General features: G+C 49.9%; 66 protein-coding genes and 1 pseudogene. 50 read left to right on the plus strand and 17 right to left on the minus strand.

Annotated elements, in window-relative coordinates:
* Window positions 1–95: 95 nt before the first annotated feature.
* Window positions 96–1286, minus strand: coding sequence for a succinyldiaminopimelate transaminase (gene dapC / locus ACTHS4_RS09700; RefSeq protein ID WP_440365850.1), 1191 nt, complete (start codon window positions 1284–1286; stop codon window positions 96–98).
* 387 nt (window positions 1287–1673) lie between these two features.
* Window positions 1674–2033 carry a MerR family transcriptional regulator gene (locus ACTHS4_RS09705; RefSeq protein ID WP_070826076.1) on the minus strand — a complete coding sequence of 120 codons (360 nt, stop codon included), beginning with the start codon at window positions 2031–2033 and terminating at the stop codon, window positions 1674–1676.
* Window positions 2034–2112: 79 nt separating this feature from the next.
* Here ACTHS4_RS09705 and ACTHS4_RS09710 point away from each other — a divergent pair, with 79 nt between their 5' ends.
* Window positions 2113–2493: a carboxymuconolactone decarboxylase family protein gene (locus tag ACTHS4_RS09710; RefSeq protein WP_004520096.1), complete on the plus strand. Its 381-nt coding sequence runs from the start codon at window positions 2113–2115 to the stop codon at window positions 2491–2493.
* 115 nt (window positions 2494–2608) lie between these two features.
* Here the strand turns inward: ACTHS4_RS09710 and ACTHS4_RS09715 are convergent, their stop codons facing one another.
* The 3 genes from ACTHS4_RS09715 to ACTHS4_RS09725 form a co-directional block, all read right to left on the minus strand.
* Entirely contained in the window at window positions 2609–3781 is a 1173-nt protein-coding gene (locus ACTHS4_RS09715) for an NAD(P)H-dependent flavin oxidoreductase (RefSeq protein WP_004520097.1), read from the minus strand.
* A gap of 340 nt (window positions 3782–4121) precedes the next feature.
* Window positions 4122–4802, minus strand: a complete 681-nt coding sequence (locus tag ACTHS4_RS09720; protein WP_004520099.1) for an OmpA family protein — start codon at window positions 4800–4802, stop codon at window positions 4122–4124.
* 217 nt (window positions 4803–5019) lie between these two features.
* Window positions 5020–5895, minus strand: coding sequence for a YoaK family protein (locus ACTHS4_RS09725; protein ID WP_070826077.1), 876 nt, complete (start codon window positions 5893–5895; stop codon window positions 5020–5022).
* 160 nt (window positions 5896–6055) lie between these two features.
* Here ACTHS4_RS09725 and ACTHS4_RS09730 point away from each other — a divergent pair, with 160 nt between their 5' ends.
* The 4 genes from ACTHS4_RS09730 to ACTHS4_RS09745 all read left to right on the plus strand — a co-directional run bounded on the left by ACTHS4_RS09730 (window position 6056) and on the right by ACTHS4_RS09745 (window position 11103).
* Window positions 6056–6445: a hypothetical protein gene (locus ACTHS4_RS09730; protein ID WP_070826078.1), complete on the plus strand. Its 390-nt coding sequence runs from the start codon at window positions 6056–6058 to the stop codon at window positions 6443–6445.
* A gap of 123 nt (window positions 6446–6568) precedes the next feature.
* Window positions 6569–7495 carry a bifunctional riboflavin kinase/FAD synthetase gene (ribF, locus tag ACTHS4_RS09735; protein WP_070826079.1) on the plus strand — a complete coding sequence of 309 codons (927 nt, stop codon included), beginning with the start codon at window positions 6569–6571 and terminating at the stop codon, window positions 7493–7495.
* 138 nt (window positions 7496–7633) lie between these two features.
* On the plus strand, window positions 7634–10426 hold the full coding sequence (gene ileS, locus ACTHS4_RS09740) for an isoleucine--tRNA ligase (protein ID WP_440365851.1): 2793 nt from the start codon (window positions 7634–7636) through the stop codon (window positions 10424–10426).
* Window positions 10427–10728: 302 nt separating this feature from the next.
* Window positions 10729–11103 carry a DUF5071 domain-containing protein gene (locus tag ACTHS4_RS09745; protein WP_004520105.1) on the plus strand — a complete coding sequence of 125 codons (375 nt, stop codon included), beginning with the start codon at window positions 10729–10731 and terminating at the stop codon, window positions 11101–11103.
* Window positions 11104–11321: 218 nt separating this feature from the next.
* Here ACTHS4_RS09745 and ACTHS4_RS09750 read toward each other — a convergent pair whose 3' ends face one another.
* From ACTHS4_RS09750 to ACTHS4_RS09760, 3 genes are all read right to left on the minus strand, one after another.
* Window positions 11322–11714 carry an MliC family protein gene (locus ACTHS4_RS09750; RefSeq protein ID WP_070826080.1) on the minus strand — a complete coding sequence of 131 codons (393 nt, stop codon included), beginning with the start codon at window positions 11712–11714 and terminating at the stop codon, window positions 11322–11324.
* A gap of 241 nt (window positions 11715–11955) precedes the next feature.
* A complete protein-coding gene (ykgO, locus tag ACTHS4_RS09755) occupies window positions 11956–12081 on the minus strand; it encodes a type B 50S ribosomal protein L36 (protein WP_003685279.1) in 126 nt (41 codons plus the stop codon).
* Window positions 12081–12356 carry a type B 50S ribosomal protein L31 gene (locus ACTHS4_RS09760; RefSeq protein ID WP_003747294.1) on the minus strand — a complete coding sequence of 92 codons (276 nt, stop codon included), beginning with the start codon at window positions 12354–12356 and terminating at the stop codon, window positions 12081–12083. Before ACTHS4_RS09760 ends, ykgO begins: the two co-directional genes overlap by 1 nt.
* Before the next feature lie 171 nt (window positions 12357–12527).
* Between ACTHS4_RS09760 and ACTHS4_RS09765 the strand changes: the two genes are divergently transcribed.
* Window positions 12528–14024 (plus strand): TrkH family potassium uptake protein, encoded by a 1497-nt coding sequence (locus ACTHS4_RS09765; protein ID WP_440365852.1) that lies wholly within the window; start codon window positions 12528–12530, stop codon window positions 14022–14024.
* Between the two features lie 60 nt (window positions 14025–14084).
* Here the strand turns inward: ACTHS4_RS09765 and galU are convergent, their stop codons facing one another.
* The 4 genes from galU to ampD form a co-directional block, all read right to left on the minus strand.
* Window positions 14085–14948 (minus strand): UTP--glucose-1-phosphate uridylyltransferase GalU, encoded by an 864-nt coding sequence (galU, locus tag ACTHS4_RS09770; RefSeq protein WP_440365853.1) that lies wholly within the window; start codon window positions 14946–14948, stop codon window positions 14085–14087.
* A 127-nt stretch (window positions 14949–15075) separates the two neighbouring features.
* The gene (gene ligA, locus ACTHS4_RS09775; protein ID WP_440365854.1) at window positions 15076–17544 is read right to left on the minus strand and encodes an NAD-dependent DNA ligase LigA; all 2469 of its coding nucleotides are present in this window, start codon (window positions 17542–17544) and stop codon (window positions 15076–15078) included.
* Window positions 17545–17680: 136 nt separating this feature from the next.
* Window positions 17681–18949, minus strand: coding sequence for a cell division protein ZipA C-terminal FtsZ-binding domain-containing protein (locus ACTHS4_RS09780; RefSeq protein ID WP_070826084.1), 1269 nt, complete (start codon window positions 18947–18949; stop codon window positions 17681–17683).
* Between the two features lie 177 nt (window positions 18950–19126).
* A complete protein-coding gene (gene ampD, locus ACTHS4_RS09785) occupies window positions 19127–19693 on the minus strand; it encodes a 1,6-anhydro-N-acetylmuramyl-L-alanine amidase AmpD (protein WP_070826085.1) in 567 nt (188 codons plus the stop codon).
* Between the two features lie 115 nt (window positions 19694–19808).
* Between ampD and mltG the strand changes: the two genes are divergently transcribed.
* The 3 genes from mltG (at window position 19809) to ACTHS4_RS09800 (ending at window position 23042) form a co-directional block, all read left to right on the plus strand.
* Entirely contained in the window at window positions 19809–20804 is a 996-nt protein-coding gene (gene mltG, locus ACTHS4_RS09790) for an endolytic transglycosylase MltG (RefSeq protein WP_107791945.1), read from the plus strand.
* Window positions 20805–20871: 67 nt separating this feature from the next.
* Window positions 20872–21498 carry a dTMP kinase gene (gene tmk, locus ACTHS4_RS09795; RefSeq protein ID WP_049331462.1) on the plus strand — a complete coding sequence of 209 codons (627 nt, stop codon included), beginning with the start codon at window positions 20872–20874 and terminating at the stop codon, window positions 21496–21498.
* A 263-nt stretch (window positions 21499–21761) separates the two neighbouring features.
* On the plus strand, window positions 21762–23042 hold the full coding sequence (locus tag ACTHS4_RS09800; protein WP_440365855.1) for a malic enzyme-like NAD(P)-binding protein: 1281 nt from the start codon (window positions 21762–21764) through the stop codon (window positions 23040–23042).
* 409 nt (window positions 23043–23451) lie between these two features.
* Here the strand turns inward: ACTHS4_RS09800 and ACTHS4_RS09805 are convergent.
* The 3 genes and pseudogenes from ACTHS4_RS09805 to ACTHS4_RS09815 all read right to left on the minus strand — a co-directional run.
* Window positions 23452–23883 (minus strand): annotated as a pseudogene (locus ACTHS4_RS09805) (S24 family peptidase); the annotation flags it as partial.
* Between the two features lie 30 nt (window positions 23884–23913).
* Window positions 23914–24267, minus strand: a complete 354-nt coding sequence (locus ACTHS4_RS09810; protein WP_118779250.1) for a helix-turn-helix domain-containing protein — start codon at window positions 24265–24267, stop codon at window positions 23914–23916.
* A gap of 161 nt (window positions 24268–24428) precedes the next feature.
* A complete protein-coding gene (locus ACTHS4_RS09815) occupies window positions 24429–24788 on the minus strand; it encodes a helix-turn-helix domain-containing protein (RefSeq protein WP_019273443.1) in 360 nt (119 codons plus the stop codon).
* Between the two features lie 106 nt (window positions 24789–24894).
* On the opposite strand from ACTHS4_RS09815, the gene ACTHS4_RS09820 reads away from it, so the two are divergent.
* The 28 genes from ACTHS4_RS09820 to ACTHS4_RS09955 all read left to right on the plus strand — a co-directional run bounded on the left by ACTHS4_RS09820 (window position 24895) and on the right by ACTHS4_RS09955 (window position 36937).
* Entirely contained in the window at window positions 24895–25071 is a 177-nt protein-coding gene (locus tag ACTHS4_RS09820) for a DNA-binding protein (RefSeq protein ID WP_019273444.1), read from the plus strand.
* A gap of 7 nt (window positions 25072–25078) precedes the next feature.
* Complete coding sequence (locus ACTHS4_RS09825) at window positions 25079–27061, plus strand: Mu transposase C-terminal domain-containing protein (protein WP_440365856.1); 1983 nt, start codon at window positions 25079–25081, stop codon at window positions 27059–27061.
* Between the two features lie 34 nt (window positions 27062–27095).
* On the plus strand, window positions 27096–28010 hold the full coding sequence (locus ACTHS4_RS09830; protein WP_219198622.1) for an AAA family ATPase: 915 nt from the start codon (window positions 27096–27098) through the stop codon (window positions 28008–28010).
* Between the two features lie 15 nt (window positions 28011–28025).
* Window positions 28026–28268, plus strand: coding sequence for a toxin PIN (locus tag ACTHS4_RS09835; RefSeq protein WP_440365857.1), 243 nt, complete (start codon window positions 28026–28028; stop codon window positions 28266–28268).
* A gap of 27 nt (window positions 28269–28295) precedes the next feature.
* Window positions 28296–28535: a hypothetical protein gene (locus ACTHS4_RS09840; RefSeq protein ID WP_440365858.1), complete on the plus strand. Its 240-nt coding sequence runs from the start codon at window positions 28296–28298 to the stop codon at window positions 28533–28535.
* 99 nt (window positions 28536–28634) lie between these two features.
* Window positions 28635–28790, plus strand: coding sequence for a hypothetical protein (locus ACTHS4_RS09845; protein WP_004520477.1), 156 nt, complete (start codon window positions 28635–28637; stop codon window positions 28788–28790).
* Window positions 28787–28909, plus strand: coding sequence for a hypothetical protein (locus ACTHS4_RS09850; protein ID WP_371460037.1), 123 nt, complete (start codon window positions 28787–28789; stop codon window positions 28907–28909). Before ACTHS4_RS09845 ends, ACTHS4_RS09850 begins: the two co-directional genes overlap by 4 nt.
* 79 nt (window positions 28910–28988) lie before the next feature.
* Window positions 28989–29156 (plus strand): hypothetical protein, encoded by a 168-nt coding sequence (locus ACTHS4_RS09855; protein ID WP_440365859.1) that lies wholly within the window; start codon window positions 28989–28991, stop codon window positions 29154–29156.
* Window positions 29156–29596 (plus strand): hypothetical protein, encoded by a 441-nt coding sequence (locus ACTHS4_RS09860; RefSeq protein WP_049343886.1) that lies wholly within the window; start codon window positions 29156–29158, stop codon window positions 29594–29596. The genes ACTHS4_RS09855 and ACTHS4_RS09860 overlap by 1 nt, the downstream gene beginning before the upstream one ends.
* A complete protein-coding gene (locus ACTHS4_RS09865) occupies window positions 29593–30420 on the plus strand; it encodes a hypothetical protein (protein ID WP_440365860.1) in 828 nt (275 codons plus the stop codon). Before ACTHS4_RS09860 ends, ACTHS4_RS09865 begins: the two co-directional genes overlap by 4 nt.
* 1 nt (window position 30421) lies before the next feature.
* Window positions 30422–30667 (plus strand): hypothetical protein, encoded by a 246-nt coding sequence (locus ACTHS4_RS09870; RefSeq protein WP_440365861.1) that lies wholly within the window; start codon window positions 30422–30424, stop codon window positions 30665–30667.
* Between the two features lie 15 nt (window positions 30668–30682).
* Window positions 30683–30883, plus strand: a complete 201-nt coding sequence (locus ACTHS4_RS09875) for a hypothetical protein (protein WP_049230751.1) — start codon at window positions 30683–30685, stop codon at window positions 30881–30883.
* 11 nt (window positions 30884–30894) lie between these two features.
* The gene (locus ACTHS4_RS09880; RefSeq protein ID WP_168162674.1) at window positions 30895–31041 is read left to right on the plus strand and encodes a hypothetical protein; all 147 of its coding nucleotides are present in this window, start codon (window positions 30895–30897) and stop codon (window positions 31039–31041) included.
* Window positions 31034–31555 (plus strand): host-nuclease inhibitor Gam family protein, encoded by a 522-nt coding sequence (locus ACTHS4_RS09885; protein ID WP_440365862.1) that lies wholly within the window; start codon window positions 31034–31036, stop codon window positions 31553–31555. The genes ACTHS4_RS09880 and ACTHS4_RS09885 overlap by 8 nt, the downstream gene beginning before the upstream one ends.
* Window positions 31555–31797 carry a hypothetical protein gene (locus ACTHS4_RS09890; protein WP_440365863.1) on the plus strand — a complete coding sequence of 81 codons (243 nt, stop codon included), beginning with the start codon at window positions 31555–31557 and terminating at the stop codon, window positions 31795–31797. The genes ACTHS4_RS09885 and ACTHS4_RS09890 overlap by 1 nt, the downstream gene beginning before the upstream one ends.
* 27 nt (window positions 31798–31824) lie before the next feature.
* Window positions 31825–32712 carry a recombination-associated protein RdgC gene (locus ACTHS4_RS09895; protein WP_440365864.1) on the plus strand — a complete coding sequence of 296 codons (888 nt, stop codon included), beginning with the start codon at window positions 31825–31827 and terminating at the stop codon, window positions 32710–32712.
* Between the two features lie 199 nt (window positions 32713–32911).
* Window positions 32912–33316 carry a gp16 family protein gene (locus ACTHS4_RS09900; protein ID WP_440365865.1) on the plus strand — a complete coding sequence of 135 codons (405 nt, stop codon included), beginning with the start codon at window positions 32912–32914 and terminating at the stop codon, window positions 33314–33316.
* A gap of 3 nt (window positions 33317–33319) precedes the next feature.
* Window positions 33320–33748: a Mor transcription activator family protein gene (locus ACTHS4_RS09905; protein WP_304716874.1), complete on the plus strand. Its 429-nt coding sequence runs from the start codon at window positions 33320–33322 to the stop codon at window positions 33746–33748.
* Window positions 33749–33903: 155 nt separating this feature from the next.
* Window positions 33904–34449, plus strand: a complete 546-nt coding sequence (locus tag ACTHS4_RS09910; protein WP_440365866.1) for an N-acetylmuramoyl-L-alanine amidase — start codon at window positions 33904–33906, stop codon at window positions 34447–34449.
* Window positions 34446–34619, plus strand: a complete 174-nt coding sequence (locus ACTHS4_RS09915) for a hypothetical protein (protein WP_049323773.1) — start codon at window positions 34446–34448, stop codon at window positions 34617–34619. Before ACTHS4_RS09910 ends, ACTHS4_RS09915 begins: the two co-directional genes overlap by 4 nt.
* Before the next feature lie 2 nt (window positions 34620–34621).
* Window positions 34622–34786, plus strand: a complete 165-nt coding sequence (locus tag ACTHS4_RS09920) for a hypothetical protein (protein ID WP_440365867.1) — start codon at window positions 34622–34624, stop codon at window positions 34784–34786.
* Between the two features lie 2 nt (window positions 34787–34788).
* Entirely contained in the window at window positions 34789–35025 is a 237-nt protein-coding gene (locus ACTHS4_RS09925) for a hypothetical protein (protein ID WP_002219316.1), read from the plus strand.
* Window positions 34997–35416: a hypothetical protein gene (locus tag ACTHS4_RS09930; RefSeq protein ID WP_440365868.1), complete on the plus strand. Its 420-nt coding sequence runs from the start codon at window positions 34997–34999 to the stop codon at window positions 35414–35416. Before ACTHS4_RS09925 ends, ACTHS4_RS09930 begins: the two co-directional genes overlap by 29 nt.
* Window positions 35313–35630 carry a hypothetical protein gene (locus ACTHS4_RS09935; RefSeq protein ID WP_440365869.1) on the plus strand — a complete coding sequence of 106 codons (318 nt, stop codon included), beginning with the start codon at window positions 35313–35315 and terminating at the stop codon, window positions 35628–35630. The genes ACTHS4_RS09930 and ACTHS4_RS09935 overlap by 104 nt, the downstream gene beginning before the upstream one ends.
* Window positions 35627–35956, plus strand: a complete 330-nt coding sequence (locus ACTHS4_RS09940; RefSeq protein WP_440365870.1) for a hypothetical protein — start codon at window positions 35627–35629, stop codon at window positions 35954–35956. Before ACTHS4_RS09935 ends, ACTHS4_RS09940 begins: the two co-directional genes overlap by 4 nt.
* Window positions 35957–35967: 11 nt before the next feature.
* Window positions 35968–36234 (plus strand): hypothetical protein, encoded by a 267-nt coding sequence (locus ACTHS4_RS09945; RefSeq protein WP_004520458.1) that lies wholly within the window; start codon window positions 35968–35970, stop codon window positions 36232–36234.
* Window positions 36231–36428, plus strand: a complete 198-nt coding sequence (locus ACTHS4_RS09950; protein WP_002213716.1) for a hypothetical protein — start codon at window positions 36231–36233, stop codon at window positions 36426–36428. The genes ACTHS4_RS09945 and ACTHS4_RS09950 overlap by 4 nt, the downstream gene beginning before the upstream one ends.
* A 2-nt stretch (window positions 36429–36430) precedes the next feature.
* The gene (locus ACTHS4_RS09955) at window positions 36431–36937 is read left to right on the plus strand and encodes a DUF1804 family protein (RefSeq protein ID WP_004520456.1); all 507 of its coding nucleotides are present in this window, start codon (window positions 36431–36433) and stop codon (window positions 36935–36937) included.
* Here ACTHS4_RS09955 and ACTHS4_RS09960 read toward each other — a convergent pair.
* Window positions 36934–37524 carry a hypothetical protein gene (locus tag ACTHS4_RS09960; protein WP_440365871.1) on the minus strand — a complete coding sequence of 197 codons (591 nt, stop codon included), beginning with the start codon at window positions 37522–37524 and terminating at the stop codon, window positions 36934–36936. The two genes, ACTHS4_RS09955 and ACTHS4_RS09960, sit on opposite strands and share 4 nt — an antisense overlap.
* 12 nt (window positions 37525–37536) lie before the next feature.
* Between ACTHS4_RS09960 and terL the strand changes: the two genes are divergently transcribed.
* The 12 genes from terL to ACTHS4_RS10020 all read left to right on the plus strand — a co-directional run bounded on the left by terL (window position 37537) and on the right by ACTHS4_RS10020 (window position 47160).
* A complete protein-coding gene (gene terL, locus ACTHS4_RS09965; protein WP_440365872.1) occupies window positions 37537–39147 on the plus strand; it encodes a phage terminase large subunit in 1611 nt (536 codons plus the stop codon).
* Window positions 39148–39149: 2 nt separating this feature from the next.
* A complete protein-coding gene (locus ACTHS4_RS09970) occupies window positions 39150–39347 on the plus strand; it encodes a hypothetical protein (RefSeq protein ID WP_440365873.1) in 198 nt (65 codons plus the stop codon).
* Window positions 39348–39397: 50 nt separating this feature from the next.
* Window positions 39398–40813, plus strand: a complete 1416-nt coding sequence (locus ACTHS4_RS09975) for a phage portal protein family protein (protein ID WP_440365874.1) — start codon at window positions 39398–39400, stop codon at window positions 40811–40813.
* A gap of 16 nt (window positions 40814–40829) precedes the next feature.
* Window positions 40830–42125, plus strand: coding sequence for a phage minor head protein (locus ACTHS4_RS09980; protein ID WP_440365875.1), 1296 nt, complete (start codon window positions 40830–40832; stop codon window positions 42123–42125).
* A 3-nt stretch (window positions 42126–42128) separates the two neighbouring features.
* Entirely contained in the window at window positions 42129–42428 is a 300-nt protein-coding gene (locus ACTHS4_RS09985; RefSeq protein ID WP_049335934.1) for a hypothetical protein, read from the plus strand.
* A gap of 280 nt (window positions 42429–42708) precedes the next feature.
* On the plus strand, window positions 42709–43659 hold the full coding sequence (locus tag ACTHS4_RS09990) for a hypothetical protein (protein ID WP_440365876.1): 951 nt from the start codon (window positions 42709–42711) through the stop codon (window positions 43657–43659).
* Window positions 43652–44014, plus strand: coding sequence for an oxaloacetate decarboxylase alpha chain (locus ACTHS4_RS09995; protein ID WP_440365877.1), 363 nt, complete (start codon window positions 43652–43654; stop codon window positions 44012–44014). Before ACTHS4_RS09990 ends, ACTHS4_RS09995 begins: the two co-directional genes overlap by 8 nt.
* Before the next feature lie 15 nt (window positions 44015–44029).
* Window positions 44030–45019, plus strand: coding sequence for a major capsid protein (locus ACTHS4_RS10000; RefSeq protein ID WP_440365878.1), 990 nt, complete (start codon window positions 44030–44032; stop codon window positions 45017–45019).
* A 58-nt stretch (window positions 45020–45077) separates the two neighbouring features.
* Window positions 45078–45488 carry a phage protein Gp36 family protein gene (locus ACTHS4_RS10005; protein ID WP_049323787.1) on the plus strand — a complete coding sequence of 137 codons (411 nt, stop codon included), beginning with the start codon at window positions 45078–45080 and terminating at the stop codon, window positions 45486–45488.
* Between the two features lie 3 nt (window positions 45489–45491).
* On the plus strand, window positions 45492–45923 hold the full coding sequence (locus tag ACTHS4_RS10010) for a phage virion morphogenesis protein (RefSeq protein WP_440365879.1): 432 nt from the start codon (window positions 45492–45494) through the stop codon (window positions 45921–45923).
* A gap of 1 nt (window position 45924) precedes the next feature.
* The gene (locus tag ACTHS4_RS10015) at window positions 45925–46389 is read left to right on the plus strand and encodes a phage tail terminator protein (protein ID WP_440365880.1); all 465 of its coding nucleotides are present in this window, start codon (window positions 45925–45927) and stop codon (window positions 46387–46389) included.
* Between the two features lie 12 nt (window positions 46390–46401).
* The gene (locus ACTHS4_RS10020; protein ID WP_049323790.1) at window positions 46402–47160 is read left to right on the plus strand and encodes a hypothetical protein; all 759 of its coding nucleotides are present in this window, start codon (window positions 46402–46404) and stop codon (window positions 47158–47160) included.
* Between the two features lie 102 nt (window positions 47161–47262).
* On the opposite strand, the gene ACTHS4_RS10025 is transcribed toward ACTHS4_RS10020, so the two are convergent.
* Window positions 47263–47436 (minus strand): CDP-diacylglycerol--serine O-phosphatidyltransferase, encoded by a 174-nt coding sequence (locus ACTHS4_RS10025; RefSeq protein ID WP_440365881.1) that lies wholly within the window; start codon window positions 47434–47436, stop codon window positions 47263–47265.
* A gap of 53 nt (window positions 47437–47489) precedes the next feature.
* Here ACTHS4_RS10025 and ACTHS4_RS10030 point away from each other — a divergent pair, with 53 nt between their 5' ends.
* Window positions 47490–48209: a hypothetical protein gene (locus ACTHS4_RS10030; protein WP_440365882.1), complete on the plus strand. Its 720-nt coding sequence runs from the start codon at window positions 47490–47492 to the stop codon at window positions 48207–48209.
* The last annotated feature ends 38 nt before the right edge of the window (window positions 48210–48247 follow it).

Consider the following 48247-nt stretch of genomic DNA (forward strand, 5'->3'; position numbering starts at 1 on the left):
TGGAAAATCCCCTAAATGTCTTGGTGGGAATTTAGGGGATTTTGGGGAATTTTGCAAAGGTCTCAGGCCGTCTGAAATTTCAGACGGCCTTTGTTTTATCGGCGGTATAAAGCAACCATGGTCTCAGCCGCTTTAACACAGCTTTCCACATCGGCAACCAAAGCGATGCGGACGTAGCCTTCGCCCGGATTGCCTTGTTCGGTATCGCGGGCGAGGAAGCGGCCGGGCAACACTTGGATAGCGGCTTTCTGCCACAGGTTGCGCGTAAATGCCAAGTCGTCGCCATCAGGAACTTTCAGCCAAATGTAGAACGACGCGTCAGGCAGTTTGACATCGAATGCCTGTTGCAAAATAGGGATGACGCGGTCGAATTTTTCTTGGTAGAGGCGGCGGTTGTCGATGACGTGTTCTTCATCGTTCCAAGCGGCAATGCTGGCGCGTTGGACGGGAATGCTCATCGCGCTGCCGTGGTAGGTGCGGTAGAGTAGGAAGTTTTTGAGCAACTCGGCATCACCTGCGACAAAGCCGGAACGCAAACCGGGGACGTTGGAGCGTTTGGACAGGCTGGTAAACATAATAATGTTGCGCGTGCCGCGTCCTAATTGCGTTGCAGCCTGCAGGCCGCCGATTGGTTTGTTGTCGTCAAAATAGATTTCGGAATAGCATTCGTCAGAGGCAATAACGAAGCCGTATTTGTCTTGCAAATCAAAAATTTCTTTCCAGTCTTCTAATTGCAGGACGCTGCCGCTCGGATTATTTGGCGAGCAGACAATCAGGACTTTGGTGCGCTGCCATACGTCTTCAGGCAGGCTGCTCCAATCGGGGTTGAAGCTGGGCGCAGGACAGTTGGCAAAATGGATTTCACCGCCGCCCAAAATAGTCGCGCCTTCGTAAATTTGATAGAAAGGATTGGGGCTGATAACGATCGGTTTGGGGCCGTCTGAAGCCGGATTTAAAACGGTTTGGATAAAAGAGAACAAAGCTTCCCGGCTGCCCAATACGGGCAGGATTTCATTGTTGGGATTGAGGCTCAAACCATCATAACGGCGGGCAACCCATTCGGCACAGGCTTGGCGCAGTTCGGGCAGGCCTGCGGTCAGCGGATATTTTTCCAGTTCGTGCAGGGAGGCGGTCAGCGCGTCGGTGATGACTTTGGGTGTCGGATGTTTCGGCTCGCCGATTTGCAGATGAATGGGCGTTACGCCTTCGGGTGCATCAATGCCTTGCATGGCTTCACGCAGGCGGGCGAAAGGATAGGGTTTGAGATGGTTTAATAATGGGTTCATGATGTTTCTGCCGATAAATTAAGGCAATAATCTTAGCATTTTTTAGATGGATTGGGACAAAAAGGCCGTCTGAAAACAGGGTTTAAATGTTTTCAGACGGCCTTTTGAATGTAGTCAAAACGGTCCCGTCATCACCAACTATTACAGCAACGTCTGCTACGGCCAGCACAGCGACCGCACCTTTTTCACCAATTCGGAAGGCATCATCATCGATTATCACTGGGCGCTCAGCAATTCATGGCGTGTGAATTGTAATAATCATGTTTTGGGACGCCCGCCCCGATAAGGCCGTCTGAAAGCGTGAGCTTTAACGAAGTTAGAACACAAAAGCAGCCTGCACTTGGGCTTTCCCAAATGTGCAGGCTGCTTTTCACGCTTTCAGGCTGCTTATCCCCGCCCGCCCATCTTCTCACGATACCACGCCAGCTTCCGCTCCAAAAACGCCCAATGAGCGTCCAATTCCTGCCGTTTGCGTTTCAAAGCCGCCTGATGTTCCTGCAAAATCCGGTAACGTTCGGGGGCGGTTTCATCGCCCAAATGCCGCAGCCGCGCGTATTCCTTGATTTGCGCCAGCGGCACGCCCATGTCTTTCAGCCGAAGGATGAAACCTACCCATTCCAAATCGCGCGCACCGTATTCGCGGTAGCCGTTGGCGTTTCGTTCGGGGCGCAGCAGCCCTTCCTGCTCGTAGTAGCGCAGCGTGGCGGCGGACAAACCCGTTTGCGTGGCAAATTCCTTGGTCTGCATCAAATCTCCTTGCTATAAAGTGCGCTTGATAGTTTAACCTGTCCGTGCAATTTTGCAAATTTGAGTATGGAGACGAAAAATGTTGAATCATCAGGATTTAATGGCACGCGGCTTAGCGAAGCTGAACGAAATCGACGGCGAGCAGGGCGACAAGGTGAGGCAGGCGTTGGCGGATATTTCGCCCGATTTGGGCAAATACATCATTGGTTTCGCGTTTGGCGAGATTTACCAGCGCCCGCAGCTTGATGTGCGGCAGCGCGAGCTGGTAACGCTGGCGGCTCTGGCGGCGCAGGGCGGCTGTGAAAACCAGTTGCGCGTGCATATCCACGCTTCGCTGAACGTGGGGCTGACGCGCGATGAAATTGTGGAGGCGTTTATCCAATGTATCCCGTATTTGGGTTTTCCGAAGGTGCTGAATGCGGTGTTTGTAGCGAAGGAGGTGTTTGCGGCGGCGGAGTGATGCAGGCTGCCTGAAACCTAAAAAGGCTACCTGAAAGCGCAGCTTCAACGAAGTTAAAACGGAGTTTCTGCGAAACGAAAAGCAGCCTGCACATCCACAAAACAAATTGATGCGTTTATTTGGCAGGGACGACGGGCAGGGAACCGTTCAAAAGATAATGAATGGTTTCTTGAACCGTACGGATGGCGTTGCCAAACGGCAATGGGTCTTTACCGCGGAAAAACAGGCCTTTATCGACTTCGCCGCGGAATGCCGCAGAAAGTTGGATGTCGATACAGAATTGACCGGCTTTGGCCAAACCGTCGCGCAAGCCGCAGCTGGTCAGGCAGTTCAGGCCTTGTGTGCAACGGCGCGGATCGTTTTTGGCATTGGCTTGCAATTTGGCCTCGCGTTTGATGTAGTTGTCGAGGAATTTTGTGCGCACGCCGCGTGCAGGCAAACCGGCAACAGACATGAATTCAACCACTTTTTCGGTTTCCGCACCGGCCAGCGTTTTCTTGAAGTTGATGTGGGCATCGCCTTCTTCGGTCACGGCAAACGCGGTACCGATTTGAACGGCGGACGCGCCCCAGTTTTTCAAGGCTGTTTTGACTTTTTCAAAGTTTGCCATGCCGCCGGCGAGTACCAACGGGATTTTTTCGCTTTCCAAGCCCAAGTTTTTGAATACTTCAAACGTTTCTTCAATAACGCGTTTGAACTCGAATTTGGCATCGTTCACGCCGTCAACGGTTGCCGCGCCCAAGTGGCCGGCTGCGTGGGCTGGGTGTTCGATAACGATGGCATCGGGCAAAATGCCTTTTTTCATCCAACGTTTTAAAACGATGTTGATGCCGCGTGATTCGGACAAAATAGGGAAAAGGGCGACATCTTTGTGGTAGCCCTCGGCCATTTCCGGCAAATCCAAAGGCAAACCTGCGCCCATCACAATCGCGTCTGCACCAGATTCGCAGGCCTGACGGACGTAGGCGGCATGGTCTTTGACGGCTTTCATGACGTTGACGGCAATCATGCCTTTGCCTTCTGAATCGGCTTTGGCTTTTTTGATTTCACGGTCAAGCGCGATGCAGTTGAGGCGGGTGTATTTTTCTTCGCTGGAATCGATTTTTGATTCGGCCAGCAAATCTTCGTGCAAGTGGCGCAAATCGACGCTGGCGATGGTACCTACGCCGTTTTCGCGCGCAACCGCGCTGGAGAGTTTTGATGCGGAAACGCCTACACCCATACCGCCTTGTACGACGGGAATCAGTGATTTGCCACGGATAATCAATGGGTCAAAGTTGTTTTGCATGGATGCTCCTTCATAGATTCTGGATGGTGCCGTCTGAAATCCTATGAAATGGATTGGATAACGGGCTGATGTGTATATAAATAAGTGTGTTTTTCGCCGCCGTTTTTCAGACGGCATGAGGCGTGTTTTTAAAATTTTAGGAATTATACTCTAAGTTAATGTAAAAATTAGAGTATTAATACAGTTTTTTTGAAGGAAAAATTGAAAAGTCTTGTTAATAAAGGAATAAATTTTATGATGGATTGAATTGAGGAGGAGAAATTGCAAACAAAATCTACAGAGAAAAAGGCCGTCTGAAATTTCAGACGGCCTTAAGTATGGGAATCGGACAGATGTCGGATTACATTTGTTTTTTAGCGGCATCAATGGCGCGTTGGTCAGGGTTGATCAAGATTTCAACGCGGCGGTTTTGTGCGCGGCCTTCAACAGTAGCGTTGGAGGCGATTGGTTGACGGGAGCCGTAACCGAAAGTGCTCAAACGGGTGCTGCTTACGCCACGGGATTGCAGGAAGGTGGCAACAGATTCGGCGCGGTTGCGAGACAATGGCTCGTTGATGGCGTCGTTACCGGTGTTGTCGGTGTGGCCGTTGATGGTCAAAGTCGTGTCAGGATATTGAACCAAAGTTTGCGCGGCAGCAGACAAGGCGCTTTGAGCATGGCCGCTCAGGGCAGCGCTGCCGGTAGCGAAGGTTACGTTTTCAGGCATAACCAGTTTGATTTGGTTGCCTTGACGTTCAACTTCGATGTTGGTGTTGGCCAGGCTTTGACGCAGTTTTTTCTCTTGGTAGTCCATGTAACCGCCGATACCCGCACCTACTGCACCACAAGCCAATGCGGAGTTACGTGCGCCTTTACCACCATGGGTCAGCGCACCAACGATGCCGCAAACAGCTGCACCGCCCAAACCATACATAGCGGTTTTGCTGGCGGATTGTTGGCCGGTAACAGGATCAGTTACACAGCCGGTGAGCGCCAAAGGAATCGCAGTGGCAATAACGGTCAGGGGTTTCAAGAATTTCATGTCGTATCCTCTTTTTAGATGACGGCCCAGGCCGTCTGAAAAAATGAATAAAAACCGCGTGGGTCATTACGGATTTATGATACCCAATATCCGAAACGCAAAAGAATGGGTTTAACCCGATATTACGAAAATATTTGCCAGTTAACATAATCCTGAAGCATTTCTGTATTTCTCCGACAGTTTGGTCATTTTGCCGCGAAATAACAAGCAAAGTTTTTTACAGTTTCTTCCGTTTTTTATGCTTGCGGCGATACCAGTTGACGAATGCCCATTTCAATCTGACCTTGACATCGTATCCCACTGAACCTGCACCCAGTATGAGCAAAACGGCGGAAACGGGCAGGGCGAAATGATGGCCGACCAGATGATAACCCCATGCGCCAACCACGCCGCCCAGCAAAAACGACAGCATCAAGCCGCTTAAAAGCCACATTTTCGGTTTGTTGACGCGGACGTGCGGCAGGCGCGGATGATGCTGTTTGGAGTAATAAAGCGCGCGTGAAATTTCAATGCCCAAGTCGGTCGCTGTACCGGTCATGTGGGTGGAGCGGATGGCGCCGCCGGAAAGAAGTGTGATAACCGTATTGTGCATGCCCATAATAAAACACAATAAAAACAATGCCAAAGACGGCATAATAAAATCAGAGCCGCCAAAATCCCATTCCATCGCGGCAATACCGAACCAACCGAATATCAACAGATAAACTGCTTCCAGCCACATGGAAAACCCAAAGCTGCCACGGAAACGCATCTGCTGCGTCCATAAAATCACCCAGCCCGAATGCGCGGCACCGGCAACAAAACACAACACGCTGATTGTGGCAATAATGGCCACACTCCACTCTTGAAGATACAAAACATCTGCCAACAGCGACATTGAGCCGGTAACGTGGGAGGTATAACGTGAGAATGCGAAGTAACCGCCGGCATTAATCGCGCCGGCAAGAAAGGCCATGATGTAGCCCAGCCGTCTGAAACGGGCATCGGAAATATTGTGTTCGTGCAGATACGGGCGATCCGCCTGCCAAAATGGCGGCGTGTGTTGCCTATGGTGGCGCAATCGGTAGGAGTGGGGCGGTTTGTCAGCGTTCATTGAGTGGGTTTGGAGTTAAACATTCATACAGGGTGTATTTTATATGCAACTGTCTGCCGATAAGAACAAATAATCTAAAGTGTTCCCAAGTTGCCACACTTGCCCATTACACAATGAGGGCGTACATTAATAGAGAGATATAAACATAAGGAAACATCCAATGAATCCTATCCGTCTGACCTTATTGTTTGGTGCTGCCGCATTACTTGCCGCCTGCGCCACTACGCCTGAGCAAAAAGCCGCACGAGCACAAGCCCAGAAACGCTATGAACAGGATCTTCAAGTACATCTTGCCGCCCAATGCGATCAGGAAACTGCCGCGCTGATCCGTCGCAAATTTGATGAAGAAGGCAAACCCGGTGCCGTAACTGCCGAACAAAAAGCCTTCCGCCTCAAGTATATCGACAAAGTTTCCGATCCGATGTTCCAAGCCTGCTACAAAATGGCATGGCAAAACTATATTTCCCAAGAACAGCTGCGCGAAGCCCGCTACTATCGCTATTACGACGATTGGGGCTATCCGTTTGGCCGTTATCCTTGGTGGTGGTAAGGTATTAACAAATTTTAGGGCCGTCTGAAAGCATATATTTATTGGTTTCAGACGGTCTAAGGTTTATTGAAACGGCAATAACGTTTACAATAGCCGCCTATTCAAACACAATACCCACCACCCATGAACATCTGGCTTGGACAGCGACACGCGCCCAAATTTCCGCAAGGAGCCGCCGTAACCATCGGCAACTTCGATGGCGTACACCTCGGGCACAAACACATTCTACAAAAACTCAAACGAGAGGCAGACCAGCGCGGTCTGCCTGTTGTCGTTGTTGTTTTTGAGCCTCAGCCCAAAGAATTTTTTGCGCGCAAAGCCGGGAAAAAGTTGCCTTACCGCATCAGTCCGCTGCGTACCAAATTGCGCCTTTTGCGTGAAACCGGCTGCGTGGATGCCGTTTGGGTTTTGCGCTTTAACCAAACTTTCTCCGAGATGAGCGCGCAAGCGTTTATTGACCAGCTTTTGCGCCAAACGCTTAACACGCGTTATTTGTTGATCGGCGACGATTTCCGTTTCGGTGCAGGCCGTGAAGGCTGTTTTGAACTTTTGGCACAGCAGCCCGATATGCAAACCGAGCGCACGCCGTCTGTTATCGTTGAAGACATCCGCACCAGCAGTACCGCCGTCCGCCAAGCCCTTTCAGACGGCAAGTTGGAATACGCCAAAAGACTGTTGGGTCATGATTATGTGTTAAGCGGCAAGGTCAAACACGGGCAAAAACTTGGCCGCACCATCAACGCGCCTACCGCCAATGTCCAGCTTCCCCCGTATCATTATGCGCTAAGCGGCGTATTTGTCGTTGAAGCAGACGGCACATTCGGCTCGCGCCGAGGCGTGGCCAGTTTTGGTTTTAACCCTACTGTCAGCAACAACCGCTCGCAAAAACTGGAAGTCCATCTGTTCGATTTCAACGGCGATTTGTACGGACAACGCATCTTCGTCCGCTTCCTGCACAAACTGCGTGATGAGAAAAAATTTGAGAGTATCGAGGCATTGAAAACCCAAATTTTGCAAGATATGGAAGATGCGAGGGTTTGGGAAGCATAGAAACGCTTCTAGAAGCTTATAAAATCAAGACAATTGGGCTACAATAAGTCCTTTGAATTTTTTCAGACGGCCTGTTCTTTTCAAAATGAGCAATCAGGCCGTCTGAAACCGAAATACCGCAACAATAGAGATCAAAAAATGACCGATTACAGTAAAACCGTAAACCTGCTTGAGAGCCCGTTTCCAATGCGCGGCAATCTTGCCAAGCGCGAGCCTGCATGGCTGAAAAGCTGGTACGAGCAAAAACGCTACCAAAAACTGCGCGAAATCGCCAAAGGCCGTCCGAAATTTATTCTGCACGACGGTCCTCCATATGCCAACGGCGACATCCACATCGGTCATGCCGTCAATAAAATTCTCAAAGACATCATTATCCGCAGCAAAACCCAAGCCGGTTTTGATGCGCCTTATGTACCGGGTTGGGACTGCCACGGTTTGCCTATCGAAGTGATGGTAGAAAAACTGCATGGTAAAGACATGCCTAAAGCCCGTTTCCGCGAATTGTGCCGCGAATACGCTGCCGAACAGATTGCCCGTCAGAAAAAAGACTTTATCCGCTTGGGCGTGTTGGGCAACTGGGACAATCCTTACTTGACCATGGATTTCAAAACCGAAGCCGATACCGTGCGTATGCTCGGCGAAATCTACAAATCCGGCTATCTCTACCGCGGCGCGAAACCGGTTCAATTCTGCTTGGACTGCGGCTCTTCATTGGCCGAAGCCGAAGTGGAATATAAAGACAAAGTATCGCCTGCGATTGATGTGGGCTATCCGTTTAAAGACACTGCTGCGCTTGCCGCCGCATTCGGTTTGTCCGGCATCGAAGGCAAAGCGTTTGCCGTCATCTGGACGACCACGCCTTGGACTTTGCCTGCGAGCCAAGCTATTTCAGCTGGTGCAGACGTGGTGTATCAACTGATTGATACGCCTAAAGGCAAATTGGTGTTGGCCAAGGATTTGGCAGAAGATGCGCTCAAACGCTACGGTTTTGCTTCAGACGACCTGAATGTATTGGCAGAAACAACCGGCGACAAGCTGGAAAACCTGCACATGAATCATCCGTTCCTCGAACGCGATATTCCCATGCTCAACGGCGAACATGTGACCACCGATGCCGGTACCGGTTTGGTGCATACTGCGCCTGCGCATGGTCTGGAAGACTACGCTGTCTGCAATAAATACGGCATCGAGCTTTACAACCCTGTCAACGCCGAAGGCAAATACATCAGCGAAACACCTCGTGTCGCTGGTATGCGCGTTTGGGAAGCCAATCCCGTTATCCTGCAATGGTTGGAAGAAACCGGTAACCTCTTGGCAAGCAGCAAAATCGAACACAGCTACGCCCACTGCTGGCGCCACAAAACGCCGTTGATTTACCGTGCGACCGGCCAATGGTTTGTCGGTATGGACAAAGCAGGTGCTGACGGTAAAACCCTGCGCGACAAAGCCATCAAAGCCGTTGATGACACCGAATTCTTCCCGTCATGGGGTCGTGCGCGTTTGGAAGCCATGATTGAAGGCCGTCCTGACTGGGTGGTTTCGCGCCAACGCTACTGGGGCACACCGATGACCTTCTTTGTTCACAAAGAAACGGGCGAACTGCATCCGAACTCTGCTGAGCTTTTGGAGAAAGTAGCACAACGCATCGAAGAAAAAGGCATCGAAGCATGGTTCTCTCTTGATAAGAGCGAACTCTTGAGCGCGGAAGATTGCGAAAATTACGACAAACTTTCCGATACCATGGACGTATGGTTCGACTCAGGCTCGACCCATTATTCCGTCTTGAAACAGCGCGAAGAATTAGACTGGCCTGCCGACCTCTACCTCGAAGGCAGCGACCAACACCGCGGCTGGTTCCAATCTTCCATGCTGACCGGTTGCGCTTCATCCATGGGCCGCGCCCCGTACAAACAGCTTCTGACCCACGGTTTCGTGGTTGACCAAAACGGCCGCAAAATGTCGAAATCCATCGGCAATGTCGTTGCACCGCAAGAAGTCTATAACGAATTCGGCGCGGATATCCTGCGCCTGTGGGCGGCATCCACCGATTACAGTGGTGAATTGGCGATTTCCAAAGAAATCCTCAAACGTGTAACCGAAAGCTACCGCCGTATCCGCAATACCTTGAGCTTCCTGTTTGCCAACCTCAGCGACTTCAATCCTATTGAAGATGCCGTGCAACAGGCAGACATGGTGGAAATCGACCGCTACGCCGTGGTATTGGCACGTCAGCTGCAAGAGCGTCTGGCAGGAGATTACTATCCGCGTTATGCCTTCCACTTTGCCGTAAAAGACATTGTTTCTTTCTGCTCGGAAGACTTGGGCGCGTTCTACCTCGATATCCTGAAAGACCGCCTCTACACCACCAAAGCAGACAGCCATGCTCGCCGCAGCGCGCAAACTGCCCTGTATCACATCACACGCAGTTTGGTTCTGCTGATTGCTCCGATTTTGTGCTTTACCGGCGAGGAAGCATGGGACATCATCGGTGGCGGCGAAGAAGACAGCGTCCTCTTCCATACATGGCATGAGTTTCCATCTATCAATGAAAAAGCCGAAGCCGAATTGGTGAAAAAATGGACGGCAATCCGCGAAGCACGCGAAGCAGTAACTGCTGCCATCGAGCCTTTGCGTACGGATAAAACCGTCGGTTCTTCATTGCAAGCCGAAACCGAAATTACGGCTCCGGAAGAAATTGCCGATTATCTGAACACTTTGGGCGAAGAATTGCGTTTTGCTTTGCTGGTGTCTAAAGCAGAAGTGAAAGTAGGTGATGAACTTGCTGTGACCGCTAAAGCCAGCGATGGTGAAAAATGCGAACGCTGCTGGCACTATACCCACGATGTGGGCGCAGTTGCAGGCCATGAAACCATCTGTAAACGTTGTGCCGACAACGTTGACGGTAAAGGCGAAAAAAGACATTACGCTTAATTGTTTGGTCTAAATAAAGGCCGTCTGAAAACTTTGGAAATAGGTTTTCAGACGGCCTTTGTTTATTGAATCTGTTTCGGATAGCGAATAGATTTTGAAGGGTAATTGGGATTTGTGATTTAGGTAAAATACAGGATAGGGTTTCAAGTTATTGTGGGGTAGGAGTTTAATTGCAAAAAATAACTCTTACTCCAGAGAAAATTTGTTGAGGATATAGGAATGACGAATAATCATTTGTCTAGAAATGAGATCAATCGTTATAATTCTGTATTCGTAAGTCTTTAATAACAATGAGGTATCCCATGCGTCCTAAAGATAAGTTTGACATCAAGGCTTGCAAAAAAATTAAGGACTGCAACGATGAGGAATTAATTGAGATGGGGGAGTGGCTCTCAGGATGGTTGGGAGATGCGAACTTTCCTGTTTTTAGTGAAATTGTCGAAATCTTTGTAGAACGACAAGACACATTACTTCCATTCGTTTCAAATATTTTTTACTCAAATGATAGTATATGTATTTATTGGGTTTTACTTGAACTCTATCCAAAATTATCCTATCAAAACCAAGTAGCCTTAGCCATTGATTTGGAACATTGTCTTCATAATATTTCAGAAAAATTAATTTTGGATGAAGATGATGAAAACCTTAAAGAAATCTTGGAAAAAGTTTTAAATTAAGGTAGATATATATTTAATGATTTTGAAATAATGCATTGTCGGAGAAGATACCTTTCAAAGGGTCTTACTTATCCGTGGAGTATGGACGTATTTTGAACCTTCAAATAGCCTCATATTTGCATTTTATCCTTAAACGGAAATTTCGTTTTATCCAATATGAAAGGCCATCTGAAACAAGTTTTCAGACGGCCTTCAGCTATTCTATTGCTAAGTAAAAATTAGCGGGCAGAGCAAGAAGTTTCTACTTTGTTGCCGTATGGGTCAGTGAAGCCGAAGAATGCTTCGCTGCCTTTTTGATGCCATTCGGCGCCTTTACCGAACAAGCCTTGGTTGGCAACATAGCGTTCGCCTGAACCTGCAACGGCAGAAGACAGGGTGGCAACTTTGTCATCCAGACGCAGTTCAACTTGGTTGGTGCTCAGGTTGCGGACTTGTACAGACAGACCGTTTTCGCAGCTGAATGATTGAACACGGGCATCATGATCGTGTGCACGGCCGTGGTCATGATTGTGCTCGTGACGGTGACCATGGTCATGTTGATGGGCTTCGGGTGCGGCACAGGCAGCGAGGCTCATGGCGGCGGCAATTGCAAGCAGGGCTTTTACTTTCATTTTTGACTCCTATGGTCAGTGTTGAAGGAAGAATGTAGCGGCATGTTATAAATATCTTTATGGCTTCACAATAGGGATAACCATTATTTACTTTTTCTTCCTGTTTCCGAGAGTATGGCAGGATTCTTTGTAGTTTTGATATAAATGATTAATGCCGTTTGAAAAAAAGCCGCACTTGCGCTAGAGGTAAACGAAAGTGCGGAAAATTCAGAGAGTTACATTGAAATATGAGTTGAGCCGCTTAACGCTGGCGTGCTTTAAAGCGGGGGTTGCTCTTGCAAATAACGTACACTTTGCCTTTTCGGCGGACAATTTGGCAGTCGCGGTGTCGTTTTTTTGCAGTTTTTAGGGATGAGAGGACTTGCATCATTTATCCTTTCTGAAGGAAGACATCATGGATTGGTAACGTTGGTTGAACTTGCTGGCGCGGCCTTCGATATTGACATTGCGTTGTTTGCCTGTGTACACCGGGTGGGACGCGGAAGAAGTATCAAGCGAAAAGAGGGGATACTCTATGCCGTCCTTCCAAACCATGGTTTTGCCGTGGGTATTGGCACATGAACGGATGAGCCATCCTTGGTCTGCGCCGCTGTCGTAAAACAGGACGGTACGATAGTTGTCTGGGTGGATATCGGGTTTCATTTCTTTCTCCAGTGAGTGTTATGGTATAACATTATACTCTAAGAAAAAGAGCAGGCAAGTGTTTTTTGTTTTTCTTTATCACGGGATTGCGGCATTTTGATAAAATATGCGGTTTCAGGCGGCCTTTTTTATGAGGCCGTCTGAAACATTTTGTTTTCTGATGATAGGAATATGATGTATCTGCATAAGGGTTTCAGATTGGGCGGTGCGGTAAGCAAGGTGATGCCGATTGTCCATGTATTGTCCAAGCTGGGGCTGTTGTTTTCATTACTGTTGGCCGTGCCGACACTGATGTCGTATTTTTATCACGACAGCGCGTTTCTCGTGTTTGCCTATACGGCTTTGACCGTATTGCTGGTATCGTGTGTAACTTGGGTGCTGACGCTGCGTTTCAACCGTGAGTTGCGGCCGCGTGACGGATTTACCTTGGTATTGATGCTGTGGCTGGCCTTTGCTGTCGTGGCGGCGATGCCGATTTATTTCTATATGCCGTCCATGAGTTTTACCGATGCGTTTTTTGAGGCGATGTCGGGGTTGACGACAACGGGGGCAACAGTGATTTCCGGTTTGGATACGTTGGCACCGTCGGTGAATTTTTGGCGACACATGCTCAACTGGCTTGGCGGTATGGGTATTATCGTGCTGGCTGTGGCAATTTTGCCAATGTTGGGCGTGGGGGGGACGCAGCTCTTCAAAGCGGAAATTCCGGGTATGGATAAAGAAAGTAAGATGGCGCCCCGCATTTCGCAAGTGGCCAAACGGCTATGGTTTGCCTATGCGCTGACAACTGCTGCGGCTTTTGTATCCTTGCATATTGCCGGTATGGGTTGGTTTGATGCCTTGTGCCATGCGATGTCGGCAGTGGCCTTGGGCGGTTTTTCAACACATGATGACAGCGTTGCCTATTTTGATTCTGTGGCAGTCGAATGGACGTTGATGTTTTTTACCGTCTGGGGTGGTATCAATTTTGCCAGCCACTTTACTGCGCTGGGCAATCGCTCTTTGCAGGTGTATTGGAAAGATGAAGAATGCCGTACCATGCTGCTGGTTTTGTCGGGCAGTATTTTGATTTCGGCATTGTATCTGTGGCAGCAGGACGTGTACCAAAGCCTTGGCGAAGCTTTGCGCTTTGTCAGTTTTAACTTTGTGTCCATCGGATTGGCCAGCGGTTTTTCCAATGCCGACTTTGCACAATGGCCGCTGATTGTGTCGTTGTGGATGTTTTTTCTGTCGAACGTCTTGGCAAGCTCAGGCTCTATGGGCGGCGGTATTAAAAACGTGCGTGCGTTGGTATTGTTTAAATTCAGCTTGCGTGAAATGCTGATTTTGCTGCACCCACGTGCGGTTCGTACGGTAAAGGTCAACAACCGTTCTATTCCGGATCGCATGGCGCTGACCGTCATGTCGTTTATCTTTATTTACTTTATGACGGTCATCGTATTCAGCTTTTTACTGATGGCGGCAGGCTTGGACTTTTTATCCGCCTTCACGGCAGTCATTGCCTGTATTACCAATGCAGGGCCGGGATTGGGTGCAGTCGGTCCGTCGCATAATTATGCTGCGCTGAGCGATGTGCAGAAGTGGCTATGTACGGCAGTGATGCTGTTGGGACGTTTGGAAATTTTTACTGTTTTAATTTTGTTTACTCCGGCATATTGGAAGAAATAAGTGTATAAAAAGGCCGTCTGAAATTTCAGACGGCCTTTTTATAATTATAAATAGCTGAATTTAAGCGTATTGTTTGAGCAATTCTTTAAATTGTTCACCGGTTTCAGGGTGTTTCAAACCGTAAGCCACGGTTGCTTCAAGGTAACCCAATTTGCTGCCGCAGTCATAGCGTTTACCATCAAACGCATGAGCCAACACAAACTCATGGTCGAGCAGGCGCGCAATACCGTCTGTCAGTTGGATTTCGTTACCTGCACCGCGAGGCAGGTTGGTCAACAAGTCAAAAATGCGCGGAGTCAGGATGTAGCGGCCGACAACAGCAAGGTTGGAAGGCGCTTCTTCCGGTTTGGGTTTTTCAACGATGTTGATAATACGTTGATAGTTTTTCAGCTGCTCGACTTCGACAATACCATAAGAGCCTGTTTGGGAAGGATCAACGGTTTCAACGCCTAAAACGCTGTTGCCGCTTTGGCTATACACGTCAACCATTTGTTTTAGCGCGCCTTTAGGCGCATCAATCAAATCGTCTGCCAAAATAACGGCAAAAGGTTCATCTCCAACAGCAGCTTGAGCGCATAACACGGCATGGCCTAAACCCAATGCTTCGGTTTGACGGATGTACAAACAGGTAATGTTGGAAGGCAGGATATCGCGAACGTGTGCCAACAGTTTGTCTTTTTGACGCAATTCCAATTCGGTTTCCAACTCGTATGCTTTGTCAAAGTGGTCTTCGATGCTGCGTTTGTTACGGCCGGTGATGAACACCATTTCGGTACAGCCGGCTTCAACCGCTTCTTCAACTGCATATTGAATCAGAGGTTTGTCCACAATAGGCAGCATTTCTTTGGGGCTGGCTTTGGTTGCAGGCAAGAAACGGGTGCCCATACCGGCAACGGGGAAGACGCATTTTTTAATGGGTTTCATATTATTATCCTATTTTAACTATGGGTTTATACCCCAAAAAGTGTAAAGATGTAGTCGTATGTAACAATAATACCACATGATAAAGTATCAGGCGGTTTGAAAAGGAGAATTGGTCATAGATACTGTCTTATCCCAGCAACGCCAGTAATTCTTCTTCGGTTAATATGGCCACGCCCAAAGCTTGGGCTTTTTCCAATTTATTGCCTGCGGCTTCTCCGGCGACAACGTAGTCGGTTTTTTTGGATACGCTGCCGGAAACTTTACCGCCTGCAGCCTCGATCAAAGCTTGGGCTTGGTCGCGTTTGAGTGTGGGTAAAGCCCCTGTTAATACAAAGGTTTTACCTGCTATGGCCTCGTTAATGCCGTCTGAAATAGTTTCATCTTGAAAATTAGACAGCGTTTGAGCAAAGAAAGTTTTCATATTTTCAAGCAGGGCTGCGTTTTGCGGTTTACTGCGCCATGTCTGCCAATCGGAAGGCAACGCTTTGTCAGTTTGCAAACCTTCTATGCTTTGTCCGGCAAGCTCCCACAAGGCCAGTGCTTTGGTTTCGCTGATTTTAAAATCAGGCAGGCGGGCAATCCAGCGTTGCGGCTCGGCATAGTGCAGCGGCGGGATGGTGACAGCCTGGCTTTGTGGGGCAACACCTACAGCCAGCAGCTCGTCTATCATCGCCTGTTGGGCGTCTTGGGCAAAAAAGTGGGCGATGGAGTGGGCAACCACCGTGCCGATATCGGGCAGGCAGGCGAGGATGGATTCGGGTGCATGGCGGACATGTTCGAGCGTACCGAATGCCTGTGCCAGCGTTTTGGCGGTGCGTTCGCCGACGTGACGGATGCCGAGGGCAAAAAGGAAGCGGGCAAGTTCAGGCGTTTTGCTGGCTTCTATGCCTGCAAGGATGTTTTCCGCCCATTTGGTTGGCTGTTTTTTACTGGTCTTGCTAAGCAGGGCATTGCCGCTCTCGCTTTCAAAGTCTTCAATCTCACTGTTTGATGGTTCTTCCTCATTAGCTGACGCTTTATCCGCCATTTCCTTCATTTTTTGCAGGGTTGGGATATCGAGGCGGTAGAGGTCGGCGAAATGACGAACCAAATCTTGTGCTACCAGCTGCTCGATTTGTTTTTGACCAAGTCCGTCGATGTCCATGGCTTTGCGTGAGGCAAAGTGGATTAAACCTTGCGCGCGTTGTGCTTGGCAAAGCATACCGCCGCTGCATCGGGCAACCGCTTCGCCTTCTTCACGTTCAATTTCGCTACGGCAGATAGGGCAATGGGTGGGCAGTCGGTAGGGTTTATGAAGCGGTTCGGCTCGGGTTTCAGAAGGTGTTTCGGCGAATAAATCATCTTGCAGGCCGTCTGAAACAGCAATGTTGGTCTCCTGTATTGGGCGGCGTTCAAAAATCACGCGCACTACCTCGGGAATCACGTCTCCGGCGCGGCGCACGACAACTGTATCGCCAACGCGTACGTCTTTGCGCGATACTTCGTCCTGATTGTGCAGTGTGGCGTTGGTAACGGTAACGCCGCCGACGAATACAGGTTGCAGGCGGGCGACGGGGGTTACTGCGCCGGTGCGCCCGATTTGTACATCAATGGCTTCGACAATGGTCAATGCTTCTTCGGCAGGGAATTTGTGGGCAATGGCCCAGCGCGGTGCGCGTGAGATGAAGCCGAGTTCGCGCTGTTGCGCCAAGCTGTTGACTTTGACCACCATGCCGTCGATTTCATAAGGTAAAGTAGGGCGTTTTTGCTGCATTTGCTCGTAAAACGCCAATACTTCGTCGATATTTTTGAAACAGCAGAAATTACCGTCAGGCAGGCTGAAGCCGAGTTCTTTACAGTAGCTCAGCTCTTGCAGGTGTTCTTCCGCGACAAAACCGCCTTGTTGTCGGGCGATGGAATAGGGGAAGAAATGCAGTTTGCGCTGTGCCGTAATGCGCGAATCGAGTTGACGCAGACTGCCGGCGGCGGCATTGCGCGGATTGGCGAAAGGTTTTTGTCCGTTTTCAGTTTGTCGTGCGTTTAAAGCGGCAAAATCGGCTTTAAGCATCAGTACTTCGCCGCGTATCTCGATAAGCTCGGGAATGTTTTCTCCATGTAGGCGCAGGGGGATGTTGGATACGGTTTTGACGTTTTGGGTAACGTCTTCGCCTGTGGTGCCGTCGCCACGGGTTGCCGCTTGAGTCAATACGCCGTCGCGGTATAGCAGGCTGATGGCCAGACCGTCAAATTTAGGCTCGATAACGTATTCCGGTTTTTCGCCATTTAATCCGCCACGAACGCGCTCATCAAAAGCGTACATTTCGGCATGGTCAAACACGCCGTTCTCATCTTGTGGCGAGAAGGCGTTGGTCAGTGACAACATAGGTACTTCATGACGCACTTCATCAAAGCCTGCCAAAGGCTCGCCGCCGACGCGCTGAGTTGGGCTGTCGGGCAGTTTCAACTCAGGGTGATTCAACTCCAATGCTTCAAGCTCGCGGAACAATTTGTCGTATTCGGCATCGGGTACGCTGGGTGCGTCTAGGGTGTAGTATTCGTAGGCGTAGCGGTTGAGGAGGTCGGTCAGGTATTTGATACGTTGTGCGGTCGGATTCATGAGCAATCGAAATAGAGTTTTCAGACGGCCTGATAGAGAGGCCGTCTGAAAATCGATGAATATTGAAGATGAAGGGATTTTACCTGAAAAAAGCGGATATGCCGTCATTGCATATCCGCTTTTTGATTGGGGAATTTTAAGAGAATAGGCGCAGGGCTTGTTTGCTGCCGGGTTTGAGGCCGACTTTAAGCATTTCTTCCTGACGGGCCAAAACGTAGTTGCGTACGTCTTTGAGCCATTGGGTGGAAACTTCTTCCATTTGGTCGTTAACCAAATCCAAGCTGAGTTGGCCGGAGAGTTTGACTGCCAAGTCCATAAATTTGTCGAAAGTTTTTTCACCGGCAGGAACATGCGGAATATCCAACAGCATGCTGAAACCGCGGTAGGCTTGGTTGTCCAACAGAGGATTGGTAAACGGTTTGTTGTCCAAAGTATGGATGGAGAACAATTGAGGATTGTTGTTGTCGCCGAAGTGGAACGCGCCGTCTTCACCGAGTTTGAAGCCTGTATCTTCCACAGCGGCACGCAACTCTACGCCGCTGATGTTGGAATGGGAAACCAAGTGAATGGCGATGGTTTGGTCAACACGCGCACAGAATTGGTCGAGGGCTTGTGCGACTTCGGTGAACGCGTCCAAGTCGGTATGCAAAACTTTGCCGTCCATCAGTTGGGCAAAAGCATCAACCTGTTGGTCGAAGTGTTGCAGCTCTTCACACGCGGCCAAACCGTTGCGGCTGACAGCTTGCAGACCCATGACGAAGCCTTGGTAGTAAACGCCCGGAATCGGCTCGGCAACGCGGAAATGGTCGTCCATGGTGCAACCGATGATTTGGAAGCGGTGTGTGCTGGAAAGGCGCGGCAAGGCGTGCAATTCTTGGGCTTGTTTCAGGGAGATGTAGGCCATGTAGTCGAAGCGCGGGTCAAACCAAGGCAGCTCGACTTGAGACAATTCGTCCAAGCTGATCAATGGTACTTGTGCCACAGGTTCGGCAGCGGTTTCAACCGGAGCAGAAGCGGCTTCGGCAGGGCTGACGGTAATTTCGTTGTTCAAACCGATAACGGTGTGTTGAACTTTTTCTTCTGCGGAGAAGTCGTCTTCCACGGTCAGCTCGACATCGGTTTTAAGTTGGGCAGGATGAGCCAGTTTGGCTTTTGCCGCGTAGATTTCATCTTGCTCTTGCAGGTTGCGCAATGCCTCTTCGTTTTTTTTGTTTTTCTTGATAAACAAACCTTGGCCGCCGGTTTCTTTGCTGTCGCGGACGTGCTTGGTTTTGCTGGTCAAAAGTGCATCCTTATCGGAATGGCCGAATTGTTCGCGCACTTGTTTGCGGTATTGGTTTTCCTGGTACATGTTGTAACCGATGACCGCCAAAAGAGCGGCGAGGGCTAAGACGATGAAAATCATGGAGTAATCACTTTTTAAAAAGGCAGCATTCCGTCTTTTTCAGGGTGCGGAATCTTGCTGCGTAGGAAGTTCGTTGGAGCCGGACTTTATGCGTCCGAATGAATAGCTGAATTATAACGAAAATAAACGGTTGTGACAGCATTATGTCTGCCAATCATTGTTCAGGCCGTCTGAAAGTTATCCGCGCCGGATGGGAAAACCTGCTTTTTGAAGGCGAGGCCAATCGAAGAAATGCCCGGGATCGGTTTTCCTGTCCGGCGCGATGTCCTGATGACCGGTAACGGCCTGAATCGGGTAATGTTCGGAAATAGCGGTCAGCAAGGCTTGCAGGCTGGTGTATTGTGCTTCGGTAAAAGGCTCGAAATCGCAGCCTTCCAACTCGATACCGATGGAGAAGGCATTGCATTTTTCTCTGCCTTGAAACGACGATACGCCGGCATGATAGGCCATGTCGTCGCAGGAAACGAATTGGACGGTTTCGCCCTTACGGCTGATGAAAAAATGGCTGGAGACGCGCAAGGTGTGGATGATGCTGAAAAAAGGATGCTCGTCAGGGTTGATTTGGTTGGTAAACAATTTTTCCACTGCCCCTGTGTTGTACTCAAAAGGAGAGAGGGAAATATTGTGGAGGACAACCAATGAGATGTCTTCATCCGGTTCGCGCGGGCTGAAATTGGGCGAATGAGTTTGGCGTGCATTCAGCCAACGGCCGTTTTGCCAAGTGTTTTTTGAAGGAGAATTCATGGTTTCAGACGGCCTTTCGGGATAGGAAAATATACGTTGGGTAAGGTGGAGGGCGTGGTGGACTTGTTTTCGGTTATACTGTCGCCCGACACGTTCACAAACCAAGAATCCTACCATGCTGAAAAAATTGTTGAAATGGCTGGCCGTATTTTTGACGGCATTTGCCGCCGTGGTTGCCGCATTGTTGTTTGTTCCGAAAGACAACGGCAAACCATACCGTATTACCATTACCAAAAACCAAGGTATCTCTTCCGTCAGCCGCAAACTGGCTCAAGACGGCATTGTTTATAACCGTTATGTTTTAGTAGCCGCCACATATGTGATGGGCGTACACAACCAACTTAATGCCGGTTCTTACCGCCTGTCTGCCAAAGTATCGGCTTGGGACATTTTAAAACGCATTAAAAAAGGCCGCCCTGACTCGGTCAGCGTGCAAATTTTGGAAGGCGCGCGTTTTGCACAAATGCGCCGTATTATCGATAACACTGCCGACATTGCCCACGATACGCGCGGTTGGAGTGATGAAAAACTGATGGCCGAAGTGGCACCCGATGCCTTGAGCAGCAATCCCGAAGGACAGTTTTTCCCGGATAGTTACGAAATTGATGCCGGCGGCAGCGATCTTCAAATTTACAAAATCGCCTACCGTAAGATGCGGGAAAACCTGCAAGAAGCATGGGATGACCGTCAAAGCGGCCTGCCTTATAAAAATCCGTACGAAATGCTGATTATGGCGAGTCTGATTGAAAAAGAAACCGCGCACGAAGACGACCGCGCCCATGTGGCCGCTGTATTCGTCAACCGCCTGAATATCGGTATGCGCCTGCAAACTGACCCGACCGTCATCTATGGTATGGGCGATGCGTATAAAGGCAGAATCCGCAAGGCCGACCTGCAACGCGATACGCCTTACAATACCTACACGCGCAGCGGCTTGACGCCGACGCCGATTGCGCTTCCCGGCAAGGCCGCGCTTGAAGCAGCAGGCCATCCGTCTGATGAAAAATATCTGTATTTCGTCTCAAAAATGGATGGTACGGGCTTGAGCGAGTTCAGCCATAATCTTTCTGAACACAACGCTGCCGTACGCAAATATATTTTGAAGAAATAAACCGAATAGGCCGTCTGAAACATTTATAATCCCTGTTTCAGACGGCCTTTAAATTGAAGATATCCATATGAAACCCAGATTTATTACCCTTGACGGCATAGACGGCGCAGGCAAATCCACCAACCTTGCCGTAATGAAAGCATGGTTTGAGAAACACCAACTGCCCGTATTGTTTACGCGCGAACCGGGAGGCACTCCGGCCGGAGAAGCATTGCGTGAAATCCTGCTCAATCCTGCCACCCAAGTCAGCCTGCGTACCGAAACTCTGCTGATGTTTGCAGCCAGACAGCAACACTTGGAAACAGTCATTCTGCCTGCCCTGAAAAACGGCACGCATGTCGTTTCCGACCGCTTTACCGATGCAACGTTTGCCTATCAAGGCGGCGGACGCGGCGTTCCCTTGCAAGATATTGCCACGCTTGAGCATTGGGTACAGGGCGATTTCCGCCCAGATTTAACTTTGCTGTTGGATGTGCCTTTGGAAGTGTCAATGGCGCGCATCAACCAAACGCGTGAGAAAGACCGCTTTGAACAAGAAGAAGCCGAGTTTTTCAATCGGGTGCGCGAAGTATATCTGCAACGTGCTAACGAACAGCCGGAACGCTATGCCGTCATCGACAGCAGCCAAAGTCTGGACGCGGTAAAAAATCAGATTGAAACCGCGCTAGACAGTCATTTTGGATTGAATGTTTAAGTTTAAATAAAATGCCATCTGAAAGAAGGGTAGTGTGGCGAAGAAATATTATTACAGAAGTTTTTAGACATAAAACCAAATAAAACGAAATATCAAAACAAATGTAATAAATATCGGTATGCGCCACCAAAAGAACATGATAAAATTACGGTCCCTTACAAAGTCTGTCTGTTAACAACCCGACTTTAGAAATTTTAAACGTCTGAAGCAGCCTGTTTCAGACTTGTTCGCTGTAAAATCTCTCTCGCAAACAGGATCGATAAATGGAAAATTCATTAAAAGAAGCCGCCCTGCAGTTCCACGAATTCCCCGTGCCGGGCAAAATCTCCGTTACCCCAACCAAATCTTTGGCTACTTCTAAAGACTTGGCGTTGGCGTACTCTCCGGGCGTAGCTGCTCCTTGTATGGAAATCCATGCCGATCCTCAAACTGCCTACAAATACACTGCCAAAGGCAATTTGGTTGCCGTGATTTCCAACGGTACAGCAGTGTTGGGTTTAGGTAACATCGGCGCATTGGCCGGTAAACCTGTAATGGAAGGCAAAGGCGTATTGTTCAAAAAATTCGCCGGCGTTGACGTATTCGATATCGAAATCGATGAAAAAGACCCGCAAAAATTGGTAGACATCATCGCTTCTTTGGAGCCGACTTTCGGCGGTATCAACCTAGAAGACATCAAAGCGCCTGAGTGCTTCTACATCGAACGCGAATTGCGCAAACGTTGCAAAATCCCTGTATTCCACGACGACCAACACGGTACCGCCATCATTACCGCTGCCGCTGTACTGAACGCTTTGCGTTATACCGGCCGCAAAATTGAAGAAGCGACTTTGGTGTGCTCCGGCGCAGGTGCCGCAGCGATTGCCTGCTTGAACCAATTGCTGGATTTGGGTCTGAAACGTGAAAACGTAACTGTCTGCGACTCCAAAGGCGTGATTTACAAAACCCGCGAAGACAAAGACCGTATGGACGAGTCCAAACAGTTCTACGCCATCGAAGACAACGGCCAACGCGTATTGGCCGATGCCGTTAAAGGTAAAGACATCTTCTTGGGTCTGTCCGGCGCAAACCTGCTGACACCTGAAATGCTGAATACCATGAACGAAAAACCAATCGTGTTCGCTATGGCAAACCCAAATCCGGAAATTCTGCCTCCTTTGGCAAAAGAAACCCGTCCGGATGTGGTAATCGGTACCGGTCGCTCAGACTTCCCGAACCAAGTAAACAACGTATTGTGCTTCCCATTCATCTTCCGTGGCGCATTGGATGTCGGCGCGACCACCATCAACGAAGAAATGAAACGCGCTTGTGTATACGCTTTGGCTGACTTGGCAATGGAAGAAGTGCCTGAGGAAGTGATTGCTGCTTACGGTAAGAAATTTGAATTCGGCGCGGAATACCTGATTCCTACCCCATTCGATTCCCGCCTGTTGCCTCGCGTTGCTACAGCTACTGCTAAAGCAGCAATGGAAAGCGGCGTGGCTACCCGTCCAATCGCCGACTTGGATGCGTACGCTGCTAAACTGGCCGGTTTGAAATTGTAATCCGGTAAGTAGTATTTGATTGAAAATGCCGTCTGAAAGTTGTATTTCAGACGGCATTTTTGTTTATTGGGTATTTTATAGAGAGTTTAATGAAACGGTTGGAATGATAAACATGGTAAGCTGCCGATTCAAAATGGGCGTGGAAATATGAATTGCTTTCTAAAATAGGTTTCTTATTTTTGAGCCGCTTTGATTTTGCAGAATTGTGTGGGGGACTGTTAGTTTTTGCACAAGGAACAAATAGAGTAAAAAAACGCTGAAATCTTCGAAAGACGTGGATTTCGGCGTTTTTTTGTATCCGGAAAAGTTACGCCAGCTTTTTCACAAAACCGCGCCGGAATGCGCGGTTTTTTGTTGAAAGCTGACGGGATTGGGAATTTTTTAAAACTATTTTAAGAGGGTTTTAAAATCAGTTTACGGTACGGCCGAACCATTCTACCCGGCCGATGATGGCTGTATCGGTGTTGTCGGCTGTGAGGTCGATTTCAAAAGGTTCGTAGAGAGGATTGGCGGATTTAACCAAGAGCCGGCCGGGCAGGCGTTGGATGTTTTTGACGAACAGGTCGTTTCCTATGCGTAGGACGTACAGGCCGTCGCGCGGCTCGGTTTCGGCGTGGTTGATTAGGATGTTGTCGCCGTGGTTCAGGATGCCTTCCATGCTGTCGCCTTTGACGGCGATTACGGAGAGCTTGTCTGTCTGCCGGGTAACGTAGTTTTCTATCCAGTATCGGCGGAAAACCAAGCAGAACAAAGGTTCTTCGCCGAAGACCGGTGCGCCATACCCTGCTACTGCGGCTACGTTGTAGCTCGGCACGAATACAAACTCTGACAGGTTGACGGGAGCCTATGGTGTCGTACTAGTCTATTGAAATTATTCTAGAAATTTAATAATGCACTGAATGCTTGAACCAGGAGCATAACCTTTGTTACAACCTTGCGCAACATAATCTATGGCGGCCTTACCTATTAGGTCAGCTTCTCTGTATTTTTCTATTAACTGTATTTCTTCTTTATCAAGAAATTCTGCTTTAAAAACATAATTCATATCTGCACCTAATTCAGCAAATAAAAATAATGTCTTAGCTTCTGGAGCTTCTTCACCTTTTTCAAAACGAGTCCATTTTGCAGCAGTTACTTCGCAGGCTTTTGCGACCTCACGTACTGACAATTTTAAACGTTTTCTCTCAGCTTGAAGACGATTTGAGAACCAAGAAACAATTTCCATTCTTCTTCCTTCTAGATATTTAAGCAACTAACTAAGCAACAAAATTTTTTCGGTTGCTTAGTTAAAATTATTTAATATCATATAGATATATAAATATGATTTTTGAATAAAATTGTAACTAAGCAACCAATTTTTTAAAAATAGTTGCTTAGCCCTACCCTTCAGGCTACTTCACCAACCGTAATACCGACTTCTTTTTTCTCCTGTGTTTTGGCGATAGTCAAAATAATCTCACGACTTTTATTTGTTGATTGTCGATAGTTTTGAAGCAGTTCTAATTCATCTTTGCTGAGTTCGTTTGAATTTTCAGACGGCCTATTTCCTGTGAAAAGGAAATTTACATCTGCACCTAATGCACAAAAAGAGAAAATAATTTCACAGTTTGGTAGAAATTGACCACGCTCATATTTTCCCCACATCTCACGTGTAATGCCGCATTTCTCAGCAAGTTGAGACTGAGTCAAACCTAACTTTTTTCTTTCTACTTTCAATCGATTAGCAAAAAGAGAAATATTTTCCACAAAATAATCCTTGCAAAAGAGAAATATTTTTCTCATAATTCAAAAAAGAGAACAGCACTAGTGCTTATTTAGTTATGTATTCTAACACAGTCAGAAAGGACTATCTATGTTGATAACTGTCGAGAAATTAAAAGAAAATTTTGAAAAAGAAGGCAAGACTCTGGCTTCTTGGGCGCGTGAAAACGGCTATCAGCCACGCGAAGTTTACTTAGTTGTCGGCGGGCAGAATAAGGCTAAATACGGCAAGGGTTTTGAAATTGCGAGAAAACTTGGGCTGAAGTGAGGTTGATATGAATGAAATATCTAGCCGAGAGTTATCTGAAATATTAAATAAATCAAGGCAAGCATTAGACAAAAAAGCTTTAAAAGAAAACTGGCTTTATAAATTTTCAGACGGCCAAGGCAAAGGCGGGAAAGTCAAGCAATACTTAATCGCTTCCCTCCCTGCCGAAATCCGAGCAGCCATCATGAAACGGCAGTCGGACGAGTTGGCGGAGAAGATGCCGAAAACCCTGCCCCAAGTCAGACAGGGAACGGCGATGTCGGCTCAGGCACTGGCTGAAGCGGCCAAGCTGTTGAACGAGAAACAACGGTCGGTGGTGGATGCGCGATGTGCGGTGGTGGCGGCGGTGTTGGGGATTAAATACCAATACGGTTGCTCTGCCAAGGCTGCGGTGGCTCAGTTTTTGGGCTTGCTGGCAGAAGGCAAATTGGACGCGATTACGCTTGGGAATTTGGAAAAGGCCAATGACCGCAGCCGGTCGGCGAAGGTTGGCGAACGTACTTTAGACGGCTGGATATCTTCCTACCTTAAGGCGGAAAACGCAACGGAGCGGTTGGTTGCTTTGGCTCCGAAGACGACGAAGGCGGTTAAGCCGATTGAGAGCTACGGTTGGTTGCCGATGTTTATGCAGTTTCACAATATCCCGTCTGCGCCAAAACTGGCGCACAGCTACCGCCGTTTTGTGCAGTGGGCGGAAGCGGGAAATATGCCGGTCAATGATGTGCCTAACTTGAGTATGGTGCGGCGCGTTTGGGACAAGCTCCCGTTGATTATGCAGGAGCGCGGCAGGAAAACGGGGGCGGCTTATAAATCGCTGCTGCCTTATGTGAAACGTGATTGGGGGGCTTTGAAGCCGAACGATGTTTGGATCGGCGACGGCCACAGCTTTAAGGCGAAGGTGGCACATCCGGTACACGGCAGGCCGTTTAAGCCTGAAGTGACGGTGATTATTGATGGTTGTACGCGGTTTGTGGTCGGTTTTTCGGTCTCTCTTGCTGAAAGTTGTGTGGCGGTTTCGGACGCTCTGCGTATCGGGGTCAAGCACTGTGGTCCGCCGATTATCTACTACTCGGATATCGGCAGCGGCCAAACCGGCAAGACGATAGACCATGAAATCACGGGTATTACGTCCCGATTGGGTATCCACCATGAAACGGGTATCGCGGGCAATCCGCAAGGTCGAGGCATCATCGAGCGATGGTGGAAAGACAATCTGATTGAGATGGCGCGCCAGTATGAGACGTTTGCGGGGGCGGGGATGGACAGCAGCACGAAGAACCTGATGTACCGCAAGATGGAAAGTGCGTTTAACGCTTTGGAAAAAGGCAAGGATTTGACGGAGGAACAACAGAAATATTTGAAAAAACTGCCGAGCTGGTCGCGCTTTATCGCGGATGTGGGCAAGTGTATCGACGAATACAACAACCGCCCGCACGGCGAGCTGCCCCGACATCCGGACGGCGGGCATTATTCGCCGAAGGCTTATCGGGAAATGAGGCTGGAACAGGACGGGATTGCGCCGGATATGTTGTCGGCAGAGGAGCTGGCGACGATGTTTATGCCGCAAGAGGTGCGAAAAGTTCAGCGCGGTTGGCTGGATTTGTTCAACAACTCTTATTTTTCGGTCGAGTTGGCGGAGTATCACAAAGACGAGGTACGGGTCAGCTACGATTTGGACGATGCGTCGGTGGTCAATGTGTTTGATATGGACGGCAAGTTTATCACTAAGGCGCAGGCCAACGGCAATAGCCGCGAGGCTTTCCCGACGGCGCGTATCGACCAACTGGCGGAAAAACGTCGAAAAGGCAAAATCAAGCGGGCGGAAAATGCAATCAAGCTCGCGAATGCGGAAGTCAATCCGGCACTGGAACAGGCGGCAGCTTGGGACGAGCTGGGAAATTTGGGCGGAAACGTCATCGAGGCGGAGTATGCGGTATTGCCGAAAACGGGCACAGACGATTTTGTGCTGTTTGAGGCGGATAGAAGTTAAAACGGTTTTAAACCTCTTTTAAAAGACTAAAAAAATGAAACAAATTAATCAAGCATTGCAACAAAAACTGGCTGAATTTAAAGCCAAATCAGGTATGAACCAAACCCAACTGGCACGCGGTATCGGTACTTCGCCGGCATCCATCAGTATGTATCTGAACGGCACTTATGCGGAAAAAGGCGGCAATTATGAAACCATCGAGCCGAAAATCGAGGCGTTTTTGGAGATGCAGGACAGTAAAGCGCAACGCGAAGAGCTGGTGTTGGGTTTTGTATCGACTAAGACGACCCGCCGAATCGCGGAAGTGATGCGCGATGCGCACGAAGGCGGAGAAACAGTGGTGATCTACGGTCAGGCGGGATTGGGCAAGACTCAGGCGGTCAAAAACTACTGCGAGAAAAACCCTGCGGCCATCTTGATTGAGGCTAATCCGAGCTTCACGGCACTTGTCCTGATGCGCAAGTTGGCGACGGCGGCAAAGGTATCGGCGATGGGCAGCCTGAATGATTTGTTTGAGTCTGTATCTGACCGCCTGCGCGATTCAGGCCGTCTGATTGTGGTCGATGAAGCGGAAAACCTGCCGTTACGCGCCCTTGAAATTGTACGCCGTCTGCACGATGAGACTGGCTGCGGCTTGGTATTGAGCGGTATGCCCCGACTGGTGGCCAACCTGCGCGGTAAGCATGGCGAGCTGGTGCAACTTTATAGCCGCGTGTCTGTTGCGCTGAATTTGGGCGAATCTTTGCCGGATGACGAACTCTTTGAGATTGCGAAAGCGGCTTTGCCTGATGCGGACGAGGAGACGCTCTTGGAACTGGTTAAACATAGTAACGGCAATACGCGCCGGATGAGCAAATTGATGCGCGGCGCGGTACGCACGGCGAACAAGAACGGTATCAAGATGCAGGCCGGTATCGTTAAGAAATACAGCTCCCTGATTATCCGATAAGAAAGGCCGTCTGAAATGAGACACGAATATGCGGTACACGCCGGAGTCTATGAGGACACTTGGCACGATTATGAAACCCATAAACGGCGCAAGATTTGGCGGGCGGATGTGCGCGGCAAGCGGAAAGAAGGCTTCGCATGGTTGCAAATCCGCCGACTGCGGAAACGCTTCGAGACCAAAGAGGAAGCCAGGGAATGGGCGGCTCAAGTGAAGGCGGATTGGGTGCGCAATAATTTTTTTGCCTTGAGAAAATATTAAGTTATTGATTTATAAGGAAATAGAAAAATGTCTAATTTGTTTTGCGAACGAAAAACCAAGTGGATCAGTTTGGCTTTTTGGTTGTTGTTTTGGGCGGTTTTGGTGGGAACGATGCTGCACAGCTGCTCTAAGCCGGTGGTGTCGGCGGCGAAGTTGGAAATGTCGCGGCGCGAGCGTCTGGCGGATTTGGAGGCAAAAGCCTTGGGCGAGCAATACGAGTCAATGAGCGTAGAGGAAAAAATGAAAGGGATTGTTTATGAGCGATAAGCCATTGAGCCCTACGGCGAAACGAGAGGCTTTGGAACGTGCGCTTAAGGAAATCCGCGCGAAATATGGCGATAAGGCGATTGTGAAAGGATGTGTGAAATGAGTTTCGGACGACGTAATACGGATTGGCAGGCTTGGGGACAACACCGCAGGCGTGCGACGGCGCGAATGGCGCAAAAAAGCCGAGAGCGCGAAATCGAGGAGTATCAGGCGCGTTTTAAACGGCCTGCCGAGAAGAAGGAGGAGAAAAAATGATTTGGTTTGTTGGTGGATTGGCTGTGTTGGTGCTGCTGGGGATTTGGCTTGAGATGCTGGCCCGAATTGTCGTGTTGCACATGATCGGCGAAGGCCATGACGGGTATGACGACAATTAAAACGGTAAGCCGTTGATGTTGCTCTATATTTTTTTGCCTTACTGAAAATATAAGGTATTGATTTAAAAGGAATTTAAAGATGAATGCAAAAGAAATCACCGAATGGATCGAAGACCGTGGCGAGCTGATGATTATGAAAAAGGACGGAGAAGGCTTTGTGATTGCAGCGCGTGCGCCGGATGGGATGTGGAAAACTGCCGAGGCGGAAACTTTGGCTCGGGCGATAACTTTATGGGAGGAAGTGTGATGGACATTGAGCAATACAACCCTAAAAAAGACCCTAAATACATTGGCTATATTTTCCGATTTTTGAAGAAAAAATCCAAACTGCTCGAAGCTTCAGGAGCTTATCCGCGAATTGTTAAGTTTAAAGATGGGTTCGGCTGGTATATCGGCTGGTTTATTGAAGACGGTCTTGGAGACTTTATTGGCAGCAGGATTTATTACAGCTCCGAAAAAGTTGAGACATTTTGTTTTGTGAAAACCCCTGAAACAGAGGTGGTTACCGAAGTCAAATGGGACGAATACGAACGTATCGGAGGGTGTGCATTAACTGAATGGCATCACAAATGGATTTATGCCAATAAACAATCACGCAAATGCCGCCACTGCGGAAGATGGGAACGGAAAGCCGTCAAGACCGTTAAGACGGTTGAACGTCGAACATTATGGGAGAGCGAGTCATGAACATCAAATGCCCGAACTGCGGTGCGGTGCATAGCCTAGACACCTTAATCAATGATGCGGAGGCTTCGGCGGTATTAAAGGCTGTGTTGGAGATGGATGTGGAATTGGGCAAGGCGGCGATACGGTATATCGGTTTGTTCCGCCCCGCCAAGTCCCAGCTCTCTTGGGCGCGTACCGCGAAACTGCTGAATGAGTTGCTGCCGATGATTAAGGCGCAGGAGGCGGCGCGTGACGGGGTTTGTTTTCCTGCCCCTACCGAGGCTTGGATTCACGGTTTTAATGAAACCGTTAATGCTCGCGACCAAGGCCGTCTGAAACTGCCCTTAAAGTCGCATGGTTATTTACTGGAGATTGTCAGCCAGTGGCAGGGTTCGGGGTTGCCCTCTCCCCATCCCTCTCCCACGGGTAGAGGGGGCGAAGGCGGCGCACCGTCAAAACTGCGGCAGGGGGTGGCAGCCTTGGGAGAATGGGCAGGAGAAGATTGGGCGAAACGAGAAATCGCTTCAGGTTTTGCATTGCTTGCCGCGCTCAATCTACCCAACCGACCGGCAGCGCAGGATATGCCGGTAGTCGCGGAAATTTGGTATCGGAAACTGATGGAGAAAAAAGAAATCGTCTCGCCGGAGTATGACCCGATACGGATTCAGACGGAGTTTAAGGTATTGCAGGCGGCGGAAACATGGCCGCACCCTGCCGAACTGCTCCGCAACCTGCCGCCACGGATGATACCAAGGGCGATGCTGGCAAAGCCCGCGCCGGATAAGGAAAAAGGCCGTCAGAAAATGGCGGAAGTGAAAGATGTTTTAAACAAGAAAGGTAAGTGAAATGAAAGAGTATGTTTTTAAAATCATTGCGGAAAATGGGAAGTGTCGCGTCGAGTTGCCCGAAATCAAGATAAACGGTGAGTATCAAGCTCCCGACCTGATGGCTGCGTTGACAACGGAATTTTTAGACAGCGTATGCAGTGATGCCGCCCGAGATACGGAAGGATTTATCAAGGCTGCTGTCACTAATTTAAAAGCATTGCAACTGGCAAGACAGTTGAGAGATGCAGCCCGAAAAGTAAACTAAGAAAGGAAAAAGAAAATGGCTAAAGTCATTATTACTATTAAAGATAGTACCAAAAGCTTATTTGATTTTGAAATCAAAGGATTGGGAGATGATAGTGAAAAAACTCCTGCAATCTTTGCCGGACATGCTGCAGCAGGCTATCTGAGAAAAAGGCAAACAGCACTCCACGAGAATTTTTTAAGTCAAATTTTACGAGACTTATCAGATCAAGATTAAAGGAAAACACCATGATTGAACCGCACGAGTACCGTCTATTGGACGAATATTTAGAGCAAGACTGGGATGCCTTTATCAGTTTTGCTGAAACTAAAGGATTTGAAGCAAGCGAAGTATATCAACTACTCAACAAACTGGAGGAAAAAGCAAATGGCTAAAACCCGAATCAAACAACCCGCTATCGAAGCGGCACAAGACAAAGCGGAAGTTACTGCGTTTATCCGCAAAATCGGCGACTTGCAGCGCGAAGTCAAACGCCTGGAAACCGAAGCCGGAGACAAAAAAGCGGTCATCGAAGAAGAATATGCCTCCAAAGCCGCGCCGATGTGTGCCGAAATCATGAGCCTGACCGAACGTGTGGCCGCCTACTGCGAAGCGCATAAGGACGAGCTGACGGAAAACGGTAAAACCAAAACCGTGGACTTTACTACCGGCCTGATTAAATGGCGCATCCGTCCGCCATCCGTCAAGGTAACGGGCGTGGCCGCCGTCTTGGCGTGGCTCTCGGAAAAATCCGCCTTTGCCGAGTTTGTCCGCACTAAAAAGGAAATCGACAAAGACGCCATCCTGAATCAAAAAGAGCGTTTTTCAGACGGCCAAGTGCCGGGAATTAAGATTGTGTCGGGGCTTGAGGATTTTGTGATTGAGCCTACGGAGCAGGAGTTGGCGTGATGGAAAACGGAAATTTAAATACTGATGAGCTGAAATTTTTAAGAACTGCCGCACGCGATTCCTTCTACATCCACGCTCAAGTCGAAAATGCCAACCGAAAATTGGAAACCGCTTTTCTCGTGTGGGAAAAAGTGAAAGAAGGAGAAAAAGAGGCTATGCGCGACCGAAAAAAAGCCTTTATTTATTACTGCTTCGGGGTGGTTTGGTTTTTTCTTGCGTTGATTTTATTTCTTCTTTGGTAATAAGTAGATTTTATAAAGGATTATATTATGTGGTTTAAACAAGTTACTCCATTTCGTGTTTTTGAATTGCCCGAAAAACGCTATTTAGATGAATCTCTTGGAAATAGTTGGTTTACCGAACTACAGGGCTTGGGCTGGTTTACCGAGGGCTTTACCCACCCGACCGCATTTTCTGACAGAGCGGTATTTGAAGCAGAAAAGACTATGCTTATCGCCCTGAAGCGAGAAGAAAAAGTATTACCCAGTGCGGCCATCAAACATAAATTGGACGAACAGGTTGTTAAGATCCAAACTGCCAAAGGCCGTAATGTCGGCCGCAGAGAAAAGCATGAATTACGCGAAGCAATTATCGACGACCTGTTGCCTAAAGCGTTGATTAAAAGCAGCCGCACTTATGGTTTATTTGCTGGCGAGTGGTTATTCGTTGATACGGCAAATCGCCGCAAGGCCGAAAACCTGTTGACCAAGTTGCGCGAAGCCCTTGGCGGCCTGCCTGCTCAACATCCGGTTACCCGTCAATCGCCGGCATCATTGATGACCAACTGGCTGTTGCAGGGTGAAGCTCAAGGTCGGTTCATGCTGGATTCTGACGTTACCCTAGTCGGCGTGGGCGATGTTGCTCCCAAAGTTAAAATCAGCCGCAAAGACCTTACCGCCGAAGATGTGGTACAACACGCCAAAAATGGCATGAAAGTAACCGAACTTGGCTTGGTATGGAATGACCGCGTGGCATTTATCCTGACACAGGATTTAACACTGAAACGTATCCAATGGCTGGACGTTGTACAGGAAGAAGCATCCGGCAGCTGTGATGATGCGGAAAGTATGGCTTATGCCACGCAGCTACTGATGGAGGCTGCACTGAGTGCGATTCTTGGTGAGTTGGTGGATTTACTTGGAGGTTGGCAGGAATGATGGAGGGTTGGGATGGATTCTGAAGGCTGGGATTTTTAAAGCTTGATTAAAGGCCGTCTGAAATGGGGTTTAAAACCTGTTTCAGACGGCCTTTTTTATGTCTGTCAGTTCCGCAAAAAAACATCGACTTAATACTATATATTGTATTTTATTGGTATAATATGCGCTAATTTATACTATATGTTGTATTGGAGAGATAATGCGCCGTGCGTTGATTGCAAAAATTAAGATTGCTCAAAAGGAGCTGGGCTTGGATGACGGTACCTATCGCGCAGTGTTGGAGCGCGTAACGGGCAAGCGGTCGTGTACTGATATGGATGTTCCCGAACTTGAAGCAGTGGTATCTGATATGCGGTCACACGGATTTAAGCCTAAAACTAAAGGTAACCCACACGGTAAACCACATCTGCGGCGGACATCATCAGCGGCAATGTTGGACAAAGTAGAAGCACTTTTGACCGTCGGCGGCAAGCATTGGAACTATGCACACGCAATGGCGCGGCGGATGTTTGGCAAGGATAAGGTTGAGTATTTGGACGATGCGCAATTGCATAAATTGGTTGCTGCATTGCAGATTGCAGAAAACAGGAAACGGGGAAAGTAGAAGATGGGGTTCGAAAAAGTTGAACATTTATTGCCGGACACGGTATTGGAAATTGTAGATGTCATCGGATTGGCTGCAACCGAGCAGCTGGTCAAGGCGATTGGCGGGGCGCGGTTTAAATTTGGTAAGGGCAAAGTGGACACCGAGCGTTTGGGAATTTTGGTCGAAGCCATCGGCGAAGTGAAAACGCATGAGCTATTGCGGGTATATGGTGGCGAGGAATTGTATGTCCCACGGTGCGGCAAGGCTTTAATACAGTTGAGAAACCATAGGTTCTATCAGGAGTTTATCAAATTGCGCGATATTGATAAGGAGAGCGGGCTTATGGCAATGACGAAGCTATGCCCTAAATATGGCATCTCTTCACGAACGGGATATACGATTATCAATGAAATGAGCCGACCTGCGGCACAGCAGGCAGCTTTATTTTAGGCAGTGATGTGTGACCAGGCTTTGGCCGTCTGTATTCAGACGGTCTTTTTTTTGGTTCGCAGGGGGTGAAACATCTACCGTTCAGGACGACGAGGTAAAGACGGTTTAATGGGGTTTTCAAATGTTATGCAATCAACCTTTTTTGGAGATGATGAATGGGCAAAACCGTAACCTTAACCGCTGGACACAGCAACACCGACCCGGGCGCGGTCAACGGAAGCGACCGTGAGGCGGACTTGGCGCAGGATATGCGCAACATCGTGGCTTCAATCTTGCGTAACGATTACGGCCTGATTGTACGCACCGACGGCGAAGGTAAAGGCAATATGCCGCTGCGCGAAGCAGTCAAACTGATTCGCGGCTCGGATGTGGCGATTGAGTTTCACACCAACGCAGCCGTCAGTAAGGCGGCGACAGGCATCGAAGCCCTGTCTACGCCGAAAAACAAACGCTGGTGTCAGGTGTTGAGCAAGGCTGTTGCGAAGGCGACCGGCTGGAAACTGCGCGGCGAAGACGGCTTTAAGCCGGATAACGCAGGGCAACATTCCCGTTTGGCGTATGCTCAGGCCGGCGGCATTGTTTTTGAGCCGTTTTTTATCAGCAATGACACTGATTTGGCTTTGTTTAAAACTACAAAATGGGGCATCTGCCGCGCGATTGCGGACGCGATTGCGATGGAATTGGGAGCGGCGAAGGTATGAAAAAGTCTTTGATTGCTTTGGCTCTGTCTGTCTTGAAACCGCAGCTGCCTGAATTTGAAATTAAGCCTGCCAGTATTGGCTATTTGAAACAACATCCGTCTATGCGCTTGGGTAAGTCGGGTGTGGCGGCTGCGAAACGTGCGGCGCGTAAACGCAAGAATCGTCGTTAATCATGGGGAAGGTTGAGTTTTACGAAAAGATGATTGAGCTGTGGTCGGCCAAAAGCCGCGAGGCAAGCGAACAGGCGGACTTGCCTGCGTTTGAATTTGCGGAGGGCGAACTGGCCAATTATCGGGAAATGCTGAAACGGCACCTGCAAACCAAAAGTGTGGAATAGCAATGCGTATTTTGGATATTTTTAAAAACCCCGCGACGGGCAATGTGTCGCACTCGAAACTATGGGCAAACGTTGCCTGCGCGGCTGGTACGTTTAAGTTTGTGATGTTGCCCGATCCGTCGGCGGAGATTTGGGCGGTGTATTTGGGCATTGTCGGCGGCTATGCGGTGGCGCGTTCGTTTGTCAGCGTCAAACGTCAGGAGGTCGAGAATGAATCTCGTGAAACTGCTGGCGAATAACTGGCAACCGATTGCCATCATCGCGCTTATCGGCACGGGCTTGGCGGTGTCGCACCATCAAGGCTACAAGGCAGCCTTTGCCAAACAGCAAGCGGTCATCGACAAGATGGAGCACGATAAGGCGCAAGCCCTGCTGTTGTCGGCTCAAAACTATGCGCGCGAATTGGAACAGGCGCGTGCGGAAGCTAAAAAATCTGAAGCCAAGGCGCACGCCGTCGGTGTGGCTTTGGCACAAAAGCAGGCGGAAGTAAGCCGCCTAAAAACGCAAAACAAAAAGGAAATCGAAAATGCGCTTACTCAAGACCGCCAAAAAGCAGGCGGCGGTTGTATTGACGGCTTTGGCCATCACGGCCTGCAGCTCTACAACCGCGCCCTCGGCTACGGAAATTAAGGTTGTCGAAAAGGCGGTCATGCCGACCCCGCCTGCCGCGTTGATGGTCGCGCCGGTGCGCCCGAATCCGCCGAAAGACGGCAAGACGGCAACGCTGTTGGAACACGCCGCTGAGTTTGGCGGCTATGTTGCCGAACTGGAAAATCAAAATCAGGCTTGGCGCGACTGGGTCAACAGTCAAGCGGAAGTTAACGGTTCGGAGGGCGCGCGATGACGACTTATCGTGAGTTGGTACAACGCACGGTCGCCTGCCGCCATGCGGATTTAGAGCTGGGATTGAGCCGCGCACGCGAGCAAGAGCCGTTTGTCATTCATGTTTCCGACCTATTGGATAAGGCTGGCATTGAGTACGCAGTGCGTATGGATAAGGATTTTCAGACGACCTTTTGTGTGGAGTTTTCCGCGACCGCTCCTGCTGATGTGATTGGTATTTTGCGGAAATATTACTCAGTCTTTTTTGACGGCCAAAAGGTCGAGGCGTCGAGTCGTCATCCCGAAGGCTATGCAGTGCGTATCGTATTTGGCGACGTGCCGGTTTAAAGGGGTTTTAAATGGACTTTGAATTTGGTTTTAAAACCTTGTGGCCGATTGCGACGGCGGCATTTTGGTTTTGGGTCAACGGCATTTCAGGCCGTCTGAAAGAGGCGGACAAGCGTATCGACGACCTTAAAGAGGAGCTGCACGCGGTCAAGCTCTCTTATCACACCAAGGCGGACGCCAAGGCAGACAGCACTAATATTGCGGCGGCCTTGGAGCGAATTGAAAACAAGTTAGAAAAAGTAAACGAAAAACTGGACAGGAAAGCGGACAAATCATGAGCGACCCGATTTTGGATGCCTTGGCGCGTATTGAAAACAAGACTGATCAAACTCTGAAAAATCAGAAGGAAATGCAGGCGGAAATTGCACAAATCCGCCAAGACACGAAACGCACGGCCATTACATTCGGCGCACTGGGCGGCGGCGTGATTACGGTCGGCTGGGAATTGCTTAAAGCGAAAATGGGACTGTAATTATGGCTCACCCGCAAGAAATCCGTGAAAAGTTACGCCGGCTCTATGTGAGCGGCGAGCAAACTTTGGAAACGGCAGCCTTGATGTGCGAAATCCCGCAGGCCACTGCGCGTGCGTGGAAACGTGCGGATAAGGAAAAAGGCGACGACTGGGATAAGATGCGCGCCGCCTACACTTTGGCCGGCGGCGGTATTGAGGACTTGAGCCGTGCGATGTTGGCCGGTTTTATGGTGCAGTACAACAGCACGATGACGATGCTGCAGGATTCGAGTACCGAAGATTTGCCGCCATCGGACCGTGCGAAGCTGTTGGCCAGCCTGGCCGATGCGTTTACCAAAACCGTATCAGCCAATGCCCGTGTGATGCCGGAAACGTCAAAACTGGCGACGGCTTTGGAATTGATTGAGTTCTTGATGGCGTTTGTGCAAGAAAAACACCCCAAACATTTGCCTGCCTTTGTGGAGGTATTGGAGCCGTTTGGGGCGGAAGTGGAGAAGAAGTTTGGTTAGAGGCCGATAGCTGATTTTAAAAATTTGACGAGGGCGTCGGCAGAGATGGCATTAATGGCATTTGTTGTAAGTGTGCTTAATGCAGTGTCTTTGATTTTCCCTAATTCTTTTTTCAGCCAGCTTTTTTCTGAATCAGAAATCTCTGCTTGGTCTATTTTTGCCGCAATTAAAGCCTGAATAGTGTCGCTGTGTAGTTTGACTGTGACAACACCAAGAATGGCGGATAGGCCGCCATCATCGGTAAGGAAGTCTATGCCCTTATGATTAATTTTGCAGTCAAAATTTTTATGAAGTGAATCTATCGAAGTAATTTCAATTAAACCAGATTCTTCTAAGTAATAAATATTTTTAAAAAAATATTGGAATTCATCTGATTGTAAAGTTGCTAGGTGTTGACTTTGAATTTCACAACCAAGAGTCAAAGCCAAATCCAATCCTTGTTTATCAACAGGGATGTTAGAAGTAATAGGTAAAGAACTACTAGGGAAAAGAGAGTTATATACCTTGGTTGCTTTTAGGCAGTTCGGGTAATTATCACTTAAGACTCGTAAGATTTTTTCCTGAATACCTCTATTTAACCAGTTCATAAATTATTCCTCATGAAAACAAAAGAATTCCTCAAATCCCTTGCCGAACTGGCCGCCAGCCTGCGCCAAGTCATCGAAGCGGAAGTGGATGGCTTTGATGCGTCGCCCAAGGCTATTGCTGCACGCCGTGCCAAGGTGTTTGACCCGGTAGGCGGTTACGAGTATTTCGTCAACACCTACTTTCCGCATTATATCCGCTCCCCTGAAAAATCCGAACTGCATGAGTTCTTATTCAGCCGTCTACCGGAGATTATCCGCTCCCCTAAAGGGGAAAATGAGGCGGTGGGTGCGCCGCGCGGCGAGGGTAAATCGACGCAGGTTACTCAGTTGTTTACGCTGTGGTGTATTGTGACAGGCCAAAAACATTATGCGGTCATCGTAATGGACAGTATCGACCAAGCGTATCCGATGCTGGAGGCCATTAAGGCAGAACTTGAGTTTAATCCGCGCCTGAAAACCGACTTCCCGGAAGTATGCGGACAAGGCCGTGTATGGCAGGCCGGTACGATTGTGACGGCCAATGACGTTAAGGTGCAAGTGGCCGGTAGCGGTAAAAAGCTGCGTGGTTTGCGTCATGGCCCTTACCGTCCTGACTTAACTGTTTTGGACGATATTGAGAATGACGAGCAAATCCGCAACCCGGAACAGCGCGACAAGCTCAATGCGTGGCTGACTAAAACGGTATTGCCTTTGGGCGGGGTCGGTCAGAAATACGATGTGATTTATATCGGCACGATTTTGCATTACGACAGCGTACTTAACCGCACTTTGAATAATCCGTTTTGGCACGGTATTAAGTTTAAGGCGATGAAACGCTGGCCCGACCGCATGGATTTGTGGGACCGCTGGGAGGAACTTTTCCGAAACGACGGCGAGACGGTGGCCGAGGCGTTTTATCAGGCAAACAAGGACGAAATGGAGCGCGGCGCGGTCACTTCTTGGGCGGCTCGCGGCGTATTGGCATTGATGAAAATCCGTGCGCGTGACGGTCATGCGACATTTGACAGCGAGTATCAAAACGACCCAGTCAGCGGCGAAGATGCGCCGTTTGCGGAAAACATCAAATACTGGTCGGAGTTGCCCGATGATTTGGTGTACTACGGCGCACTCGACCCGTCATTGGGTAAGGCGGGCGCGGGGCGTGACCCGTCGGCGATTTTGGTCGGTGGTTATCAGAAATCAACAGGCCGTCTGTTTGTAACTGTTGCCCAAGTCAAAAAACGCCTGCCCGATTTGATTATTGAGGACGTGATCCGCATTCAAAAAGAGGCGCGGGTCAAGCCGGTGTTGTGGGTGGTGGAGACGGTGCAATTCCAAGAGTTTCTCAAGGATGAGCTGATTAAGCGCGGGGCGCGTTCGGGTGTGCATATTCCGGTGCGCGGTATCAAGCCGTCTTCGGACAAGATGTTGCGGATTGAGACCTTGCAGCCGCACATGGCAAACGGTTTGATTCTGCTCAACCCCGACCAAAAGACCTTAATCAGCCAGTTGCGCCATTTCCCGAAAGCCGACCATGACGACGGACCAGATGCGCTGCATATGCTGTGGATGGCGGCAACGACGGGCAATGTGTCAAACAGGGCGCGTGCGATTGATTTGCCTGCGCCGATGTTGGAGATTTAAAAATGTATGAAAAAGAACGGATAACCGCTCGTGAAAAAGAGCTGACAGAGGATGTTGAGTACCTCGAGCGTGGCTTGGATAAAGCGATTGCACATCTGCAAGAGGTTGTCTCCTGCTATAAGGCTGGGCGGCTATTAAATCTACATTTTATTGTCGCTGGAATTGAAGGTTTTTTGGCAGCTCGCGGCGAAGAGTATTGATTTTAAGGTCGTCTGAAAACGGTTTCAGACGACCTTTGGAGTAGAAAATTATGTTCGGATTGATTAAAAGCGCAACGCGAAAAACCGCAATCAAGACATTGACGAGCGCGACTGAAGACGCGTTGGAAAGCCTGTTTTCTAATATGGAAGGCACGGACGCGCTGCTTTCACGCCTCGGCGTGGACAGGCAGCAGGCATTGGACGCGGTATCGGGTGATGATGAGGTTGCCGCCTGTTTGGAGGATTTGCATTCTGCCATGCAGAACAAGTCGTGGCGCATTTATGGCGAGGACTTGAGCGACGAAGACAAAGACCGTCTATGGAAAACGCTGAAACGCCATCTGTCCGCACTTGCTGAAATCGTATTGACGGCGCGTTTGGGCGGCTATGGTGTCGGTCGGTACGTTTATCAGCCCGAACCCGACGGCTTTTTGACGATTAAGCATATCAGCAACAAAAGCGGCGAATTGGCGAAATACGTTCCCTACCGCGACGGCTCGCTGGTGTATCGCGGCAGCGGTGGCGAGGAAGCCTGCAATACGGACGTGCTGTATCTCTTTATTACCCACCGCGCCACTTCAACCAATCCTGCGGGCGAAATGGCGGCGGCGCGGCTGTATGCGCCGGTTGCGTTGCGTAAAAAAGGCTTTGTCTATGCGGCGCAATTTATTACGCGCTACGCCCAGCCTTATCTAATTGCCAAAATCCAAGCCAACAGCAACGACGACCACGACAGCTTCATGAGCCGGTTTTACCGCTTTGTTTCCGGCGGCGCGTTGAGTATCGAGCGCGAAGACGATGTGATGATGCTGCAAAACAGCGCGGATGGTCAGGCATTCCGCCGACTGGAAAACCTTGCCAATGCGCGTATCCAAAAAACGCTGTTGGGCAAGGTCAAAACCAGCGACCTTGAGACCGCCAGCCGCGCGAGCCAAGAGACCGAAGAAAACAACCGCGACGAGCGCATCGGCGCGTATCTCGCTCTGCTCTCCCGCGCTGCACAGCACTTTATCGACGCGCTTGTGATGGTCAACAACGCCTACGGCAAGCCGATTAATGCGCCCAAAGGCGTATGGTTTGAGTTTGAAGACGAAATCAAGGTTGATAAGACCCGCGCCGAACGCGACAAGATGTATATGGATACGGGGCAGCTCGTGTTGACCGAAACCTACTACCGCGACATCTTGGGCTTTGAGCCGGAACATTTCGAGCTGCGCGACCCGAAAGCGTCATCTGAAAACCCTGCGTCCGCCAAATTCAGCCTGCGACTGTCTGACGGCCTTGCCCGCAATGCGCCTGATACGGCGGAGCAGGCAATCGCCCGACCGAAGATGGAGGCAGTGTTGGGTTTACTGGAAAGCTGCAAAGACTACGCCGAATTTGAGGCGAAGCTGTTCAAACTTAATTTGAGCCAGGGCGACAATCTCTTAATTCAGCGTTTGGTTTCAGACGGCCTTTCGGCTTAGGCTGACGGAGCGGACGATGGACGGGATTGAATACAACTTCGCAGGGCTGGTCGATAAAGCCGCTTTCGAGCATTTCAAATCCAAGAAAATCCTGCCCGGATTCAGTCATTACGATGTCTGGCTGTATCAACACAGCCTTGCCTTTACCGTCACCAAGATGATGGACGCGGATATGCTCGCCGAAGTCAAAGACGCCATTGAATCCGCGCAGCAAAACGGTACGGCATTTGCCGATTTTAAAAAGCGTTTAAAACCGTATTTGATGGCAAAAGGCTGGTGGGACGAGCAAGTGATGACCGACCCGCTGGACGGCGAGCCGAAATTGGTACAGCTCGGCAGTACACGTCGTCTGAAAACCATCTTCAACACCAATATGCAGACCGCCTTTGCGGCGGGGCAGTGGCAGCGGATTCAGGCAAACAAAAAAGCCCTGCCGTATTTGCGCTACAACCATTCCGCCGCAGGGCATCCGCGCGACAGCCATAAACGCTACTACGGCTTAGTCCTGCCGGTCGATCACGACATTTGGAAAGTCATCTTCCCGCCCAACGGCTACGGCTGCAAATGCTCGGTTTCCGCCCTGACCCGTCGGCAGGCGGAGCGCGAAGGCATCAGCGGCGAGCCTGATGTGGATATGGTCGAGTTTACCAATCCGCGCACAGGCAAAACGGTATTGATACCCGACGACATCACGCCGAGCTTCGCGCACAATCACGGCGACAGGCTGGGCGCAATGGACGCGCTGTTTGGCGAGAAAAACGGCGAAGAGGCACTGGCTGCCATGATTGCCGAGCGCGAGGCGTGGCTGGACAAGCGGTATAGCGTGCCGTCTGACAAAGTGGCGGTGTTGGCTTTGTCGGACAAGGTATCTGAAAAAGAAGTGCGCAGGCTGACAAAAGAGCAGTCTGCCAACAATACAAAAGACCACGAAGCGAGAGCTGCGGCAGCGTGGCAGGCTGAAACGGGCGACAGGCTGGAAGTGTTTGATTTGCCCGTAGAGAAAGGTAAGGGTCAAGCCGATTATCTGATTGTTTCAGACGACCTGCCCCGTGAAGAATGGGTAAAACTGGATTTTATGTTTACCGAAAATCCCGAACGTGCGGAATTGATGAACCGTTATTTTGCGCACACCGCCGGGGCGTGGAATACTAAGGTCGATAAGATTCGGGAACATTTTGATAAAGCCGATATTGTCCCGCTTGATTTACGCCATCTGAATGCGGCAAACCGGCATAAATTGTTGCAGTATGTGTTATCATTGCCGAAAGAACAGCGGGATAAAGTTCGCTTATTGGTAAAAATATCGGAGTAAGTCATGCCGTCTGAACTGTATGTCAGCCGCGAAGTAAAAGTATTTTTAGGCGGGAAAACCGCCCCGTCCGAATTGTTGGACTATCTGTACCCGCGTCTTGCTGAAATTGACAAGGAGGCAGCCGAGCAAATGCAGGGCGAGTTTTCGGGCTGCGTGTTTTCGATTGCGGATTTGTCCGCAGCGGCATTCGCCCGTGTATGCGGATGGATACTTGAGGCTGCTGAAAAGTCCGAGTGGATTAAGCCGTACAAGTCCGATTTAAAAACCGCGCTTGAAGCTGATCCGAGATTTAAACCTGTATAACTCCGAAGGCCGTCTGAAACCGACTCAGACGGCCTTTTTCATAAACGCTCAAATTCCGCGTTTTAACGCGTTTAAATGCTTGGGGTAAGCAAAGATATATCCAGCATTTTAAAATCAATCCTAGAGGCTTCTAAAACGCCCCTGAATCGAATTTTAAATAGATGAACTGCGCAAGGCCGTCTGAAACCTGATATTCGGGTTTTGGGCGGCTTTTGCATTTGGATTGGGAAGTGAAATCCTGCCGTCCGTCTTTTTGAACTTGGCAAGGCAAAATGGAGCAATGGATACGAACAACACCCCCCTCAAAATCAAATTGTCCGCCGCGCTGCCGGTTGCCCTGGCGACCGGTGCCGACAAGGTGCGTACTTTTAAAGGCGTTGCCAATTCGGGCAAGCCCTTCGGCTACGGCAGTTATCAGACAGTCGTCGATTTAGCCCAGCTGTCGCACAAAGCGTCCGTCCCCGTCCTATTGGAGCATTCCCCCGTCAAGATGGCGGGCGTGTGCAGCCTGTCGGTAACGGCGGACGGCCTGATTGCGGAAGGTAGTCTGTTGTCCAACGAGTTTGGCACGCAGATCGCCGAAGCAGCCGACCAAGGTTTCCCTTGGGAAATGTCGGTTTACGCGCAGGCGGAATCCTATGAGGAGCTGGCGGCGGGCGCAGTATTGTCCGTCAACGGCAACGAGGTAACCGGGCCAGCTGTCATCCTGCGCCGTTGTGCGATACGCGAGGTGTCGTTTACCGCCGTCGGTGTAGATGGCGAGACGGAGGCGGTGGTGTTGTCGGACGGCAGTCCCTTGCCGGATATTTTTAAACAACCTTTGGAGTTATCTATGACACCCGAAGAAAAGAAAGCGTTTGACGACCTGAAAGCGGAAGTCGATACGCTCAAGGCTGAAAAAGCCGAAGCCGAGAAAAAGCTGAAAGAAGCCGAAGCGGCTGCCAAGAAAAACCAAGTCAAGGCGAAATTGTCCGCCGCCGGCTTTAAGGAAGGCGAAAACGGCAAGTTTGAAGGCTTGTCCGACGCTACCATGACCGTGCTTTTGTCTGCCGACATTGAAGCGGCAGAAGCCATGATTGCCGATTTGACGCCGAAAGCCCCCCAGTCTGCCGTGCCGCACGCACTGTTGAGTGAAGGCGCAGGCAAAGACGAATCCGAACACACCGGCGAGGCGGAGGGCAAGTTCTCCGTAGCCAGCCACAAAGGCTTATTGGGAGGCTCTTATGTCTAAAGCCAAAACCGAAATCCTCGGCCCTGTTATTTCCGACTTTTTGAAATATGAAGCGACGCCGTTGACGCGTGTGGCGATTGCTGCTCCGCAAGGCACAAAAGCCGGTACATTTGTTAGTTGGAAGTTTCGCAATGAGAACAAACTGCTGGCATTGACAGATGAAACCGACGGTAAAGTCATCGTACAGCCGCACAATTGCATCATCAATCTGAATCGATGCTCAGACGATGCAATTCGCGACGGCATGTCGAGATCGTCAGCTGATGTGATTGAGCAGCTGAATAAAGACGGCGATCCATACGGCATCGTTTATGTTGTAAACCGTACTGTCAAACCAAATGGCGACACTCTGTAACTACAAGGAAAAAATATGCCTTTATCTGACAACAGCAAATTCGGCGTGCAGGCTTTGACCACCGCCGTCAACAAAATCGACCCGGGCGCAAGCCAAATCCGCGAGCTGGGTATTTTCGAGCCCGAATATCTAACCACTACCTACGCCGACATTGAGTTCCAAGACGGCAAAGTCCACTTGGTAGCCAGCAAAGAGCGCGGTACGGCCGGCCAGGCGGTCGAAAGTCCGAAACGCACCGTGCGTACCGTCAAAATCCCACACCTGCCGATTCATGACGTCATCCGTGCCGATGACGTACAAAACCTGCGCGCTTTCGGCACGACCCAAGCCGCAATCGTCATGGACAAGGTCAACGAAAAGCTGGCCGGCGGCAAATCCGACCTTGAATACACCCGCGAACACCTCATGCTCGGCGCGTTGCAAGGCAAGATTTTGGATGCGGACGGCAGCGTGATTTTGGACATCAACACCGATTTCGGCGTTACACGCAAAACGCAAAACATCGAATTGTCGAAAGACACGACCAAAGTCGGCGCGGTATTGGACAAGCTCTTGTCCGAACAACGCCAAAAATTCAACGGTGCGCAAGTGCGCGGCTGGGTCGTGTATTGCGGCGCAGAGTTTTTGAGCGCGCTCAAAGAGCATAAGTCCATCTTCGAAGTGTACAAACGCTTTGACGAAGCACGCGCCTACCGCGAAGGCGATACGCTCAATCCGACCGAGTTTGTCCACAAAGGCATCCGCTTTATCGAGTATGCCAACCATTTCGGCAGCGCAGCCGACATCGGTGCGGACAGAGCCATTCTGCTGCCGGTCGGCCGTAATCTTTACAAAGAGTATTTCGCCCCTGCCGACATGAACGCGACCGTCAACACCCGCGCCCTGCCGTATTACGCCAGCCGCGAGAAATTGCAGCACGACAAAGGCTGGAGCCTGCACATGCAGTCCAATCCATTGCCGATTGCGCTGCGCCCCGAGTTGTTGGCAACGCTGACCATGTCTTAAACGGATTTCAGACGGCCTTTAAGGCAGTTTTAAAGGTCGTCTGAAAACGGAGGACGGCATGATTACCATCCAAGACATGATTACGCGTTTCGGCGAGCAGGAAATGGCGGAACGGTCGAATCATGAGAACTACGAAACCATAGACGAAGCGGTGATGGCGGCGGCAATTGCCGATGCGGAAGAAGAAGCGGCAAGCTACCTTCGGGCGGCGAAACTGTTTTTTACCAACGACACCGCGCCGCAGGTTTTGAAAATCAAAGTCTGCGACATCGCCCGCTACTACCTCTACGACGATGCGGTAACAGGTATTGTCGAAGAGCGTTATCAGTCGGCAATCGCTTGGCTGAAGATGGTCGTCAAAAATCCGAATATGCTGGACGAAAGCCGCGTATCGGATGACCGCAGACCGTCAACGTGTGCCGTTTATGTGAATGCCGAACCCGATTTGCGGGAATGGCTGAAGGAGTAGGCAATGCGGATTACGGTATCGCACGACTTGTCGCGTATCGCCCAAAGCCTGAACCGCCTGTCGGGCAGGTTGAATGGCAGCCTTGAAGAGCCTTTGCGCGCTATCGGCGGCATCCTCGAATCTTCGACCCGCCGCCGTATCGCCGAAACCAAAACCGCGCCTGACGGCAAACGCTGGCAGGATGTCAGCCCCACTACGGCAGAAGCCAAAAACGGACGCGGCGGGATTTTGGTGGACTACGGCAACCTCTTGGCAAGCATTACGCACGAGGCATCGGCAAAAAGCGTGATTACCGGCTCGGTAATGGGCTACTCGGTTTATGTGCAGGAAGGCACGAAAACCATGCCGGCGCGTCCGTTTTTGGGCTTGTCTTCGCAAGATTATCAGGACATTGACGAATTGATGTCCGATTGGCTGGAAGGATTGATTGTCTGATATGGCTTTAAAACAGCATGAAAACTTATTGGCGGTCTATCCCGAAATCCTAGGCCGTCTGAAAACCGTCAAAGGCATTAAGGCAGTCAAGGAGATCGGCGAACTTGCCGAGCTGCTCGCCCAAGGCGCGGCGAAACGCAAAGCCGCCCCGCTGGACGGCGCGGTCTATGTCGTTTTCGGCGGCTCGACCTTTGCCGACGAAGCGAAAAACGGCAAATACCTCAAATCGACGCTGCACTTTACCTTCGTCCTCGCACGAAGCTATACCGCCAACGGCAAATCCACGCTGTACGAGGTCGGCGAGACCCTGACGGCAATCCAACGGGCGTTTTCGGGCTGGGACGCGGGCGACGAATATGCCGTTACTCCCTTCCGCCGCATCGCCTCGCCATTCATCGAATACAACGACGGCTTTGCTTTTTACCCCATTTCATTCGCCTGCGACACCGTGCAGGCGGCAAACTAAAGGAGCTGCCACATGGCAAAACAAAACGACCACGGCTTAATCTTTGAGGGCGACGTCAAGGTACGCAACCTCAATCAAAAAGGCTCGGGCTTTATCGACATCGGCAATACCACTGCCCTGACCACGCAAACCAGCGTGGAAACCAAAGAGCGTGTGTCTAAGCAAAAAGGCACTTACGGCAGCGCGTTGGATAGCCTGAAAACCGTCAAGCCCACCGAAATCGGTCTGAAACTCGATACTTTCGACAAAGATAACCTCGCGCTTGCCCTGATGGGCGAAGCCGCCGTCATCGCGGCTACGGCGGATACCGTTACGGGCGAGACCGTGACCATCGGTAAAAAAGGCATGGCGTACAAACTGGCAAACGGCAATATCGATCCGGCTACTGTCAAAGTTAAAAACAAATCCCAAAACAATGTCGATGCCAAGCATTTGGACATCAATGCCACCTTGGGCATGATTACCATCCTGCCGGCCGCCGATACCGTCAACGACGGCGAAAACATCACCGTCGACTACAAAACCCGCGATTCGGGCGGCTACAAAGTCTCTGCCGCTACCTTGTCCAAATTGGACTTGGAAATCTACGTCGACGGCCGCAACCGCGTTACCGGCGAGACCGGCATCCTGCATATCCCCCATGCCGTACTGGCGGCGGACGGCAGTATCGACTGGTTCGGCGACGACTTTAATGAGGCGGAATTCAAAGGCACGGCGGTGTTGGCTTCGGGCGAGACTTCGACCTATTCCTTCACATCGTACAACAACTAAAGATTCGGTAATAAACAAAGGCCGTCTGAAACTGGCTTCTGCGTCTAGACGCAGCGGCGGCAGGTTTCAGACGGCCTTTTTTAAAGTGGTTTTAAAAACAGATTAGAACCGATGCAGGACTGATTTAATCAGGTATCCACTAACGGCCATAAAGGCGAAAAGTTCCAGCAGTTTCATGTCGCGGATGTGCGCCAACAGATCGAGACCGAGATACAGAGCGGCGAAACCAAAGAATGCACCGACAGCGAAAAGTATGGTTAGAGCGAGGGTTTTCATTGGCTGAAATCTGTTAAGGGTTATTCATTCGAGATAGTAAAGGTATCAAAATAATGGCGAATATTCAAGCAGGGATTGAGATTAAGGCGGGCGTCGAGGGTGTTGAAAACATCAAGGCACTGTCGGCACAAATCGAAGCAGCGGGTGTGGATACGTCGGCTTTGGCAAAAAGTACCGATGAAGCAGGTCGGGAATTTGCTGAAATTGCCAAGCAGCAGGGGCTTATCGACTATTACCGCAAGCTCGGCAGCGAACTTGAAGAAACGGATGTTGCGCTGAAGGCGGCAAAATCCAGCCTATCCGCCTTGTCGGCGCAAATGAAGGACAGCGCAACCAAGGCACAGGAACGGGAATACCAAAAACTTTCCGAACAGGTCAACAGGCTCGAAGGAGCAAAACGCCGTCTGAAAGACGGTCTTGCTCTCACCACACAGGCGATTAATGCGTCGGGCGTGTCCGTCAAAAACCTTGCTGCCGAAGAAAGACGACTGACTGCTGAGACAGCAACTGCGACGGCAAAATTGGATAAGCTGTCAGCCGAGGCATCGGAACTTAAAGCCATTGCCGATGCAAAAATCAAACTTGGTATCGATACCGATGAGAAAGCCTTGCGTGAGTTGCAGGAGCTTAAGAAAAGCTATGACCTTTTAAAAAGTAGCGGCACGTTAACCAAGGAAGAGCTCTCCCGTGCAACTGCCCACTATAACGATAAAGTGTTCCAGTTGAATAAGAGCTTGAGACCTTTGCAAAAAAGCCCTTCCTTCGACAGCTGAAACTCCAAAACAGGTTTTCGTCTATTTCCGCTCCTAAT

It is taken from the genome of Neisseria sp. P0014.S009, from assembly GCF_051958155.1.
Taxonomy (GTDB): domain Bacteria; phylum Pseudomonadota; class Gammaproteobacteria; order Burkholderiales; family Neisseriaceae; genus Neisseria; species Neisseria flavescens_C.

Excerpts from the sequence above, each read along its gene's own strand:
- dapC (WP_440365850.1), bottom strand. The coding sequence starts at position 1,286 with ATGAACCCATTATTAAACCATCTCAAACCCTATCCTTTCGCCCGCCTG.
- ACTHS4_RS09705 (WP_070826076.1), bottom strand. The coding sequence starts at position 2,033 with ATGCAGACCAAGGAATTTGCCACGCAAACGGGTTTGTCCGCCGCCACG.
- ACTHS4_RS09710 (WP_004520096.1), top strand. The coding sequence starts at position 2,113 with ATGTTGAATCATCAGGATTTAATGGCACGCGGCTTAGCGAAGCTGAAC.
- ACTHS4_RS09715 (WP_004520097.1), bottom strand. The coding sequence starts at position 3,781 with ATGCAAAACAACTTTGACCCATTGATTATCCGTGGCAAATCACTGATT.
- ACTHS4_RS09720 (WP_004520099.1), bottom strand. The coding sequence starts at position 4,802 with ATGAAATTCTTGAAACCCCTGACCGTTATTGCCACTGCGATTCCTTTG.
- ACTHS4_RS09725 (WP_070826077.1), bottom strand. The coding sequence starts at position 5,895 with ATGAACGCTGACAAACCGCCCCACTCCTACCGATTGCGCCACCATAGG.
- ACTHS4_RS09730 (WP_070826078.1), top strand. The coding sequence starts at position 6,056 with ATGAATCCTATCCGTCTGACCTTATTGTTTGGTGCTGCCGCATTACTT.
- ribF (WP_070826079.1), top strand. The coding sequence starts at position 6,569 with ATGAACATCTGGCTTGGACAGCGACACGCGCCCAAATTTCCGCAAGGA.
- ileS (WP_440365851.1), top strand. The coding sequence starts at position 7,634 with ATGACCGATTACAGTAAAACCGTAAACCTGCTTGAGAGCCCGTTTCCA.
- ACTHS4_RS09745 (WP_004520105.1), top strand. The coding sequence starts at position 10,729 with ATGCGTCCTAAAGATAAGTTTGACATCAAGGCTTGCAAAAAAATTAAG.
- ACTHS4_RS09750 (WP_070826080.1), bottom strand. The coding sequence starts at position 11,714 with ATGAAAGTAAAAGCCCTGCTTGCAATTGCCGCCGCCATGAGCCTCGCT.
- ykgO (WP_003685279.1), bottom strand. The coding sequence starts at position 12,081 with ATGCAAGTCCTCTCATCCCTAAAAACTGCAAAAAAACGACACCGCGAC.
- ACTHS4_RS09760 (WP_003747294.1), bottom strand. The coding sequence starts at position 12,356 with ATGAAACCCGATATCCACCCAGACAACTATCGTACCGTCCTGTTTTAC.
- ACTHS4_RS09765 (WP_440365852.1), top strand. The coding sequence starts at position 12,528 with ATGATGTATCTGCATAAGGGTTTCAGATTGGGCGGTGCGGTAAGCAAG.
- galU (WP_440365853.1), bottom strand. The coding sequence starts at position 14,948 with ATGAAACCCATTAAAAAATGCGTCTTCCCCGTTGCCGGTATGGGCACC.
- ligA (WP_440365854.1), bottom strand. The coding sequence starts at position 17,544 with ATGAATCCGACCGCACAACGTATCAAATACCTGACCGACCTCCTCAAC.
- ACTHS4_RS09780 (WP_070826084.1), bottom strand. The coding sequence starts at position 18,949 with ATGATTTTCATCGTCTTAGCCCTCGCCGCTCTTTTGGCGGTCATCGGT.
- ampD (WP_070826085.1), bottom strand. The coding sequence starts at position 19,693 with ATGAATTCTCCTTCAAAAAACACTTGGCAAAACGGCCGTTGGCTGAAT.
- mltG (WP_107791945.1), top strand. The coding sequence starts at position 19,809 with ATGCTGAAAAAATTGTTGAAATGGCTGGCCGTATTTTTGACGGCATTT.
- tmk (WP_049331462.1), top strand. The coding sequence starts at position 20,872 with ATGAAACCCAGATTTATTACCCTTGACGGCATAGACGGCGCAGGCAAA.
- ACTHS4_RS09800 (WP_440365855.1), top strand. The coding sequence starts at position 21,762 with ATGGAAAATTCATTAAAAGAAGCCGCCCTGCAGTTCCACGAATTCCCC.
- ACTHS4_RS09810 (WP_118779250.1), bottom strand. The coding sequence starts at position 24,267 with ATGGAAATTGTTTCTTGGTTCTCAAATCGTCTTCAAGCTGAGAGAAAA.
- ACTHS4_RS09820 (WP_019273444.1), top strand. The coding sequence starts at position 24,895 with ATGTTGATAACTGTCGAGAAATTAAAAGAAAATTTTGAAAAAGAAGGC.
- ACTHS4_RS09825 (WP_440365856.1), top strand. The coding sequence starts at position 25,079 with ATGAATGAAATATCTAGCCGAGAGTTATCTGAAATATTAAATAAATCA.
- ACTHS4_RS09830 (WP_219198622.1), top strand. The coding sequence starts at position 27,096 with ATGAAACAAATTAATCAAGCATTGCAACAAAAACTGGCTGAATTTAAA.
- ACTHS4_RS09835 (WP_440365857.1), top strand. The coding sequence starts at position 28,026 with ATGAGACACGAATATGCGGTACACGCCGGAGTCTATGAGGACACTTGG.
- ACTHS4_RS09840 (WP_440365858.1), top strand. The coding sequence starts at position 28,296 with ATGTCTAATTTGTTTTGCGAACGAAAAACCAAGTGGATCAGTTTGGCT.
- ACTHS4_RS09845 (WP_004520477.1), top strand. The coding sequence starts at position 28,635 with ATGAGTTTCGGACGACGTAATACGGATTGGCAGGCTTGGGGACAACAC.
- ACTHS4_RS09850 (WP_371460037.1), top strand. The coding sequence starts at position 28,787 with ATGATTTGGTTTGTTGGTGGATTGGCTGTGTTGGTGCTGCTGGGGATT.
- ACTHS4_RS09855 (WP_440365859.1), top strand. The coding sequence starts at position 28,989 with ATGAATGCAAAAGAAATCACCGAATGGATCGAAGACCGTGGCGAGCTG.
- ACTHS4_RS09860 (WP_049343886.1), top strand. The coding sequence starts at position 29,156 with ATGGACATTGAGCAATACAACCCTAAAAAAGACCCTAAATACATTGGC.
- ACTHS4_RS09865 (WP_440365860.1), top strand. The coding sequence starts at position 29,593 with ATGAACATCAAATGCCCGAACTGCGGTGCGGTGCATAGCCTAGACACC.
- ACTHS4_RS09870 (WP_440365861.1), top strand. The coding sequence starts at position 30,422 with ATGAAAGAGTATGTTTTTAAAATCATTGCGGAAAATGGGAAGTGTCGC.
- ACTHS4_RS09875 (WP_049230751.1), top strand. The coding sequence starts at position 30,683 with ATGGCTAAAGTCATTATTACTATTAAAGATAGTACCAAAAGCTTATTT.
- ACTHS4_RS09880 (WP_168162674.1), top strand. The coding sequence starts at position 30,895 with ATGATTGAACCGCACGAGTACCGTCTATTGGACGAATATTTAGAGCAA.
- ACTHS4_RS09885 (WP_440365862.1), top strand. The coding sequence starts at position 31,034 with ATGGCTAAAACCCGAATCAAACAACCCGCTATCGAAGCGGCACAAGAC.
- ACTHS4_RS09890 (WP_440365863.1), top strand. The coding sequence starts at position 31,555 with ATGGAAAACGGAAATTTAAATACTGATGAGCTGAAATTTTTAAGAACT.
- ACTHS4_RS09895 (WP_440365864.1), top strand. The coding sequence starts at position 31,825 with ATGTGGTTTAAACAAGTTACTCCATTTCGTGTTTTTGAATTGCCCGAA.
- ACTHS4_RS09900 (WP_440365865.1), top strand. The coding sequence starts at position 32,912 with ATGCGCCGTGCGTTGATTGCAAAAATTAAGATTGCTCAAAAGGAGCTG.
- ACTHS4_RS09905 (WP_304716874.1), top strand. The coding sequence starts at position 33,320 with ATGGGGTTCGAAAAAGTTGAACATTTATTGCCGGACACGGTATTGGAA.
- ACTHS4_RS09910 (WP_440365866.1), top strand. The coding sequence starts at position 33,904 with ATGGGCAAAACCGTAACCTTAACCGCTGGACACAGCAACACCGACCCG.
- ACTHS4_RS09915 (WP_049323773.1), top strand. The coding sequence starts at position 34,446 with ATGAAAAAGTCTTTGATTGCTTTGGCTCTGTCTGTCTTGAAACCGCAG.
- ACTHS4_RS09920 (WP_440365867.1), top strand. The coding sequence starts at position 34,622 with ATGGGGAAGGTTGAGTTTTACGAAAAGATGATTGAGCTGTGGTCGGCC.
- ACTHS4_RS09925 (WP_002219316.1), top strand. The coding sequence starts at position 34,789 with ATGCGTATTTTGGATATTTTTAAAAACCCCGCGACGGGCAATGTGTCG.
- ACTHS4_RS09930 (WP_440365868.1), top strand. The coding sequence starts at position 34,997 with ATGAATCTCGTGAAACTGCTGGCGAATAACTGGCAACCGATTGCCATC.
- ACTHS4_RS09935 (WP_440365869.1), top strand. The coding sequence starts at position 35,313 with ATGCGCTTACTCAAGACCGCCAAAAAGCAGGCGGCGGTTGTATTGACG.
- ACTHS4_RS09940 (WP_440365870.1), top strand. The coding sequence starts at position 35,627 with ATGACGACTTATCGTGAGTTGGTACAACGCACGGTCGCCTGCCGCCAT.
- ACTHS4_RS09945 (WP_004520458.1), top strand. The coding sequence starts at position 35,968 with ATGGACTTTGAATTTGGTTTTAAAACCTTGTGGCCGATTGCGACGGCG.
- ACTHS4_RS09950 (WP_002213716.1), top strand. The coding sequence starts at position 36,231 with ATGAGCGACCCGATTTTGGATGCCTTGGCGCGTATTGAAAACAAGACT.
- ACTHS4_RS09955 (WP_004520456.1), top strand. The coding sequence starts at position 36,431 with ATGGCTCACCCGCAAGAAATCCGTGAAAAGTTACGCCGGCTCTATGTG.
- ACTHS4_RS09960 (WP_440365871.1), bottom strand. The coding sequence starts at position 37,524 with ATGAACTGGTTAAATAGAGGTATTCAGGAAAAAATCTTACGAGTCTTA.
- terL (WP_440365872.1), top strand. The coding sequence starts at position 37,537 with ATGAAAACAAAAGAATTCCTCAAATCCCTTGCCGAACTGGCCGCCAGC.
- ACTHS4_RS09970 (WP_440365873.1), top strand. The coding sequence starts at position 39,150 with ATGTATGAAAAAGAACGGATAACCGCTCGTGAAAAAGAGCTGACAGAG.
- ACTHS4_RS09975 (WP_440365874.1), top strand. The coding sequence starts at position 39,398 with ATGTTCGGATTGATTAAAAGCGCAACGCGAAAAACCGCAATCAAGACA.
- ACTHS4_RS09980 (WP_440365875.1), top strand. The coding sequence starts at position 40,830 with ATGGACGGGATTGAATACAACTTCGCAGGGCTGGTCGATAAAGCCGCT.
- ACTHS4_RS09985 (WP_049335934.1), top strand. The coding sequence starts at position 42,129 with ATGCCGTCTGAACTGTATGTCAGCCGCGAAGTAAAAGTATTTTTAGGC.
- ACTHS4_RS09990 (WP_440365876.1), top strand. The coding sequence starts at position 42,709 with ATGGATACGAACAACACCCCCCTCAAAATCAAATTGTCCGCCGCGCTG.
- ACTHS4_RS09995 (WP_440365877.1), top strand. The coding sequence starts at position 43,652 with ATGTCTAAAGCCAAAACCGAAATCCTCGGCCCTGTTATTTCCGACTTT.
- ACTHS4_RS10000 (WP_440365878.1), top strand. The coding sequence starts at position 44,030 with ATGCCTTTATCTGACAACAGCAAATTCGGCGTGCAGGCTTTGACCACC.
- ACTHS4_RS10005 (WP_049323787.1), top strand. The coding sequence starts at position 45,078 with ATGATTACCATCCAAGACATGATTACGCGTTTCGGCGAGCAGGAAATG.
- ACTHS4_RS10010 (WP_440365879.1), top strand. The coding sequence starts at position 45,492 with ATGCGGATTACGGTATCGCACGACTTGTCGCGTATCGCCCAAAGCCTG.
- ACTHS4_RS10015 (WP_440365880.1), top strand. The coding sequence starts at position 45,925 with ATGGCTTTAAAACAGCATGAAAACTTATTGGCGGTCTATCCCGAAATC.
- ACTHS4_RS10020 (WP_049323790.1), top strand. The coding sequence starts at position 46,402 with ATGGCAAAACAAAACGACCACGGCTTAATCTTTGAGGGCGACGTCAAG.
- ACTHS4_RS10025 (WP_440365881.1), bottom strand. The coding sequence starts at position 47,436 with ATGAAAACCCTCGCTCTAACCATACTTTTCGCTGTCGGTGCATTCTTT.
- ACTHS4_RS10030 (WP_440365882.1), top strand. The coding sequence starts at position 47,490 with ATGGCGAATATTCAAGCAGGGATTGAGATTAAGGCGGGCGTCGAGGGT.